This window comes from Pseudoalteromonas sp. SR41-8 (assembly GCF_014163915.1).
Taxonomy (GTDB): domain Bacteria; phylum Pseudomonadota; class Gammaproteobacteria; order Enterobacterales; family Alteromonadaceae; genus Pseudoalteromonas; species Pseudoalteromonas rhizosphaerae.
The window spans coordinates 1-52,290 of sequence record NZ_JACJEE010000031.1; the positions used below are offsets into that span (position 1 = coordinate 1).

46 protein-coding genes and 8 tRNA genes are annotated in these 52,290 nt (G+C 41.2%); 36 read left to right on the forward strand and 18 right to left on the reverse strand.

Going from position 1 to position 52,290, the window contains the following annotated elements:
• Window positions 1–138 precede the first annotated feature (138 nt).
• Window positions 139–2,085 (reverse strand): S9 family peptidase, encoded by a 1,947-nt coding sequence (locus H5162_RS17040; RefSeq protein WP_182779098.1) that lies wholly within the window; start codon window positions 2,083–2,085, stop codon window positions 139–141.
• Between the two features lie 191 nt (window positions 2,086–2,276).
• Here H5162_RS17040 and H5162_RS17045 point away from each other — a divergent pair, with 191 nt between their 5' ends.
• Window positions 2,277–2,867: an ATP-binding cassette domain-containing protein gene (locus H5162_RS17045; RefSeq protein ID WP_149982937.1), complete on the forward strand. Its 591-nt coding sequence runs from the start codon at window positions 2,277–2,279 to the stop codon at window positions 2,865–2,867.
• On the forward strand, window positions 2,864–3,979 hold the full coding sequence (locus H5162_RS17050) for a DUF6136 family protein (protein WP_182732241.1): 1,116 nt from the start codon (window positions 2,864–2,866) through the stop codon (window positions 3,977–3,979). Before H5162_RS17045 ends, H5162_RS17050 begins: the two co-directional genes overlap by 4 nt.
• 4 nt (window positions 3,980–3,983) lie before the next feature.
• On the opposite strand, the gene fadE is transcribed toward H5162_RS17050, so the two are convergent.
• The gene (fadE, locus tag H5162_RS17055) at window positions 3,984–6,440 is read right to left on the reverse strand and encodes an acyl-CoA dehydrogenase FadE (protein WP_149982939.1); all 2,457 of its coding nucleotides are present in this window, start codon (window positions 6,438–6,440) and stop codon (window positions 3,984–3,986) included.
• 299 nt (window positions 6,441–6,739) lie between these two features.
• On the opposite strand from fadE, the gene H5162_RS17060 reads away from it, so the two are divergent.
• Window positions 6,740–7,504 (forward strand): class II glutamine amidotransferase, encoded by a 765-nt coding sequence (locus tag H5162_RS17060; RefSeq protein WP_149982940.1) that lies wholly within the window; start codon window positions 6,740–6,742, stop codon window positions 7,502–7,504.
• 103 nt (window positions 7,505–7,607) lie between these two features.
• On the opposite strand, the gene H5162_RS17065 is transcribed toward H5162_RS17060, so the two are convergent.
• From H5162_RS17065 to cmoA, 5 genes are all read right to left on the reverse strand, one after another.
• Window positions 7,608–8,405 (reverse strand): DUF3108 domain-containing protein, encoded by a 798-nt coding sequence (locus tag H5162_RS17065; protein WP_404936108.1) that lies wholly within the window; start codon window positions 8,403–8,405, stop codon window positions 7,608–7,610.
• Window positions 8,359–9,006: a phosphoribosylglycinamide formyltransferase gene (gene purN / locus H5162_RS17070; protein ID WP_145242362.1), complete on the reverse strand. Its 648-nt coding sequence runs from the start codon at window positions 9,004–9,006 to the stop codon at window positions 8,359–8,361. Before purN ends, H5162_RS17065 begins: the two co-directional genes overlap by 47 nt.
• Window positions 9,006–10,058: a phosphoribosylformylglycinamidine cyclo-ligase gene (gene purM / locus H5162_RS17075; protein WP_145242360.1), complete on the reverse strand. Its 1,053-nt coding sequence runs from the start codon at window positions 10,056–10,058 to the stop codon at window positions 9,006–9,008. Before purM ends, purN begins: the two co-directional genes overlap by 1 nt.
• Before the next feature lie 200 nt (window positions 10,059–10,258).
• Window positions 10,259–11,227 carry a tRNA 5-methoxyuridine(34)/uridine 5-oxyacetic acid(34) synthase CmoB gene (gene cmoB, locus H5162_RS17080; protein ID WP_182717957.1) on the reverse strand — a complete coding sequence of 323 codons (969 nt, stop codon included), beginning with the start codon at window positions 11,225–11,227 and terminating at the stop codon, window positions 10,259–10,261.
• A gap of 20 nt (window positions 11,228–11,247) precedes the next feature.
• Window positions 11,248–11,973, reverse strand: coding sequence for a carboxy-S-adenosyl-L-methionine synthase CmoA (gene cmoA / locus H5162_RS17085; RefSeq protein ID WP_182779100.1), 726 nt, complete (start codon window positions 11,971–11,973; stop codon window positions 11,248–11,250).
• Window positions 11,974–12,088: 115 nt separating this feature from the next.
• Between cmoA and H5162_RS17090 the strand changes: the two genes are divergently transcribed.
• Entirely contained in the window at window positions 12,089–12,778 is a 690-nt protein-coding gene (locus tag H5162_RS17090; protein WP_145242354.1) for a DUF3334 family protein, read from the forward strand.
• 133 nt (window positions 12,779–12,911) lie between these two features.
• Here H5162_RS17090 and H5162_RS17095 read toward each other — a convergent pair whose 3' ends face one another.
• Window positions 12,912–14,168: an adenylosuccinate synthase gene (locus H5162_RS17095; RefSeq protein WP_182779102.1), complete on the reverse strand. Its 1,257-nt coding sequence runs from the start codon at window positions 14,166–14,168 to the stop codon at window positions 12,912–12,914.
• Between the two features lie 122 nt (window positions 14,169–14,290).
• Between H5162_RS17095 and H5162_RS17100 the strand changes: the two genes are divergently transcribed.
• Entirely contained in the window at window positions 14,291–15,184 is an 894-nt protein-coding gene (locus tag H5162_RS17100) for a LysR family transcriptional regulator (protein ID WP_145242350.1), read from the forward strand.
• 48 nt (window positions 15,185–15,232) lie between these two features.
• Here the strand turns inward: H5162_RS17100 and H5162_RS17105 are convergent, their stop codons facing one another.
• A complete protein-coding gene (locus tag H5162_RS17105) occupies window positions 15,233–15,730 on the reverse strand; it encodes a M48 family metallopeptidase (RefSeq protein WP_149982946.1) in 498 nt (165 codons plus the stop codon).
• 38 nt (window positions 15,731–15,768) lie between these two features.
• Window positions 15,769–16,617, reverse strand: a complete 849-nt coding sequence (locus H5162_RS17110) for a DUF72 domain-containing protein (protein WP_149982947.1) — start codon at window positions 16,615–16,617, stop codon at window positions 15,769–15,771.
• Window positions 16,618–16,819: 202 nt separating this feature from the next.
• Between H5162_RS17110 and aspS the strand changes: the two genes are divergently transcribed.
• Window positions 16,820–18,598 carry an aspartate--tRNA ligase gene (gene aspS / locus H5162_RS17115; protein WP_182779104.1) on the forward strand — a complete coding sequence of 593 codons (1,779 nt, stop codon included), beginning with the start codon at window positions 16,820–16,822 and terminating at the stop codon, window positions 18,596–18,598.
• Between the two features lie 151 nt (window positions 18,599–18,749).
• Window positions 18,750–19,295 (forward strand): pentapeptide repeat-containing protein, encoded by a 546-nt coding sequence (locus tag H5162_RS17120; protein WP_259398271.1) that lies wholly within the window; start codon window positions 18,750–18,752, stop codon window positions 19,293–19,295.
• A gap of 30 nt (window positions 19,296–19,325) precedes the next feature.
• Here the strand turns inward: H5162_RS17120 and H5162_RS17125 are convergent, their stop codons facing one another.
• Window positions 19,326–19,649: a hypothetical protein gene (locus H5162_RS17125; RefSeq protein WP_182732238.1), complete on the reverse strand. Its 324-nt coding sequence runs from the start codon at window positions 19,647–19,649 to the stop codon at window positions 19,326–19,328.
• A 176-nt stretch (window positions 19,650–19,825) separates the two neighbouring features.
• On the opposite strand from H5162_RS17125, the gene H5162_RS17130 reads away from it, so the two are divergent.
• Window positions 19,826–20,563 (forward strand): alpha/beta hydrolase, encoded by a 738-nt coding sequence (locus H5162_RS17130; RefSeq protein ID WP_182779108.1) that lies wholly within the window; start codon window positions 19,826–19,828, stop codon window positions 20,561–20,563.
• 56 nt (window positions 20,564–20,619) lie between these two features.
• Here H5162_RS17130 and H5162_RS17135 read toward each other — a convergent pair whose 3' ends face one another.
• On the reverse strand, window positions 20,620–21,822 hold the full coding sequence (locus H5162_RS17135; protein ID WP_182779110.1) for a bifunctional alpha/beta hydrolase/OsmC family protein: 1,203 nt from the start codon (window positions 21,820–21,822) through the stop codon (window positions 20,620–20,622).
• A gap of 254 nt (window positions 21,823–22,076) precedes the next feature.
• On the opposite strand from H5162_RS17135, the gene H5162_RS17140 reads away from it, so the two are divergent.
• Window positions 22,077–22,916: an isopenicillin N synthase family oxygenase gene (locus tag H5162_RS17140; RefSeq protein ID WP_145242335.1), complete on the forward strand. Its 840-nt coding sequence runs from the start codon at window positions 22,077–22,079 to the stop codon at window positions 22,914–22,916.
• 209 nt (window positions 22,917–23,125) lie between these two features.
• Window positions 23,126–24,529 (forward strand): DEAD/DEAH box helicase, encoded by a 1,404-nt coding sequence (locus H5162_RS17145; protein ID WP_182732235.1) that lies wholly within the window; start codon window positions 23,126–23,128, stop codon window positions 24,527–24,529.
• Between the two features lie 56 nt (window positions 24,530–24,585).
• On the opposite strand, the gene H5162_RS17150 is transcribed toward H5162_RS17145, so the two are convergent.
• Window positions 24,586–25,332, reverse strand: coding sequence for a DUF3307 domain-containing protein (locus H5162_RS17150; RefSeq protein WP_149982955.1), 747 nt, complete (start codon window positions 25,330–25,332; stop codon window positions 24,586–24,588).
• On the reverse strand, window positions 25,329–25,958 hold the full coding sequence (locus tag H5162_RS17155; RefSeq protein WP_145242329.1) for a hypothetical protein: 630 nt from the start codon (window positions 25,956–25,958) through the stop codon (window positions 25,329–25,331). Before H5162_RS17155 ends, H5162_RS17150 begins: the two co-directional genes overlap by 4 nt.
• Window positions 25,959–26,112: 154 nt before the next feature.
• Here H5162_RS17155 and H5162_RS17160 point away from each other — a divergent pair, with 154 nt between their 5' ends.
• The 13 genes from H5162_RS17160 to H5162_RS17220 all read left to right on the forward strand — a co-directional run bounded on the left by H5162_RS17160 (window position 26,113) and on the right by H5162_RS17220 (window position 37,527).
• Window positions 26,113–26,619 (forward strand): NYN domain-containing protein, encoded by a 507-nt coding sequence (locus H5162_RS17160; RefSeq protein WP_179959226.1) that lies wholly within the window; start codon window positions 26,113–26,115, stop codon window positions 26,617–26,619.
• 119 nt (window positions 26,620–26,738) lie between these two features.
• Entirely contained in the window at window positions 26,739–27,167 is a 429-nt protein-coding gene (locus tag H5162_RS17165) for a hypothetical protein (RefSeq protein ID WP_182732233.1), read from the forward strand.
• Between the two features lies 1 nt (window position 27,168).
• A complete protein-coding gene (locus H5162_RS17170; protein ID WP_149982957.1) occupies window positions 27,169–27,381 on the forward strand; it encodes a helix-turn-helix transcriptional regulator in 213 nt (70 codons plus the stop codon).
• 377 nt (window positions 27,382–27,758) lie between these two features.
• Window positions 27,759–28,673: an N-acetylglucosamine kinase gene (gene nagK / locus H5162_RS17175; RefSeq protein ID WP_182779112.1), complete on the forward strand. Its 915-nt coding sequence runs from the start codon at window positions 27,759–27,761 to the stop codon at window positions 28,671–28,673.
• Window positions 28,673–29,791, forward strand: coding sequence for an N-acetylglucosamine-6-phosphate deacetylase (nagA, locus tag H5162_RS17180; protein ID WP_145242321.1), 1,119 nt, complete (start codon window positions 28,673–28,675; stop codon window positions 29,789–29,791). The genes nagK and nagA overlap by 1 nt, the downstream gene beginning before the upstream one ends.
• Window positions 29,792–29,851: 60 nt before the next feature.
• Window positions 29,852–30,994: a transmembrane glucosamine N-acetyltransferase NagX gene (gene nagX, locus H5162_RS17185; RefSeq protein ID WP_145242319.1), complete on the forward strand. Its 1,143-nt coding sequence runs from the start codon at window positions 29,852–29,854 to the stop codon at window positions 30,992–30,994.
• 216 nt (window positions 30,995–31,210) lie between these two features.
• Window positions 31,211–32,005, forward strand: coding sequence for a glucosamine-6-phosphate deaminase (gene nagB / locus H5162_RS17190; protein WP_145242317.1), 795 nt, complete (start codon window positions 31,211–31,213; stop codon window positions 32,003–32,005).
• 133 nt (window positions 32,006–32,138) lie between these two features.
• Entirely contained in the window at window positions 32,139–33,062 is a 924-nt protein-coding gene (gene nudC / locus H5162_RS17195) for an NAD(+) diphosphatase (protein ID WP_145242315.1), read from the forward strand.
• 45 nt (window positions 33,063–33,107) lie between these two features.
• A complete protein-coding gene (locus H5162_RS17200) occupies window positions 33,108–34,289 on the forward strand; it encodes a cystathionine beta-lyase (protein ID WP_145242376.1) in 1,182 nt (393 codons plus the stop codon).
• A gap of 123 nt (window positions 34,290–34,412) precedes the next feature.
• On the forward strand, window positions 34,413–35,231 hold the full coding sequence (locus H5162_RS17205; RefSeq protein WP_145242314.1) for an ABC transporter permease subunit: 819 nt from the start codon (window positions 34,413–34,415) through the stop codon (window positions 35,229–35,231).
• The gene (locus H5162_RS17210) at window positions 35,228–36,142 is read left to right on the forward strand and encodes an ABC transporter ATP-binding protein (protein WP_145242312.1); all 915 of its coding nucleotides are present in this window, start codon (window positions 35,228–35,230) and stop codon (window positions 36,140–36,142) included. The genes H5162_RS17205 and H5162_RS17210 overlap by 4 nt, the downstream gene beginning before the upstream one ends.
• Window positions 36,142–36,516: a PH domain-containing protein gene (locus H5162_RS17215; RefSeq protein WP_145242310.1), complete on the forward strand. Its 375-nt coding sequence runs from the start codon at window positions 36,142–36,144 to the stop codon at window positions 36,514–36,516. Before H5162_RS17210 ends, H5162_RS17215 begins: the two co-directional genes overlap by 1 nt.
• A 216-nt stretch (window positions 36,517–36,732) precedes the next feature.
• On the forward strand, window positions 36,733–37,527 hold the full coding sequence (locus tag H5162_RS17220) for a putative porin (RefSeq protein WP_182779114.1): 795 nt from the start codon (window positions 36,733–36,735) through the stop codon (window positions 37,525–37,527).
• 86 nt (window positions 37,528–37,613) lie between these two features.
• On the opposite strand, the gene H5162_RS17225 is transcribed toward H5162_RS17220, so the two are convergent.
• Entirely contained in the window at window positions 37,614–39,458 is a 1,845-nt protein-coding gene (locus tag H5162_RS17225; protein ID WP_182779117.1) for a M2 family metallopeptidase, read from the reverse strand.
• Between the two features lie 180 nt (window positions 39,459–39,638).
• On the opposite strand from H5162_RS17225, the gene H5162_RS17230 reads away from it, so the two are divergent.
• Complete coding sequence (locus tag H5162_RS17230; RefSeq protein ID WP_182735607.1) at window positions 39,639–41,915, forward strand: acyl-CoA dehydrogenase; 2,277 nt, start codon at window positions 39,639–39,641, stop codon at window positions 41,913–41,915.
• A 68-nt stretch (window positions 41,916–41,983) separates the two neighbouring features.
• Here the strand turns inward: H5162_RS17230 and H5162_RS17235 are convergent, their stop codons facing one another.
• Both H5162_RS17235 and cysK read right to left on the reverse strand, forming a co-directional pair.
• A complete protein-coding gene (locus H5162_RS17235) occupies window positions 41,984–42,379 on the reverse strand; it encodes a hypothetical protein (protein ID WP_392352533.1) in 396 nt (131 codons plus the stop codon).
• A gap of 187 nt (window positions 42,380–42,566) precedes the next feature.
• Entirely contained in the window at window positions 42,567–43,535 is a 969-nt protein-coding gene (gene cysK, locus H5162_RS17240) for a cysteine synthase A (RefSeq protein WP_145242300.1), read from the reverse strand.
• Between the two features lie 423 nt (window positions 43,536–43,958).
• Between cysK and H5162_RS17245 the strand changes: the two genes are divergently transcribed.
• The 12 genes from H5162_RS17245 (at window position 43,959) to H5162_RS17300 (ending at window position 49,515) form a co-directional block, all read left to right on the forward strand.
• Entirely contained in the window at window positions 43,959–45,110 is a 1,152-nt protein-coding gene (locus tag H5162_RS17245) for a dicarboxylate/amino acid:cation symporter (protein WP_182779119.1), read from the forward strand.
• Between the two features lie 108 nt (window positions 45,111–45,218).
• Window positions 45,219–45,869: a UvrY/SirA/GacA family response regulator transcription factor gene (uvrY, locus tag H5162_RS17250; protein ID WP_016707677.1), complete on the forward strand. Its 651-nt coding sequence runs from the start codon at window positions 45,219–45,221 to the stop codon at window positions 45,867–45,869.
• 9 nt (window positions 45,870–45,878) lie between these two features.
• Entirely contained in the window at window positions 45,879–47,702 is a 1,824-nt protein-coding gene (gene uvrC, locus H5162_RS17255) for an excinuclease ABC subunit UvrC (RefSeq protein WP_182779121.1), read from the forward strand.
• Window positions 47,703–47,744: 42 nt separating this feature from the next.
• A complete protein-coding gene (gene pgsA / locus H5162_RS17260; RefSeq protein WP_145242294.1) occupies window positions 47,745–48,290 on the forward strand; it encodes a CDP-diacylglycerol--glycerol-3-phosphate 3-phosphatidyltransferase in 546 nt (181 codons plus the stop codon).
• A 216-nt stretch (window positions 48,291–48,506) separates the two neighbouring features.
• Window positions 48,507–48,582, forward strand: a tRNA-Gly gene (locus H5162_RS17265).
• Window positions 48,583–48,608: 26 nt separating this feature from the next.
• A tRNA-Cys gene (locus tag H5162_RS17270) sits at window positions 48,609–48,682 on the forward strand.
• Between the two features lie 36 nt (window positions 48,683–48,718).
• Window positions 48,719–48,805, forward strand: a tRNA-Leu gene (locus H5162_RS17275).
• A 66-nt stretch (window positions 48,806–48,871) separates the two neighbouring features.
• A tRNA-Gly gene (locus H5162_RS17280) sits at window positions 48,872–48,947 on the forward strand.
• Window positions 48,948–48,986: 39 nt separating this feature from the next.
• Window positions 48,987–49,073, forward strand: a tRNA-Leu gene (locus H5162_RS17285).
• Between the two features lie 150 nt (window positions 49,074–49,223).
• A tRNA-Gly gene (locus H5162_RS17290) sits at window positions 49,224–49,299 on the forward strand.
• Window positions 49,300–49,317: 18 nt separating this feature from the next.
• Window positions 49,318–49,391, forward strand: a tRNA-Cys gene (locus H5162_RS17295).
• A gap of 37 nt (window positions 49,392–49,428) precedes the next feature.
• A tRNA-Leu gene (locus H5162_RS17300) sits at window positions 49,429–49,515 on the forward strand.
• Between the two features lie 931 nt (window positions 49,516–50,446).
• On the opposite strand, the gene H5162_RS17305 is transcribed toward H5162_RS17300, so the two are convergent.
• Entirely contained in the window at window positions 50,447–51,868 is a 1,422-nt protein-coding gene (locus tag H5162_RS17305) for a sodium:alanine symporter family protein (RefSeq protein ID WP_149983426.1), read from the reverse strand.
• Window positions 51,869–52,290 lie beyond the last annotated feature (422 nt).

Below are 52,290 nucleotides of genomic sequence, written 5' to 3' on the forward strand. Positions count from 1 at the left end.
GCTATCAGCTATCAGCTATCAGCTATCAGCTATCAGCTATCAGTTATCTTATCTGAACTTGACAAAGAACATAATAAAACCTGCAATCTTGATCAGAATTACAGGCTTATAATTAAACTTCTAGTCAGCTTTAATATATTAGCCTTGTGGGCCAAAGCGTTCTTTTAAGTAGGTATCTAAAAAGTTTAGATACGCGTTGGAGGCACTTATACGGTTTTCTTTTTTGCTAAAACCATGACCTTCATCGTCAAATAATACATATTCGACCGGTACGCCATTGGCTTTCACTGCGGCAACTAACTCATCACTTTCTATCTGTAATACGCGCGGATCGTTGGCGCCTTGAATAACCATTAATGGTTTGGTGATATTCTTAGCATGGAATAGCGGTGAGATTGCACGATGACGCTCGCCGTCCGTTGCAGGGTCGCCCATTTCATCGTACAACGCTTTTTTAAAGCTTTCCCACCACGGTGGAATTGAGTTGAGCGTTCTTACCCAGTTGGTGACACCAAAAATATTAATGCCCACTTTGAATTCTTCAGGCTCAAAAGCAAGCGCTGCTGCGGTCATGAAGCCACCGTAGCTGCCACCTATGATACCGATTTTTTCTGCATCGACCCAATCTAAACTTTGTAAGTGTTTTTTACCGTAAACAATGTCTTGTAAGTCGTCGGTGCCGTGTTTTTTATCATCTAAATGAAAAAAGGTTTTACCATAGCCTGAACTGCCACGGTTATTAACCGCAAAAATAGCATAGCCATGATTGACTAAATGTTGTTGCATTGCACTGTAACCAGTGCGGCTTTGGCCTCCTGGGCCACCGTGCACCCAAATTAGCGCTGGCACTTTATTATTGCTACTGGCTTGCTTGGGTTTATAAAGTACGCCGGGTATCTCTAAACCGTCAAAGCTTTTAAAGCGCACTATGGTACTTTCAACTAAATCATTTTGATCTATCTCTTTGCTTAAAGTATTACTTAATTGCTGTGCCTTATCACTACCCACTTGCCAGACAAACAGGTTACTTGGCGAGGTATCTGAATTTAAGTAAAACGCCATGCTTTTTTCATCTGCAGAAAAGTTAACACCACGTAAGTTACCTGCGGGTAACTGAGGCATCGCAATCTCTTTGTCTGACTGGGTATCAATCACCGTGACTTTAGTGCTGGCATCGGCATTGACACCGCTGACTTGATAACGCCCTGATTTAGAAAAATAAATGAAGCTGACATCCCAATTATCTTTTAATACAGGGCTATGCTCCTCTGAGGCCAACTCATAACGCCACACTTGTGAAAACTCGCCTTTAGCATCCGTTGAGTAGTATAAGTATTTACTATCAACAGAGAAGGTTTCAGGCGTGTATTGAGCTGGTGTATTGTGTTTTGAAATTAGCTGTGGTTTGAGGGTCTTTTTATAGGTATCGAGAATAAATGTGTCGCTGTCTTTATTGGTGTTATTTTTAGATAGTGCGATATAGCGGCCATCGGGGCTGATTGCTCCGACATCTAAACCAAGAGTATTTTGATAAACAGGGGTGATTTTATAGGTTTTACTATCAACGCGGTATAAGTCCATAAATTTAGCATCGCGCTGGTTACTAGTAATAAAAAACTCGCTGCTATCTTCTGTAAATCCTGCAAAGCTTGCGCGGGTTTCATCGCCGGGGGTTAAATCTGTTATTGACCCGTCAAGTTCACGGACGTAGACGTGAAAGCGCTCATTGCCGCCAGAATCTTTGCCAAAGAGGACCCTTTCATCATTTGGGAAGTAACGGACAGGGTAGGTGCTATCCTGAAAATTGGTTAAGCGGGTTTTGTTGCCTGTTTTTGCATCTACTTCATACAAGCTGTAAATACCACTTTCATCAGAGCTTACCAGTACTTTATCGCCATTGGGTGAAAAGCTACTGCCCATAATTGCGGTCGTATCAAAGAAGGTTTTAGCATTATAAGTGCTAACTTGCTGAGTTTGCTGCGACTGTACTGTGGTGACGGCTGTTGTTGAGGTTGATTGGCTACAACCGCTCAAGGCAATACTGATTGCACAGGCGAGTGCGGCAAATTGCAATTTTTTGTTCATAGTACATTCCTTGGTTTATTGTTATCTAATCATATTTTTACCGGTTTTAGTGTTGCCCTAACCCTATTTTAACGCAAGTTTTTAGCTGATTTTAACTGCAACAAAGTGTTACAAAGCCTGTATCGTTAAAAATACAGCCTACGTTATAATACTCACTCATATAAAAGGCTCTCTCATATAAAAGGAAAGTGATGATTGAAGTTAGTGGTTTACACAAGCAATTTTCCCAAAACATCCTATATAAAGATTATCGCATCAGCTTTACAGCACCGAGAGTATGTATTGAAGCACCGAACGGTCAAGGTAAAACCACGCTGCTAATGATGCTTGCTGGACTTGAGCAACCACAAAGTGGACAGATATTATTTGCAGGCAAGGTGTTGTCTGAGCCTTATAAACAGGTAGCAATTGCCAGTGATCGCATCGCGCTGCCTGAGTTTTTAACCGCGAAACAAATTATCAATTTAACGGTTAGCAGTTTAGGCTGCGATTGGCCGACAGCGCTTATCAGCGGCTTTAATTTTTCAGATTTTTTAGCGACTCGTTTTGATGCGTTGTCATCGGGTAATCAAAAAAAGTGCCAATTAATTTTAGCGTTAATGCGTGGTGCGCCGTATTTGTTACTAGATGAGCCCAGTGCGGCACTTGATCAAGCCAGCATTATATATTTACTTGGTTTACTAGATAATTATTTAGCAGATAAAGCGCATGGGCAAATCATTATCACTTGCCATGAGCCGGCGCCGTTTATCGAGCATGGCTTTGAGTGTGTCCCCTTATGAGCAAGCTAGGTATTAAGCTTGAGATTGCACAATATCGCTCATTTATGCAGTATCGTTATCAGGCCTATAAAATTGAGCTGGCACAACTACTACAGCAACTTAAAAACTTCGGCTTATTATTTTTAGTGGTACTTGGCTCAGCCATGCTTGGAATGATTTTGCTGTTATTTTTAGGTCTGGGCAAAATCATCGACAGCATAGATGCGCCGCAATATGGCGCTCAAATGGCGTGGCTGTATCTATTACTGCAAAGCGTGATGCTCAGTGCAATGAAATCAGCCATTCAAAATAGTCAGCAGCGGCTCTTTCAACGCACTATTGTAAGGTCAAACTGGCTTAAGTTAATGGATATAAAACTATTGCTTTTAAGCAATGGCTGGTTGCTAGCAAGTGCTGTAATTGCGCTGGATTTAAACTATTCACAGTGGCTACGAGCACCCCATTTTGTGCTGTTTATGTTACTGCAGTTTAGCCTCGGTGTACTGTGTTTGTACAAGCCAAGAGCATTAATATATGGCTTAGTATTTACTGCTATTTTAGTCTTGCTACCGATTAATATAGCGCCGTTAGCCTATCACTGTGGCTTTATTATATTATTTGCGCTGAGCATGTTGTTGCCAGCATTTTCGCTGAGCGACCAGTTACCGATCAATGCATTATCTACTTTTTGGCTGAGCTTTTTTATGCAACATAGCAGGGTACTAGTATGGCGAGTGGCTTTATTGTTGTGTGTATTTATGGCAATCACTACTTTGCTCAATGAGCGTGCTGATTTAGAGGCTATATTTAACGTGATAGCCGCAGCTTTTATGGTGTTGTTTACCAGCTCACTGCAATTTGATTGTGGTAAGTTACATGATAAGTATCAGTTGTTTTTTCAAGCAAATTATCAACAACGGGTGTTTTTTATCAGCCAATTTATGCCAAGTTGCTTGTTCTTTTTGATAACACTGAGCAGCTATCTGCTGTTTGTTGAACAAATAGAATGGTTATTACTGAGCCTGAGTGTTGGCTGGTGTATATTACAATTATATATAGCACAAAAAAAACCAGCGCATTTTGCGCTGGTTTGGATGATTACAACAGGCGGGCTGTTGGCTGTGTTAACTTAATATGTTAAGCAGCATTCGCCTTTTTTGCCGTGTTATTACGTGCGGCTTTGCCTGCTAATAAATCTGCAGGGTCAAAGTCGTCAACGTTAATAACATCTAAACGTGCTTTTTCAACGCTTGCCAGCTGATCAGCCTCTGCTTGCGTTAAAATACCCGCTTCAAGTCCCATCTGAGCAACTTTATCAAGCTGGAAGAAAGGCAGTTTAACGCCTTTTTCACGACATACCTTATCAAATAAAGGTTCAACAGCTAGCACGTCTTTAAGCGTTTGCTCTTGACGACCAACTAAGTTAAGTGGTTCATTTGTTAAGTATACGTAGCTTGCTAAACGGTTACGTGTTTCGCTAGGTACTTGTAAAATTTGTGCTAATTTATGCTCAAGTTTATCAGTTGGTTTACGAACTGGACGACCGAACGGGAACAACATCAACTTAAGTGCTGCACGAAGCGGAGCTGATGGCATATTGTTAATTAAATCAGCAAGTGCACGTTGACAGTGGTAAAGGTGATCTTGACAGCTCCATTGTACAAGCGGTAAATCTTCTTTTTTACGGCCTTCATCGTTATAACGTTTCAGCGTTGCAGACACTAAATAAAGGTAACTAAGCAAATCACCTAAACGAGCGGAAATACGCTCTTTACGTTTTAGTGAGCCACCAAATACAGCCATGCTAATGTCAGACATCAATGCAAGTGACGCGCTAAAGCGTGACGCAGTACGGTAAAACTCAGCTGTTTCGTCTTTAAATGGCGTAGTTGCAAAACGGGCTCCGGTAAAGCTCATCCACTTAGTACGTACAAGGTTAGACATAGTAAAGCCGATGTGGCCCATTAACGCTTTATCAAATACCGCTAGCGCTTCTTCACGATCTTCGATTGCGCAGGCACCCAATTCAGTCAGTACAAATGGATGGCAGCGAATGGCACCTTGACCGTAAATAATCATATTACGGGTCAAGATATTTGCACCTTCAACAGTGATGGCAATTGGTGCACCTTGATAGCCACGACCTAAATAGTTATTTGGCCCAAGCATAATACCTTTACCGCCGTGAACATCCATTGCATGGTTGGTTGAATCACGCATTTGCTCGGTTAAATGGTATTTAATGATTGCCGAAACAACCGATGGCTTTTCGCCTAAATCAACCGCACCAGTTGACATGCTAACAGCCGCATCTGAGCTGTACGCATAACCTGCTAGTTTTGCTAATGACTCTTCAACACCTTCCATTTGGCCAATAGGTAAACGGAATTGACGACGAATACGGCTGTATGCACCACTTGCAAGTGCAATTGTTTTAATACCACCCGTTGAGTTTGACGGCAATGTAATAGCACGACCAACCGATAAACATTCAACCAGCATGCGCCAGCCTTGGCCGGCCATTTCTGGTCCACCAATAATGTAATCAAGCGGTACGAAAATGTCTTTACCACGAGTAGGACCATTCTGAAATGGTACATTTAGCGGGAAATGACGACGACCAATTTCAACACCTGGCATGTCTGTAGGAATAAGTGCACAAGTAATACCTGGCTCTTTAACATCGCTTAGTAGACCATCTGGGTCTTGTAGTTTAAACGCCAGACCTAATACTGTCGCAACAGGCGCTAGCGTAATATAACGTTTGTTCCATGTTAGGCTAAGACCAATGACTTCTTCGCCTTCCCACATACCTTTACATACCACACCATAATCTGGAATGGCGCTGGCATCAGAGCCTGCTTCTGGTGAAGTTAAGGCAAAGCATGGGATCTCTTGACCACTAGCAAGGCGAGGTAAGTAATGATCTTTTTGTTCTTTAGTACCATAGTGCTGTAACAATTCGCCCGGACCTAATGAATTAGGAACGCCTACAATTGATGAAAGCAGGGTAGATTTACTGGTTAACTTTTGCAGTACACACGATTGTGCAAAGGCAGAAAATTGCAGGCCGCCATATTCTTTTTTAATGATCATGGCAAAGAATTTATTATCTTTTAGGTATTGCCAAACATCTTGTGGTAAATCGGTTAACTCATGAGTTGCTTCCCAGTCGTCCAACATACTACATACCACCTCAACTGGACCATCGATAAAGGCTTGCTCTTCGATTGTCAATTTAGGCATTGGGTATTGGTGTAATTTGTTCCAATCAGGACGGCCGCAAAAAAGATCGGCTTCCCACCATGTTGTACCCGCATCAATGGCTGATTTTTCAGTTTCAGACATAGTTGGAGTAACTTTTTTAAACATGGCAAAAATAGGTTTAATAATATATTGCTGACGAATGCCAGTAACAGACAATGGCACTGCAATGATCAAGAAGATCAACCAGCTAATTGCGCCAAATGCACCTGCAAAGGTACCAATGACAAGTGTTGCGATGGAAACGCCAAGGGCAGTATTCCAGCTCGCTCTGTGGTAACTCGCGATGCTGAGCAGCACGATTAAACCAAGTGTAAATATGAGTGTCATGTATTCAATCCTTAATAGAGGTCAGACCACCTTTAGTTAGAGTAGCGCTAGAGTGAATAATTATCAAGTAGCTTAGTGAAAATATCAGTGACTGTTATTTTGTAATCTGTGCACATCAGCATACGGATAAATGTGTGATTCGTCAGTATGATTTATTTGAGAAAAAATTAAGCTGTTTTCTTGCTTGCCTTGCCCTTGCTTATGTTTAACAATGCCGCTAAGGCCTAAGTTACGGGTTTACGCTTTTTAAAAAGCAGTATTTTAAAAGTATAAAAATTTTTGAAAGGTTAATTTATTTTATGTGTGAGTTGCTTGGCATGTCGGCGAATGTGCCTACAGATATTTGTTTTAGTTTTTCAGGGCTGTTAGAGCGCGGTGGTAACACAGGTCCGCATAAAGATGGCTGGGGCATTACTTTTTATGAAGGGAAGGGGTGTCGTACTTTTAAAGATCCTGAGCCTAGCTGTCAGTCTGAAATTGCCAAGTTAGTAAAGGCCTATCCCATTAAAAGTGTCTCGGTGATTAGCCATATTCGCCAAGGTAATCGTGGCCGTGTCTGTCTTGAAAATACGCATCCTTTTACCCGTGAGTTGTGGGGCAGGGAGCTGACCTACGCGCATAATGGTCAGCTTTCGAATTATCATGATTTAAAACCTGAATATTATCGGCCAGTGGGTAATACCGACAGTGAACTGGCGTTTTGTTGGTTACTCGATCAAATTCGTGAAAAATACCCTAAACGTCCAGCTAATATGGCGTCAGTGTTTCGTTATGCGGCAAAGCTTGCACACACTTTACGTGAAAAAGGTGTGTTTAATATGTTGCTGACTGATGGTGTGTATGTGTTAGCGTATTGTACTAATAATTTGCATTGGATCACCCGCCGTGCGCCGTTCGGTAAGGCTACGTTAATTGATGCAGATATGGTGGTAGATTTTCAACAAGAAACTACGCCAAATGATGTCGTAACGGTGATCGCTACTCGGCCACTGACCAACGATGAGCGTTGGCAAAAAATGGAACCAGGTGAATTTGCGTTGTTTAAAATGGGTGAGTTAATTTAGCCGTCAGTTTTAACGTTTGAACTTAATTAATATGGTTATAAGCTGAAAAGCCCAAGTTATGATCGTCACACTTGAGCCTTTCGTCTTGCATCTTGAAAGCAATTTATTCTGGTGTTATTTCGTTTTTAACTTCTTCAGGTAATGCAACTGGGCTGGTTACCGTGAACGAGTTAAGTTGCACTTCAAATTGTTCTACGCCTTTTTCGCCTTTCCACATCCTGACTAGCATGTAATCCATTTCAGGGGCGAACCATGCAAGCGCTTGGCGTTTATCATTATCATATAAGCGTTTTACTTTGATCGCTTCGATATTACCGATTGGTAGGGAAATAGTCTCTTTACCAACGACCTCAAAGTTATACTCACGGCAGTTGCCTTTTTTATCAACTAACGGATACGAAAAGCTGGTTTTACCCATTTTTAATTCTTCGCGCACTTGTACTTGGTATGAAATTGAGTCTTGAAATTGCTCAGACCACTCACACTCAATAGGGTATTTACTTTCACTGCTGTTTACGAGTTTTTTAGTGTGGTCAAATTGCAGTGTATATTCTTTATCCGGGCCTGTGCCTGTGCGGATCATGCTATAACTTTCAGGCGTGATTTTTTTGTCGCTGAAAGTAAAATTTGATGTTTCTTTGCGTGAATCTGAGAATATCATCCACTCAATGTCACTGTGGTAGCTAACTTGGTAACTGTTATCTGCTAGTTTTTTTAATGTGCGGACGCCTTGACCATGGTTTTCGCCTTTGCGCAAAATATCATAGTTAGCTTCAAATTGAGTAAGTTCACCAGCAATTAAACTAGTAGGAAGTAATAAAGTGCCCGCACACAATAGCAAGGCACTTAGTTTTTTATTCTGGGTAGTGCGCGCCGTGTGCAGGAAGTTGTTTTTTGTCAAGAACTGCATAATCTGCTTCCATAGTAAGTCGTTGTTCACTGAACCACTTGACCACCAAAGGGTAAATTATATGCTCTTGTGCATGCACGCGTTTTGCTAATGTGTCAGCAGTATCATCTGCCAGCACGGGTACTTTGGCTTGAAGAATGACAGGACCACCGTCTAACTCTTCAGTAACAAAGTGCACACTTACGCCATGAATGTCATCTTTTGCATCAATTGCTCTTTGGTGGGTATTCAGCCCCTGGTACTTAGGCAACAAAGAAGGATGAATGTTCAACATTTTTCCTTTAAATTTTTGCACTAAGTTAGGAGTAAGAATACGCATAAACCCAGCTAATACAACTAGATTTGGTGCAAAAGAATCAATAACGTTCATTAATTGCGCATCGTAGGCTTCGCGCGAGTCAAAATCTTTATGGCTGAGCACTGCTGTTGCAATGCCCGCTTGCTTTGCTCGCTCAAGGCCATAAGCGTCTGCTTTATTACTAATAACAGCCGCTATGTTTGCATTTATCTCGCCGTTATTACAGGCGTCAATGATGGCTTGTAAATTAGAGCCACTACCTGAAATTAAGACTACTAGACGAGCAGGGGCCATTAATCACGGCCGCCTAGGATTTCTACTTGCTCTTCGCCAGCTTTGGCATCATGGATCTCACCAAGGTGCCAAGCATTTTCGCCAAGCTCTTTTAAGATGCTTAAGCTTTGCTCAAGTTTGTCAGCAGGCACAACCAATACCATACCTACACCACAGTTAAATGTGCGGTACATTTCGTGGGTGGTGATGTTACCGTTTTCTTGTAACCAATTGAAAATACCAGGCCACTGCCAGCTATCACCTTTAACAACTGCTTTTGCAGACTCTGGTAATACGCGTGGGATATTTTCCCAAAAGCCGCCGCCAGTAATATGCGAAAGAGCATGAACATCTACCTGCTTGAACAGCTCAAGTAATGGTTTAACGTAAATACGTGTAGGTTCAAGCAGAGTTTCGCCTAATGTTTTACCTTCAAATTCAGCACTTGTATCAGCATTTGATACTTCAAGTACTTTACGAATTAATGAGAAGCCATTTGAATGCGGGCCGCTTGATGCAAGCGCGATCAGTTGATCACCAGCAGCTACTTTTGTGCCATCGATGATATTTGCTTTTTCAACTACGCCAGTACAAAAACCAGCCATGTCGTAATCTTCGCCTTCGTACATACCTGGCATTTCAGCAGTTTCGCCACCAATTAATGCACAGCCAGAGATCTCACAGCCTTTACCAATGCCTGTTACTACGTCTGCGGCAGTATCAACATCAAGTTTGCCTGTTGCATAATAATCTAGGAAAAATAATGGCTCAGCACCTTGAACGATAAGGTCATTTACACACATAGCAACTAAATCGATACCTACAGTATCGTGTTTTTTAAGGTCGATAGCTAAGCGTAACTTAGTACCAACACCATCAGTGCCTGCAACAAGTACTGGTTGCTTATAACCAGCTGGGATTTCGCAAAGTGCGCCAAAGCCACCAATTCCGCCCATAACTTCAGGACGACGGGTTTTTTTAACTACGCCTTTAATACGCTCAACAAGTGCGTTACCGGCATCGATATCTACGCCCGCGTCTTTATAACTTAGAGACTGTTTTTGTTCGCTCACAGGATTTCCTCAAAAAAGTTGCATGGTTTTGCATGTGTATGCTTAGAAACGCGCGTATTTTACAACAATTGCAAGGGCGCGGCTAGTTCAAATATGAGTTTACTATTATTGACAAGGACACTTGTCCGTATAATGACACAATAGATTTAGGTAGCAGGTGCTAGGTAGTTCCTAGCACCTAAAACCTAGTTCCTTTAGTATTAAGCCTTTGCAGTCAAAATTGCACGCAACGGCGCTGGGTAACCTTCAATGGTTTTACTAGTATCGTTTGGATCTAAAAAGTCGATCAGGGACTCGTTTTCCATCCAATCTGATTTACGTTGTTCTTCAAGCGTTGTAATAGCGCAGTCTTTCACTTGCACATCTTTAAAACCAACACGTTCCATCCAGAGTTTTAGCGCTGCCGTGCTCGGAATAAACCACACGTTACGCATCTTCGCATAGCGGTCAGTGGGCACGAGTACTGTGTTTTCATCGCCTTCAATGACTAAGGTTTCAAGCACTAATTCACCACCTGGGCGAAGCTGCGCTTTTAATTGTGCTAAAAAGTCGATAGGGGAACGACGATGATAAAGCACACCCATCGAAAACACCGTATCAAAGGCTTTTAACTCAGGCAGGGCTTCAACACCTAGCGGTAATAAATGCACGTTTTCATCTGGGTTAAAGTGTTTGATGGCTTGAAACTGACATAAAAATAAATCAGACGGATCAATGCCAACCACAAACTCAGCGCCTTCACCGCGCATCCGCCATAAGTGATAGCCAGAGCCACAGCCGATGTCTAAAACCGTGCGGCCTTTTAGCGGCTCAATGTGCGGTAATAAACGGTCCCACTTCCAATCGCTGCGCCATTCAGTATCAATTTCAATACCGTGTAGGCTGAAAGGGCCTTTACGCCATGGCATCATTCGTTTTAATAAGTGTGTAACTTGTTTTTGTTCGCCGTCGGTCATTTCGCCTGGGGCACCAATTTCAACTTTGTCGATAATATTGACGTGTTTGGTCGCCACTTCAGGCAAGTTTTTTAACACTTTCTGCCATTTTGGTAAATCACCGTGACTTGCCTCTAATTGCCAGTGTTTTAATTGGCTAGGTAGCGTTTCCAGCCAGTGACTTAGCGGGCTTTGTGCGATTGCGGCGTAAAATTGGTTAAACCATTGAGACATTGAATTACTCTTTATATTTGTTACTTGATTGCTACCAGTGAGCAAAAATTAAAACATTGATACCACACTTGGGTTTGGCTAAAGCCAATATCGGTAAGTCGAGAAAGGTGAGCATTTAAAGTATCTGGGCGCATTACATTCTCAATGGCGGTACGTTTTTGGCTAATTTCTAATTCAGAATAACCATTGTGGCGTTTAAAATCGTGGTGCAAGTCAATCAGCAAGTTATCGCATTGCTCGTTCTCGCCTTTGATTTTTTCGCTTAACAGCAATACACCACCGGGTTTTAAATTCGCGTATATTTTTTCAAGCACGGCTTGGCGCTGTGCGGGTGGAATAAACTGTAAAGTAAAGTTCATGGCGACCACTGACGCGTTTTCAATATTTAGCTCATTAATATCACCAAGCGTCACTGTAACAGGCACTTCTGAGCGAAAGCCGTGCAAATGTAATTTACAGCGCTCAACCATGGCTTGTGAATTATCAACGGCAATAATATGGCAATTATCAGTGCGGATATTACGGCGCATGCTTAATGTTACTGCCCCAAGGGAACAGCCCAAATCATAAAGGTTTGAATTGCGTTGCGCATATTCACCGGCCAATTTACCCATCGTACTAACAATGGTTGCATAACCCGGAACTGAGCGCTGGATCATATCTGGGAAAACTTCTACTACATGTTGGTCAAAGCTAAAGTCTTTAACCGCTTGCTCAGTGGCATAAATGCTGTCTTTTATGTTCACACAAACAGTCTCTTGAAAAATAATAGGGCTATTTTAGCATTTTATGCTGGATAGTCAGTGATAATTTCAGTAGCTTGGCTAGAATAATGAATAACAAGTAGAAAAAGAGAAGTTTATGAGCAAAAGTAAAGTGATCAGCACAGATGATATATTGGCAACCCTTTGCCATTCTGTAACGAGTGTATTGTCGTCGGCAAGTGGTAATAGCATTAGCTACTCAGCAATGGTACAAAAAATAACCCGCACCTGTATGCGTCCTGATATCGGTTGTTTTGTATTATTTGATGGCGGATTTACAGGACTGGTAATTACTAATTTCACCTCGCAAGCGGCGATGGAGATTTATCATGATTACATGCGTAATATGGGGATGCCTGAAGAAGAACTAGCTCATAGCCACTTATCGGACGACGTATCAAATGTACTCGGTGAATTGATGAACCAAATCGTTGGTGATTTTACTTCAAAGGTACGCGAGCAGTTACATACTTCAATTACCCAAAATCAACCGAAGATGATGGCCATCAATAAGCAAGTACAGATTTCGGTCGATACTACGATGGATAGACCGCAAGCACGGCGCGTGACATTTACCACCAGTAAACAAAATATCTTTTATTTAGAATTAGCAATGGATAAAACTGAGTTTATCAAATTACACGATTTTGATATTGCTGAAGCTATTGACCCAGATGACATCATTGAAAACGAAGCAAAGCATAAAGCAGAAAAACAAAAAGCTGCTGATGATGCTGCTAAAGCAAGTGATTTAGATGACGACTTTATGGCAGAACTTGGACTTTAAATAACACCTTGCAAGGACATTAAATCGCAGGTCAAAGCATTTAGTTATTAATACAGTGCATAATATTGGGTTTCGTAATGAAACCCAATATTATTGTGCTCAATTGAATGATAAAAAACGCTATGCTATAAATTTAGCGGATAATCATTTGCTCACGTTCAGGGCCCACAGACACCATACTTACAGGTACTCCCATCAGTACTTCGATGCGCTCTACGTAATGCTGCGCTGCAGCAGGCAGACTGTCGAAGGTGCGACAACCGGTAATATCTTCATCCCACGCTGGCATGCTTTCATAGATTGGCGTTAAAGCCGCTGTTTGTGGCCAAATAGGGTTTTCGCTGTGATCGCCTGCATAACCAACGCAGATTTTTAAATCTTTCATGCCAGATAGGCAATCAATTTTGGTTAAAGCGATTTCAGTAGCTGCTTGTAATTCAACACCGTTACGGGTGGCAACTGCATCAAAATAACCCATATCACGTGGGCGGCCAGTCACTGCGCCATATTCGTTCGCGCTTTCACGAAAATTGTCTTGCTCTGCCATGGCGGTAACGAGTGTACCTGTACCAACAGATGAGCTAAATGATTTAGCCACAGCGATAACACGCTCAGGGCGCAAAGCTGGCAGTCCGCTGCCAATTCCTGCATAGGCAGCAGTCACGTTTGATGATGTAGTATACGGGTATTCGCCGTAAACTAAATCGCGGCCTGCGCCTAGTTGCGCTTCAAACAATAAGTTGGCATCTTGCTTTTGCAGTGCTTTTAAAGGCTCTGTTACATTACAAATAAATTCACGCCAAGGAGCGCTGACAGCTAATAACCACTCAGTCATTTGTTCAGCTGTTTGTGAAAAATCACAGCTTGGGTAAAGGGCTTTTAGCTGTGGCATTTTCCAATCCAGCATAAATTGAATACGCTCTAATAAAACGTCTGGCTGATTTAACCAGCCAACTAAAATACCTTTTTTCATTACTCGGTCGCCGTATGCAGGTGCAATTCCTTGACGAGTAGAGCCGTAAGCGGCATCGCCTAAGCGCACTTCTTCGAGGGTATCTTCAAGGGCGTGTAATGGTAAGCATAACGTTGCACGATCAGAAATACATAATTTTACATCAACACCGGCGGCGTTAACTTCGGCTATTTCTTCGCTTAATGCCGCAGGGCTTATCACCATGCCTGGGCCTAGTACTGCAATACAATCAGGATTAAAAATACCGCTTGGTAATTGGTGTAGTTTAAACGTACCAAAGTCATTCACAACGGTATGTCCGGCGTTGTTACCACCTTGAAAGCGAATGCTCGCAGATGCGTTCTCAGCTAGAAAATCGACGATACGGCCTTTGCCTTCATCACCCCAGTTTGCACCTACAACAACAATTGACGGCATAATTTAATCTCCAAATTGATTGAACGAATATGGTATGCGCTCTATTAAAATAAGAGAAATTAATTATAATTATTATCTTGATAAGAATTTCATATCGATTTCACACCATTAAGGTCATAAAGATGCTAGATATTCACTGGTTAAAAACTTTTGTCACATTGGCTGAGTTAAAGCACTTTGGTAAAACAGCCAATGCGCTGCATATGACACAGCCAAATGTTAGCTTGCATATTAAGCAGTTAGAAAAAACGACACGGGTTAAACTGATAGAACGTAATCCCTTTAGTTTGACCCAAGCAGGTTTACGGCTATTAGAGTCTGGACAAAAAACCTTATGGGAATTACAGGTTTGCCAATCTGACTTAAATGCGATTAATGATCTCAGCCAAGGCACACTGACAATTGCCGCCAGTGATATAATTTCTCGTTTATTGTTGATTGAGCCTTTTCAGCTTTTTAAGCGCCAGTTTCCTGGCATTGACTTTACTTTGCTCAATACAACGTCTTCTCAAGCGTCAGCATTGGTTAAAAGTGCTGAAGCTGATTTAGGGTTTGTGATTGCCCAAAAAGAAAGTGAGCCGCTGCATTTTACGCAATTACAGCAGATAAAATGGTGTGCATTAGGTAATCATTTAAAGTTATGGCAGCAAGCCAAAAACGATAACAATGTTACACTGACTGAGCCGCCAACATTAATCTTACTCGGCCATGATACGCGAACCCGAGACTTGCTCGATAGTGCCTTGCCATCTTTAAACTTACCAAATTACCGGGTGATGGAAGTGGGCAGTGTCGATGCGCAAATTGATTGGGCTGAAGCGGGGTTTGGCGTTGCCATCGTGCCAGAGTTTTCCCTGCGCAGTAAAGCAAATCTAACCACCACAGTGACCGCATTACCGCAATTTCCAACTACCAGTTTAGGTTATATAGTGAGGCAAAATCAGGTACTTTCAAAAGCGATAAAGCAATTACTACATTGGGTCAATGAAGAAATCTCCCGTACTCATCTTGCATAGTATTTATATGTTAACTGTACGGCTATGTACTTTGTGATTCAGTTATTTTTATGTGTATGGGTTTTTACCTTCAGCTACTAGCACACAAAAAATCCGTAAATCTAATTCGAGTTGATGGTAGCTTGGCTCCATGTGGCAGCACAGGGCGTAAAAGCTTTTGTTATGGTCTTTTTCCTTAAAGTGGGCGAGCTCGTGTACTACTAAAGCTTTGAGTAATTCCTCTGGTGCACGCAGTAAATCACTGTTGATGGCTAAATCGTGCTTGCGGGTTTTACCTTGCATACGATACGTATGAGTACCTAGTGCATTAGTGACCATATCGCCTTGTTTTTTAAACGCGGCGCGGCCAAACGGTGGCGCATTTTTTAAATAGCGCTTTTTAAGCTCAGTGGCGTATGCGTATAACGACTTGTCACTGGTAATATTATGGGAGCTGGGGTATTTTTTAGTTAAATACGCGCCGTGTTTATCATTTTCAATAAGCTGCATTACTTGCGTTACAATTTGCTCTGGATAGCCGCTAAAATAGCGTTTAAAATCACTCATTCAATACTTCTTTGTAGTTAATTAATTTTCAAAGCGAGTCAAAAAAGGCTGGCTTGACTGGCTTCTTTTTCACCAGTGAAAGGGTTTAGCACGGGGTGCTGGTAACCTAAATCTTGGCAAAACTCGCGTGCTAATAATGGTGCTTGGCGGTTATCTGCAGTATGAAAAAATACATACGGGTGCTTACCCTCATCAAGCCATTGTTTTACTTTTTTAAGCCACGGTTGGTAATAGCTTTTATAGTCATGATCTAAATCGGCAATCACAAAGCGGGCCATAGGTTGATTGCCTGTTGCAATGGCATGCACGGGTAAATGGGGCTTTTTTTGTTGGGCATCGATGAGTGCTTCAGTGTTCGGCTTAACTGCAAATAATGCGCGGGTGTCCATTGAGATACGGTTGACATTGTTTGCTATTAATAGCTGATTAAAGGCAATTTCGGCTGCGCCTTTCTTAAAAAATTCGGGGTGGCGAACTTCAACGCCGTAGTTTAAACCTGTCGGGAGCTTGGCAATAAACTGTGCTAATAACGGCAGTTGTTTGGGGCTAAAACTACTTGGTAGCTGCAACATGATCTGCCCAACATGAGACAATATTGGCTCGAATAAATTAAACCATGCAGTGAGTTCGTCATCGATATGAGTAAGCTGTAATTCATGGCTAAAGCGTCGATGGAATTTAAAAGTAAATTTAAAGTCATTGCCGACAGCATCACGCCAGCGATTTAATGATTCAACACTAGGATCGGCATAAAAGCTGGTATTGCCTTCGACTGAATTAAACACCTGTGCGTATTCGTGCAACATATCGGCATTTTTGCAGTGACTTGATAATAAATTGCCTTTCCATGCGGTACTTGACCACTGCGGACACCCTAAATACAACATAAAACGGTTAACTGATTGTGTGTTTTGGTTAGTATATCAAATCTATAAATTGAAAGCATAGTAGCTGCTGCCGAGCTCGCATTTTCAAGTAACTTGGGTATAATGCTCCCCCTAAAATGATTTATAAATAGTGGCTATTCTCCCTCAAAAACAGCAATTCTTAGGGGAAGCGGCTATTCGTCTTTACACTGACAGGAAAACTATGCGCTCTATATACTGCGGACAGCTAAATAAAACTCAAGTAGATCAAGAAGTTGAACTATGTGGTTGGATCAACAAACGACGTGACCTTGGTGGACTTATCTTTGTCGATTTACGCGATAGAGAAGGTTTAGTACAAGTTGTATTCGATCCTGAAGTTGAAGGCTTAATGGATACCGCGAATACATTACGTCAAGAATTTTGCGTACAATTAAAAGGTGTAGTTCGCGCACGTCCTGACAGCCAAATCAACAAAGATATGGCAACTGGTGAAGTTGAAATTTTAGGCACAGGCCTTACTATCATCAACCGTTCAGAGCCATTACCACTTGATTTTAATCAGGTAAACTCTGAAGAGCGTCGCTTAAAATACCGTTACTTAGACCTTCGTCGTTTAGAAATGAGTGACCGTATTAAACTACGCGCTAAAGCTAGCAGCTTTGTGCGTCGTTTCTTAGATGAAAATAATTTCTTAGATATCGAAACGCCAGTACTTACAAAAGCTACCCCAGAAGGAGCGCGCGATTATTTAGTACCGAGCCGTGTTCACAAAGGCAGTTTTTACGCATTACCGCAGTCTCCGCAGTTGTTCAAGCAATTGTTGATGATGTCGGGTTTTGACCGTTACTACCAAATTGTTAAATGTTTCCGTGATGAAGATTTACGTGCTGACCGTCAGCCTGAGTTTACTCAAATCGATATAGAGACCTCGTTCATGAGCTCTGCTCAGGTACGTGGTATCACAGAAAAAATGATCCGCGAAATGTGGCAGCAATTGCTAGACGTGGATTTAGGCGAGTTCCCAATCATGCCTTACGCTGAGGCAATGAGCTTGTATGGTTCTGATAAGCCTGATTTACGTAACCCAATGACATTAATTGACGTTGCCGATTTAGTAAAAGACGTCGAGTTTAAAGTTTTTTCTGGTCCTGCCAATGATGAAAAAGGCCGTGTTGCGGTATTAACAGTACCAGGCGGTGCATCACTTTCGCGTAAGCAACTAGATGACTACACTAAATTCATCGGCATTTACGGCGCGAAAGGGCTTGCGTGGATGAAAGTAAACGACCGTGCAGCAGGCGCTGAAGGCGTGCAATCGCCAATCGCTAAGTTCTTAAATGAAGAGGTGATCAACGAACTTCTTGCACGCACTAACGCACAAACTGGCGACATCATTTTATTCGGTGCTGATAAACGCAACACAGTAAACGAAGCTATGGGCGCGCTACGTATTAAGATTGGCCTTGATTTAGAGATCACTAATCTAAATAGCTGGGCTCCGCTTTGGGTTGTTGACTTCCCAATGTTTGAAGAAGACGACGAAGGTACATTGCATGCTGTTCATCACCCATTTACAGCACCAAAAGATGTAAATGCAAGCGAACTTGAAGCAAACCCAGCAGCGGCTATTTCAGATGCATACGATATGGTACTAAATGGCTACGAAGTAGGTGGTGGTTCGGTACGTATTCATAATACAGATATGCAAGAAGCAGCGTTTAGAATCCTAGGTATTGATGCACAAGAGCAGCAAGACAAGTTTGGTTTCTTACTTGAAGCGTTAAAATACGGTACGCCACCACATGCTGGTTTAGCGTTCGGTTTAGACCGTTTAGCAATGCTACTGTGTGGTACTGATAACATTCGTGACGTGATTGCTTTCCCTAAAACAACCCAAGCGTCGTGTTTGTTAACTAACGCACCAAGTAAAGCAAATGCAGATTCGCTTACAGAGCTTGCTATTAGTGTTGTTGAAAAAGCTGAAAAATCAGCAGAATAAGCAATCCGATAAGTGATTTGTTGAAAACCCTTAGGCTCATACCTAGGGGTTTTTTCATTTAGATGTGTAGATAATTTTATTAGAGGATTTTATGGCTGTGAGTTATCAATTTTCACAAACAGACTACTACGACCAGCATTTTTCAAACTGCATGGCTAATACGCAGCGCTTTAGTGACATTGAGTTTGAACAGTGCCAGTTTATTGAATGTGATTTTAGTCATAGTCAATTTAGTAATTGTCGTTTTATTGAGTGCGAATTTATTAACTGTAATTTAAGCGATTTAAATTGGGGCTATAGTTCGTTAGAAGAAGTCTGCTTTGTTGATTGTAAGCTCAACAGTATTCAATGGGCGCAGGTAAATTGGCCACAATTGGCACTTATGTCATCGGTGAGTTTTAAAAATTGCCAACTTAGTCATAGCTCGTTTTATGAGTTACAGTTAAAAGGCTTGATCATGATTGACTGTTTTGCCAAAGATGTTGATTTTAGACAGGCTAATTTAGCTACCAGTGATTTTAGTAACACTGACTTTAGAGATAGTCTATTTCTGCAAACAAACTTGAGTAAAGTAAACTTTGTCGGGGCGATGCATTTTAATATTGATATTAAAAATAATAATGTTAGCCGGGCTAAGTTTGAGCGCTTTGCAGCGTTAAACTTACTCAGCGGACTAGATATCGAGCTGGTGGATTAGCCGTTATGACACGGCTAATCTAATGCTTAATTAGCAGGCAGGACCATTTTTATTTCGTGCGCTGGCAAGTGCGCGGGCAATTTCAAGTAATGCAGGGGAAATATCACTGGCGCCATCTTTGATGAGTTTTGATACATCACCTGATGAATACAAACTATCGCGTGGTGATTTAATGCCTAATTCACGCACAAAATCTTTAGTCTTGCCGGTGCTGCCTGTTTCGATGAATTTAAAAATAATACGCTCGTTATTATTTTTTGGCTCTGTTTCTAGCGTTTCGATTTCATCTTGATACGCTTCAATTCTGCTTTGTAAAATATCGATACGTTCTTCGATGCTGTTGTATGATTTCATGGATAGGTTCTTTTCTAAATAGACGTTAAGACAATACGACTATTATCGCATAAATTTATAATAATTATTTTTTTCTTTAAAACTCTTCTGCTGTTTTAGGTACCTCGTTTTATTGCAATTAATATTCAAAAGCTTAAAGTACTTTATAATTTAAATAAAATAAGTCGAGCAAATTAATGCCACTACCTTTTAAGTACCTTGTGAGCTTCTTCTTTCTCATAGTCAGTGCCGTCGCCAGTTCCGCAACAAACAGCGAAATGATTGTTGATAAAGCGCGTGACCGCGCGATCCCGATCAGTATTTCATTACCAGCATATAACGAGCATTGTAGCCAACAAACAAAATGCCCTGTGGTATTTATTAATGCCGGATATGGTATTGCGCATACTGACTATCAGTTTGCGGCTGATATATTTACAGCTAAGGGCTATTTAACCATTGCTGTAGCCCATGAATTAGACCGCGATCCTGCGCTCAACCGCACGCCACCTTATATGGCCACTCGTATGGAAAACTGGCATCGTGGTGTGGTCACTCTAAAATTTTTAGTGACTGAGTTGAGCTCTCGCTACCCAGAGTATGATTTTACGCGGTTAACGTTATTTGGCCATTCTAATGGCGGTGATATAGCCGCGCTTTACGCGGCGATTTATCCTAAGCAAGTGAGTCAAATTATCACGCTTGATCATCGGCGTATGTTGTTACCTCGCAATAATAACATTCGGGTTTTAACGCTTCGTGGCAGTGATTACCCTGCGGATAATCAGGTATTACTCAATGAAGATGAATTAGCACAGTATCCGGTTACGCAGATTTCGATAAAGAACTCACGCCATAATGATATGTATGATGGCGGACCTAAGTGGTTAGTAGAGCGGATGAGTAAAGAAATCAAAGCGTTTGTAGCAAACTAAAATAATAAAACTTAGCGCGTAAACATATTAAGTTGCCACTCTTATGCGCTTGATAGTTATTTTACCAGCTCACTTACAATCAGAGGGTTGTTATGCAGGGTTTTATGCACAGGGCATTTGTCGGCAATTTCTAATAGGCGCTGGCGCTGAGCGTCACTCAAATCACCCACTAAGGTGATTTTACGGGTGATGGCTTCGAGTTTGTCGGTTTGCTCGCAGTTATCGCAATCGGCGTGATAATCACGGCTGTGGTCCAGTTCTATCTTTACGTGTTCAAGTGGCAAGTTTTTACGACTTGCATACATACGTAAAGTCATTGCGGTGCATGCACCAAGTCCAGCAAGTAAGTGGTGATAAGGGTCTGGGCCTAAATTATTACCGCCAACACTTAGTGGTTCATCAGCCAGCCAAGTATGATCCTTGGTACTTACATGCTGAGTAAAGACATGATCTTTCTCTTCAACTAATACATTGCCGCTGCTAAGTTTGGCACTGTACTGGTTTTTATCAAAATCCACATAACGTTTTGCCCATGATGCTATAACGTCTGCTGCGTAGTCAGCATCGTCTTTGTTAGTGAGTAAGTGGTCGGCGTTATCCAGACTAATAAAGCTTTTTGGATGTTTAGCAGCGGCGTAAATCTTTTCAGCTTCAGAGATATTTACTGTGGCATCAATAGGGGAGTGCATAACTAATAAAGCACGTTTTAATTTACTGATATGGCTGTGGTCGTAATTGGCAATGTCGTCCACAAACTGTTTTTTAATGGTAAATTCTCGCCCTGCTAAATTTACCTTGGCTTCGCCCTTGCTATTAATTTCATCAAGATGAGCGGCAAAGTTATGCGCTACATGTTGCGCATCTGATGGTGCGCCTATGGTGGTAATGGCTTGTACTTCAGCAATGTGTTCGGCAGCTGCTAGTACCGCTGCGCCCCCTAAACTATGACCGATTAATAATTGTGGCGCTTTAAAGTGTTCACGTAAGTGATCTGCCGCGGCAATTAAATCTTGGATATTTGATGAGAAATTACTGTTGGCAAAATCACCGTCGCTATTACCAAGGCCAGTAAAATCAAAGCGTAATACCGCAATACCTTGTTGAGTGAGTGCTCGGCTAATTCGACTTGCTGCGGCTATATCTTTACCACAGGTAAAACAATGGGCAAACAAGGCATAAAATTTAATATCACTGGCGGGTGTTTCAAGCTGACCGGCGAGTGTTAAATCACCACTTTTGAACGAAATTTTTTGGCGCATAGGTTACCTTTGCTTAATGAAAGAGGTTAGTGAAGAATAGACCATTAAAGTGCGTTTATAATTACAGTTGTTTTGGCGTTTTATCCACAATAGCAACATTTTGATTTGCATCAAGTAATAAACGCTTACCCAGCTAAAGAGGACATAAGTCCTTATGTTTTTTTGCCCGTTTTATTATGCTCGCGAAGCGCTACAATGGAGCAACTGCTATGATTAGCAAAGGCTTTTAACAACTTAATTCATTGGATACGAACATGCAATTACCTACCGTTGATTATAAAGCGAGCGATGCGGCCGCTCAATTTGTTGAGTCTCTTAGAAATACGGGCTTTGGTGTATTAAAAAACCACCCAATTCCACAGTCTCTTGTTGAATCAATTTATAAAAATTGGCAGGATTTTTTTAATTCTGAACAAAAACATGAATTCTTATTCTCTAAAGACACTCAAGATGGCTACTTTCCGCCTTCGGTATCAGAAGTTGCAAAAGGCTTTACAGTTAAAGATATTAAAGAATATTTTCATGTTTATCCAAAAGGCCGTGTACCAGCGCAGTTAGAAGCAGATATTCGCGAATATTATCGTTTAGCCAATGAATTTGCTGCGACATTGTTAAGCTGGGTGCAAGCTGAAGCACCAGCGGATGTGCGTGCTAAGTTTTCAATCGATTTAAAAGATATGATTGCTGATTCAGAGCAAACATTATTACGTATATTACATTACCCGCCGATGACAGGTGATGAAGAACCTGGCGCTATTCGTGCTGCTGCACATGGTGATATTAATTTATTAACGGTATTACCTGCTTCAAATGAGCCAGGCTTGCAAGTACAAAAAACAGATGGCGGTTGGTTAGATGTGCCATGCGATTTTGGCAGTTTAATTATTAACATTGGCGACATGTTGCAAGAAGCGTCAGGTGGTTATTTCCCGTCGACTATTCACCGTGTTATTAACCCTACTGGCAAAGCGTCATCTAAGTCACGTATTTCTTTGCCGTTATTTTTGCACCCGCGTCCAGATGTGGTGTTATCAGCGCGTTATACTGCTGACAGTTACTTACAAGAGCGTCTGCGTGAGTTAGGTGTTAAATAGCATCACTCAAGTGATGATAGCTTTTCAACAGCGGCCACAGTGCCGCTTTTTTGTTTTTTAAGGTTGTGTTTTTTTAGTGAGTTATAGTGTGATGTGGCTAGTTAAATTTGGCTGACGCTATTTCAAACGTGAATATACCATGCATTATTGCGTACGATCGGTATAATGCGCCATTGGCCGATTGGGCCTTAAAATTATTGAGAGAAAATATGAGTTTTGATGGGTTAGGTTTATCACAGTCTTTAGTTAATGCGGTTTTAGAAAAGGGCTATGAAACGCCAACACCAATTCAGGCTCAAGCCATTCCAGCGATCATTGAAGGTCGTGATGTTATGGCTGCAGCGCAAACTGGTACAGGTAAAACAGCGGGTTTCACTTTACCGTTAATTGAGCGCTTATCAACAGGCCAAAAAGCCAAGGTTAACCAAGTTCGTGCTTTAATTTTAACTCCAACCCGTGAGCTGGCATTACAAGTAAGCGAGAACGTTGAAGAGTATGCTAAGCATTCTAATATCAGTTCTTTTGTTGTGTACGGTGGTGTTAAAATCAATCCGCAAATGATGCGTTTACGCAAAGGCGTAGATATTTTAGTTGCTACTCCGGGTCGTTTAATGGATTTGCATAACCAAAATGCCTTGAAGTTCGATAACCTCGAAGTGTTGGTGCTTGATGAAGCTGACCGTATGCTTGATATGGGCTTTATTCATGACATTAAACGTATCATCAGCAAGTTACCGGCTAAACGTCAAAACTTGATGTTCTCAGCGACGTTCTCAGACGATATTAGAGCGCTTGCGAAAGGGCTTATTAATGATCCGGTTGAAATTTCAGTCGCTGCAAAAAATACCACGGCAAAAAGTGTTACCCAATGCGTTTATGCGGTAGATAAAGCACGTAAAACCGCCTTGTTAAGTCATTTAATTCGTACTAATGATTGGCAACAAGTGTTGGTATTTAGCCGCACTAAACATGGTGCAAACCGTTTAGTAAAGCAGTTAGAGCGCGATGATATTGTTGGCGCTGCAATTCATGGTAATAAATCTCAAGGCGCGCGTGTTAAAGCGCTTGAAGGCTTTAAAAGTGGCGAAGTACGCGTACTTGTGGCAACGGATATTGTTGCCCGTGGTTTAGACATTGTTGAACTGCCACATGTAGTTAACTATGATTTGCCTAATGTGTATGAAGATTATGTGCATCGTATTGGTCGTACCGGCCGTGCGGGTGCATCTGGCGACGCAATTTCATTTGTAACACCGGAAGATGCTGATGACTTATACGGTATTGAACGTTTTATCGGTGAATTGATCCCACGTGCAAAAGAAGCTGGTTTTGAGCCAACAAAAGGAGTGCCTGAAAGAGAGCTTGATGCACGACCTATCAAACCTAAAAAGCCTAAAAAAGCGGGTCAGCCTTTTTCTAAACCTAAGTCTGATAGCAAAAAGCCAAATAATAACGGCGGTAATGGCACCGGCCCACGCCGTGGTGGCTCAGGTAAAAAACCTGCTGCTAAAGCCGCTGGTGAGCAAACACAAAACCCATGGGCTAAGCGTCAATCTGTTGGTGGCAGTGGTCAACGTCGTCGCTCTGGTAATGATGGCGTGAGTAACACGTAATAATATTTTGATAAAAAACGCGCCTAAGCTGGCGCGTTTTTTTATGCTTTTTATTTCTATAATGCTTTAAGATAATTAACTGCTAAGCCAATAAATAAGGTGACGGTGACACTCAAAAGTGTACCGAGCATAACATATTCGGTGAGTTTTTTATCTTTACTGGCACGTAAGTCGCCAAAGCGAAATACCGATTTTGCTGCTAATAAAAAGCCAACGCCAGCCAACTGATCTAGCAAAATAAATGTAAGCATTAATACTCGCTCAAGCATGCCAATACTTTGCCCCGCTGCTGGTAAACTTCCTGTGGAGCTAAACCCGGTAGTGAGACGCTCTAACATCATACGAATGAACACAGCACTGGGACTCAATACCAGTAAATAGCCACATAGCACCCATAATGTAGTGGGGGTTATCAGCCATTGCCAAATGCTGGTAATAAATTCACTGTTGTCGCTCAACCACACAGTCAGTAGTAGTATCACGACAAGATGAGCAAGTTGATCAATGATAAATGGCACAACCCCTTTGTTTGAATATGATTTTGCTAAATCAATTAAGTAGTGGGTCACGATAACAATAGCTGTGGCAATACCGATACGCGAGAGCTCTTGCCAGCCAAAACTAAACTCCCACCAGCTGACAATTGCTGCCGTAGTTAGACCGTGCACTAGCACATGCAAGTACAGTTTTTTAGCACGAAAGTGACGTGTATTACGGTTATTAACCCAACTCATTGGCTGCCAATAAAAATCAGCTAAAATATGACCGATAAATAATGCAACTAATAACAACATAAAACTCATTTTTTTACTCCTATCACGGCATTAGCAATGGCCTGCTCTGCATAGTCTAAAAAACGCTCGATCAACTGATAATGTGCAAGATTAAGTAACTTGGTCACATTCTCACGACTGGTTTTTAATTGTTTAGCAAGTTCACTATGTTGATTGTTTTCTGCGGTTAAATAGACATATAAGGCATTCGCTTGTTTGTGTGTCATTTTGCTCAGGAGCACGTCAATAAAAGCTAGATTAAGGGTTAAGCCATCATTTTTGAGTTCATCAATACTGCTAAGAGTAAAGCGTTGGTTATGGATTTCGTCAAGACCGCGCCCCGATAATGTAAATGCAGAGCCTGTTGCTGTTTTAATATCGGCTCTAGCATTATCTATTTCACCAATGGCAAGGCTTTGGCGAATTTCATAGCCGGTGGCTTTAAGATGTAAGTAAAGCAGCACTGCGACACGGCATACTTGGGGTGGTTGATTTATTTGCACCTGAAAAGCATCGCCTCGATAAATAATACTTTGTCCTAGATGGCGTTGAGTAATTGCTCGCAAACTTTGGTCGAGCTGGTAGAGCATCGCATCGTAGTCGTGCTTTGGAATATGTTGTGATTTGATCACATCACCGCTGATCACCGCAATCATAAATGTCCTTGATTTAAGTTACATAAAGAAAAGTAACCAATTTTGGTTACATGCTTCAATGTAACTAATTTAGGTTACTTGAAAGCTAAATGCAAGGGCTTGAAATTAATCAGGGTATGCTACAGTAGCGTGATTAATTTAAAAGGGATAACGCATGAGTCAAGAAATACATAGTACAACGGCGAAAAAGCCGAGAGTGGGGATTTTTGTCGATGTCCAAAATATTTATTACACCTGTCGAGAGAGCTACCGAAAAAACTTTGATTACAATGCCTTTTGGGCAAAAATCAGTGATGACTATGATATAGACTGCGCGATTGCATATGCAATTTATCGCGGGGACGAAAAGCAATCTCAATTTCAAAATATTCTTCGTGCGATTGGTTTTGAGGTAAAGCTAAAACCATTTATTCAGCGTAAAGATGGCAGCGCAAAAGGCGATTGGGACGTCGGCATCACCATCGACATGCTAGAACAAGGTAAAAACCTCGACAAAGTTATTTTACTCTCCGGCGACGGGGATTTTGCCTTATTACTGGGTCATTTACAGCATCATTATAATGTACCGTGTGACGTCTATGGCGCTGATAGACTGACGGCTGATGCATTAAAACAAAGTGCGGCACAGTTTTTTTGCATTGATGATTCCCTGTTACTTTGAAACTAATGTATTAAAAACATAACATCATGTTAAAAATATTTGACATGATGTGAGCCCACTCTTATAGTCATTAATGTTAAGTATACTTAACATCAAATTTATTATTATAAGGGGGTGATATGAGTTATACACAAAAATCGCGGTTACTTGAGATGTGCATAACGATGGTTGTGTTGTTTAATTACTTGCAGTCAGTATTATCAATGACGCCAGAAGCTCAGATGGATCCGTTATTAGCAAGTGGCTTGTTGATATCACTTACGATACAAACCGTTGTAATGCTTATTGTGATGCACATTATCTTAGCGATATTTAATACTAAATATGCGAATCAAGCGAAAGATGAACGCGAACAGGCTATTGCCTTAAAAGCAAAAAGTGTTGCACTACTTATTTTACAATTAGGCGTTGTGAACGCGGTGTTTGCAATGCTGATTGACCCACATTTTGGGTTTGCAATTAGTCCGGTTCACCAGTTAGTAATCGCAGCGTTGGTGAGCGAGATAATCGGCGCTGGGGCCGAAGCTTGGCTATTATATAGAGGTTAGAATGGCAAAGTTAGCGATTACTAACACGATCCGTGCATTACGGTTTCAGCATAATGAAATGACGCAGCAGCAATTAGCTGAAGTCGTTGGGGTGACGCGTCAAACAATTGCCGCAATTGAAGCGGCAAGGTATTCACCGTCGCTGGAGGTCGCTTTTAAGATCGCGATTGTTTTTAATCTACCACTAGAAAAAATATTCCAATATCGACAGTGAATCTTTACTAAATTATTATTTTTGGTAAACTGGATGCATATTCTGCATTTTTATTTATGTTTTTTGGCCATTTAAGTTATGAAAATAGTGTTATAAATCACCATTTTTGTTGTTTTTTTAGGTAATAATGTCATTTTTAAACCTTATTATTACGTTAAAAGATAGTCGACACTAATTTAATTGATATTAATTATTTATTTAATTCAGTTAATTAGAGATAAATGTGGGATATGTGAGATTTTTTATAAAAAACTTAATGACAACGCTGTCATTTGTTGTGTAACATTAATTCAACATGGGTTGAGGGTGAATCGCATTAAGATAATAAAAAAACATGCGATTAATACAAATATAAAACGAAGGTTAGAGGTCGTTAAATGATGGCTAAGAGTGCGAATGAGGACCAATTGTATATTGGTATCGACGGTGGCGGAACTAAGTGCCGTGCAACTATATACTCTGTGCAAAACGGGGTATTAGGAACAGGTTTAGGTGGCCCTGCGAATCCATTACATGGGTTGGAGCGCACATTAGAGTCAATAATGGTATCTACACAATTGGCGATGCGCGATGCAGGTTTGCCATTAGAGTCTATTCATCAAGTGTATGCCGGTTTAGGATTGGCGGGTGTTAATTTACCGAACTTATATGAAAAAATAACAGAGTGGGAGCACCCATTTAAACAAATGTTTTTAACTACTGACTTACATACGGCGTGTATCGGGGCTCATGAAGGCGGTGATGGTGCCGTGATCATCACGGGTACTGGTTCATGTGGTTTTTCATATGTAAAAGGGCAGTCGGTGAATTACGGCGGTCATGGTTTTGCACTTGGCGATAAAGGCAGTGGCGCATGGATGGGCTTAGAGGCAATTAAAGCGGTGTTAATGGAGCTAGATGGTTTAGGTCCTAACACGATAATGACGCCAGTGGTTAAAGAGCATTTTAATGTCACCACAGCAATGGGCATTGCAGAGCAAATGGCCGGACAACCGTCAAGTAGCTATGCAAAACTTGCTCGCTATGTATTTGATGCAGCACACCAAGGCGATCAAATCGCTTTAGCCATTGTAAAAGACGGAGCGCAATACGTGAGTCAGTTAGCGCATCGTTTATTAGAGAACAATCCTCCGCGTTTATCTATGATCGGTGGTCTTGCAGAGCCTTTAAATCAATGGCTTGACCCAGCAATTGCAAAACTCGTTGAAGTACCAAAGCAACCGCCTGAAATGGGCGCAATTTATTTTGCACAGCAATCAGTATTAGAGCAAGACCAAAAGGTAGCACTGTAATGAAAACCTTCTATCGCGCGACACGTTTATTCACGGCTGAAAAATTTCTAGATAATGCATTATTCAGCGTTGAAAATGGCGTTTTTCATCTTGAAACTTCCACCACAGGCAGTGTTATTGAGCTAGATGGTTTAGTTGCGCCAGGCTTTATCGATGTACAAGTTAATGGCGGTGGCGGGGCATTTTTTAATGCTGAGCAAAGCACACAATGCTTAGATCGTATCGCAAAAGCGCATGGTCAATTTGGTACAACGGCACTGATGCCAACACTTATCACCGATAAAGTTGAAACCATGCAAGCAGCTGCTGATGCAACAGCAAAAGCAATATGCGAAGGGGTCGCGGGTGTATTAGGTATTCACTTTGAAGGTCCGCATTTGTCTTTTCCAAAAAAAGGCACACACAGTGAGCAGTTTATTCGCCCAATTAGCGAACAAGAATTTGCCATTTATGCGCGTCAAGATTTAGGTATCAAAATGGTTACCTTAGCGCCAGAAAATGTCAGCATTGCTGATATTGAGCGCTTAGTGGCGTGTGGTGTAAAAGTATCACTAGGTCACACTAATGCTGACTATACAACGACAATGGCGGCACTCAATGCTGGCGCCGATGGGTTTACACATTTATATAACGCGATGTCGCCGTTTACATCGCGTGAACCAGGCGTGGTTGGCGCTGCGCTTTGGCATGATAACAGCTGGTGTGGCTTAATTGTTGATGGGCATCATGTACATCCATTGTCTGCACAATTAGCTATTCGCACCAAACAGCGCGGCAAAATTATGTTAGTCACTGACGCAATGCCACCAGTGGGTACCGATGATATGGAATTTGATTTTTTTGACGGGCGCAAAGTAATTCGTACTGGGGATAGATTAAACTCAAGTACGGGCGAATTAGCAGGCAGTGTATTAGACATGGCCAGTGCAGTGCGTAATACCATTAATACATTGGATGTAAGCCTCAGTGAAAGTTTACGCATGGCTGCACTGTATCCAGCAGAATATTTAAACCTCAAGAAAAAGGGACGTTTACTTGATGGCTTTGATGCGGACTTTGTGGTGCTCGATGAACATCAGTTTGTAAAAGCCACTTATATTGCAGGTAATGCAGTGTAACGTTTCCCTGTAAAAACCCCGCAGTTGTATCGCGGGGCTTTTTATTTAAGAGTAAAAATAATGACAACAGCACATACAGACACAAAGCCGAGTAAAAAGCGCTTAGCATCTCTTGATGCTTTACGTGGCATGGATATGTTTTGGATTTTAGGTGGGCAATCTATTTTTGCCGCTTTATTTGTTTTAACCGGTTGGACTGGTTGGCAGGTATTTGAAGCGCATACGCTACACAGTGCATGGCATGGATTTACATTTTACGATTTGATTTTTCCGTTATTTATCTTTTTATCAGGTGTGGCGATGGGCTTAGCACCAAAACGCATCGATCACCTGCCATGGCAAGAGCGAAAAGTTTTTTATGCTAAAGCATTAAAGCGGTTATTGCTATTGTGCGGGTTAGGGGTGATGTATAACCATGGTTGGGGCACAGGTATTCCGCTTGCCTTCGATGAAATACGCTATGCGAGTGTACTTGGTCGAATAGCGATTGCATGGTTTTTCTGTGCAATGCTAGTGTGGCATACCAGTATTCGCACACAGCTCTTTACAGCAATCGCTCTCCTGCTAGGGTATTGGATCTTGATGTGTTTTATTCCTGTACCAGGTGGTAACGCTGGTGATTTAAGTGCACAGGGGAGTTGGAATGCATGGTTTGATTCGCATTTTTTACCCGGTATTAGTTATCAAAATAGAGCCGTCGACCCCGAGGGCGTGTTATCGAGTCTACCAGCTATTGTGAATGCCATGTTTGGGGTATTTGCAGGACAACTAATCGCCAGAGCAAGTAAGGTTGGCGAGTGGCAAACAGCAGGCATATTATTTGTTGCAGGTGTTGTGAGTGTTTGCTTAGGTTGGCTTTGGGATTTACAGTTTCCAGTTAATAAAGAATTATGGACCAGTTCATTTGTTTTAGTCACAGTCGGGTGGAGCGCAATATTACTGGCTGTGTTTTATGCAGTGGTTGATATTCTCAATGGCCAAAAATTAGCTTATCCGTTTGTGATTATTGGTGCTAACTCAATCATTATTTATTTGGCATCAAGCTTAGTGAATTGGGAGTTTATAAGCCATAGCGTGTTTGGTGGCTTTATTGCAGCAGCAGCTACCGATTGGCAGCCACTGATTGGCGTGGTTGCGCTTTTGCTGGTGCAAATGCTTTTATTACATTGGATGTATAAGCGCAAAATATTTGTCAGTGTTTAGCTGGCTAATGTACAGCACAGTAAAAAAGGTAAATTTTTATTCACTTTTACTTTACAAACTAAAATTGAATGGTAATAATGACAGCGTTGTCATAATGGTATTGACCAAATAGTGTATCCCTGTTTGGTTTGATCTAAGGCCCAATCCGATTGCACATGGGGTTGGGACTTAGATCCCATTTTTTCATCAACTAATTTAATAACTGAGCAAATTAATATGCAAATAGTAATTTTAAATGATGCAGCAGCCGTAGCAGCATATGGCGCAAATATTTTCGCAACACAATTACAAAAAAAACCAACGTCAGTGCTCGGTTTAGCAACGGGCTCTACGCCAGTTGCGTTATATCAAGAATTAATCGCTAAAAATAAAGCGGGTGAGATTTCATTTTCACAAGCAACAACGTTTAATTTAGATGAATACTTAGGTTTAACGGGCGATCATCCACAAAGTTACCGCCACTTTATGAATGAGCAATTGTTTAGCCATATTGATATAAACAAAGATAATACCTTTGTACCGCCAGGGGATGCCCTAAACCCAATTACAGCATGCAAAGAATACGAAGACAAAATAGTTGCAGCAGGCGGTGTTGATGTACAGTTATTAGGCATCGGACGTAATGGTCACATCGGCTTTAATGAGCCTTCATCAGGTCTGCGTTCACGTACTCGCGTAAAAACACTCACAAAAGCAACGGTAGATGATAATGCCCGTTTTTTTGCTGCTGATGAATATCAGCCACAGTTATCAATTACGATGGGAATTGGTACGATTTTAGAGGCGAAAAAAGTCGTATTACTTGCAACGGGTGAAAATAAAGCGGATGCGGTACGCGCTATGATTGAAGGGCCACTGATGGCTGCATGTCCAGCGTCGGCACTACAGCTTCATCAAGATGCAGTGATTGTAATTGATAAAGCGGCGGCAAGTAAATTAGCCGATTTAGAATTTTATCAGCATATTGAAGCTGAAAATCAAAAATTACAGGCTCATTTAGCTACATTGTAATTACGACAGAATTTATTGTGTGTTTAAAAAAGTCCGTAAGGGCTTTTTTTTTGCCTATTTGTCAGTGAGTAATAATTGGGTTTAAGTAAGTGTTATGGTAGTTTTAGCCATCTAAATAGTAAAAAGGATAAGCATGCTTAATTACAGCCAGATGCCTTTAAACCGTGCATCAAACCTACGTAAAGAGCAACAATGGGTGGCAGCACAAATAAATGAGCAAAGCCGTTGGTTATTGGTGAATAACAATCACACTTTATTTGATATAAATAATATTGCTGTGACTTTTTTAAGCTTTAGTGATGTGAGTCACTTAGCATTAAACGAAGCGATTTTTTTAGGTTTAGATGAGCAGCAAACCAGTCATTTCGCACTTGATGTAAGCAAGCTAGACGAAGCCGTCTTAAGTCAGCTGATAGGTGACGCTGAGTTTGTTGATATTCGCCGCTTTGGGGTGCAAGTGGAAATCGCGCAAGGCTCAATGGCTGCACTGGCACGAGGTTTGTGTTACTGGCATGCAACTCATCGTTTTTGTGGACGTTGTGGCAGCGAAAACGAGCTTGTTGAAGCTGGTCATTCACGTTTATGTAGTAATGATGGGTGTAAACACCAAACGTTTCCGCGAACTGATCCGGCCGTGATCATGGTGGTTACTCGTACATTTGCTGATGGTGTTGAACGCTGTTTACTTGGTCGCCAAGCAATATGGGCACCAGGTATGTATTCGTCTTTAGCTGGTTTTGTTGATCCGGGCGAAAGCTTAGAGCAAGCGGTGGCGCGTGAAGTGATGGAAGAAGCGGGCATTGTGGTTGAAAATGTTAAGTATATTGCCTCGCAGCCGTGGCCATTTCCATCATCGATTATGCTGGGCTTTACCGCTGAAGCTGTTACAGAAAATATCCAGGTTGATAAGGACGAACTAGACGATGCGCAGTGGTTTAGCCGTGAAGAGCTCGCTCAATTTGGCAATTGGCACGAAAAGGGGGAGCATTTAAAGCTACCAAGAGCTGATTCTATTTCGCGCTATTTAATCGACTATTGGTGTAATTTGCAAGATTAAGCATAGTGCAGAGTATGTTCTAACGAAATATTTTAAGGATTAATGATGACGACAAAAAGCAATAAAAATACGCTGTTAGTAAGTACCGGACGTAAAAAAGCATATACTCATGGGGTGGTTAACCCCGTAGTGCAACGTGCATCGACAGTTGTTTTTGATTCAGTGGCAGAGCTTAAAGAAGCGGCAAAAAAACGTGGCGATAAAACACTTTTTTATGGTCGTCGTGGTACTACTACACATTTTGCATTACAAGAAGCGATCACTGAGCTTGAAGGTGGTGAGGGATGTGCGCTTTATCCATGTGGTGCAGCGGCCATTAGCAGCACACTATTGGCTTTTTTGAAAGCGGGCGATCATATCTTAATGGTAGATAATGCCTATGAACCAACGCGTGATTTTTGCGATAAAATTTTAGCTGGCTTTGGCGTTGAGACGACTTATTATCCACCAACAATTGGGGCAGATATTAAAGCGCTGATCAAAGACAACACCAAAGTGCTGTTTTTAGAGTCGCCAGGTTCTATCACCATGGAAATTCAAGATGTACCAGCCATGGTTGCAGTTGCCAATGAGCATGGGGTAATGACCATGCTTGATAACACCTATGGTAATGGCTTGCATTATCGCCCACTTGAACACGGGGTGGATATTAGTATTCAAGCGGCAACTAAATACATTGTGGGTCATTCGGACGTGATGATGGGGGTGGCAGTGGCCAATAAAAAATACTGGCCGACACTTCGAGAAAATTCATATTTACTTGGTCAATGTACGTCGGCTGATGACGCTTATTTAGCGTTAAGAGGCCTGCGCACTATGGCGGTACGTTTAAATCAGCATGAAAAAGCCGCGATCGAAGTCGCTACTTGGTTAGAGCAGCATCCGTTGGTTGACCATATTCGTCACCCGGCATTTGCAACGTGTCCGGGTCATGAGTTTTTTAAGCGTGATTTTGATGGTAGTAATGGCTTGTTTTCTTTTGTTATGAAACAAGGTAACCAAAGCGCGATTGATGCTTTTTTAGATAGTTTAGAGCATTTTAAAATGGGCTTCTCGTGGGGCGGCTTCGAGAGTTTAGTGACTGCCAACTTAACTATGAAAGGTTTACGCTCAGCAACTGGTTGGACGCAAGGACCAGTGATCCGCTTACATATAGGCCTTGAAGATGTGGACGATTTGATTGCTGATTTAAGCCAAGCACTCGACATATACCAACAGAATTTGTAGCCTGCGGATCAATAAGATTACATTATTTGTTACAAAGCTCGTATTAATACGGGCTTTTTTTTGCTAGTAATTCAACACGTTTGCCCTTAGTGTAAGCTGTATATAGATTAATAAGGAATATCTGTGACGCAACTCCACCCTCAGCGATTATTAAAGATTGCCCAGTTTGAACTAGTGAGATTATTTTTGACCAAGCGCGGCTTACTTGCTGTTGCCGCATTTTCGATTTGTTGGTTATTGATTTTACGTTATCCGATAGGTCAAGCTGTCAGCTTAATTAGTTCGCCCCAAATAGCCGATTTAGCACAACAAGTGTTTGGCGCTATTGGGCTGAGTAAATTACTCGATTGGCCTGAAGCTGAATTAGCTATGTATTGGTTAATTGCATTGTATAGCTTTCCCAGCTTTTGCTTGTTTTTATGTAGCGACCAACTTGTTGGTGATAAACAACGAGGAACACTACGCTTTTTATCTCTTAGAGCTACCCGTAATGAAATGTTATTTGGCCGCTTTTTAGGACAGGTATTTATTTTAGCAGCATTACTACTTGTTACCTTGGTAGCTTCAGTTGCGGTTATGGTATTTAGAGATCCAGCATTATTAGTCAGTGGCATAAGTCGTAGCTTTATTTTGTTCTGTTATTTATTAATTGCTGTTTTGCCCTTTATAGCACTAATGACGTTGTTAAATACTTTTGCACGCTCAGCGCGTTTAACTGTAGTGCTTGCCGTATTATTTTTTGCTGGCGGAAATATTGTGGTCAGTATTTTAAGCTGGCAAATACCCGTTTTGGCAATGCTTGATTATGTTTTCCCTGGCGTACAACTTGATCAAATGGCAGGACAAAACGCAGGAATATTTAATAGCATTGGCATTCCGTTAATACAAACTACCGTGATGCTAGCGATTGCTCAGCGTATTTTTGCAAGGAGTTCTCTATGAGCACACTAATACACGCAACAGGTTTAACTAAGCAGTATGGTAATAAATTGGCCCTTGATCAGGTAAGTTTTGAGATACAGCAAGGTGCGCCAGTAGCACTGGTTGGGCCAAATGGTGCAGGCAAAACCACCTTGTTTAGTTTGTTATGCGGTTATATTTTACCAACAAAAGGCACGCTCAATATTATTGGACATAATCCAGGCAGTAGTGAATTGTTTGGCAAGCTCAGTGCGTTACCGCAAGATGCTCAACTTGATCCGCGCTTTAGTATCGCTCACCAACTGGCGTTTTATGGCCAGCTACAAGGGCTGTCAAATAAGCAAAGCCAAGCAGAAGCGATCCGCGTACTTGAGTTAGTCGGACTAGCTGACGTTGCTAAACAGCGTTCTGATGATTTATCACATGGAATGCGTAAACGTGTCACCATAGGTCAAGCGCTGATCGGGAAACCACAAATAGTCATGCTGGATGAAGCAACCGCTGGGCTTGATCCTATTCATGCTCGCGAAGTACGCGAAGTGGTTGCGAATCTTAGCAGTGAGGCTACCTTTATTTTAAGTTCGCATGATTTAACTGAACTAGAACGCTTATGTTCACATGTACTGCACCTTGATAAAGGTAAGCTCACAGAGCATCCAACGCACAGTGATAATAGCGAACTAGAGTCTGGATTTATTACATTGTTATTGAGCGAGCATTACCCGGATGTTGAAGAGAAAATACAAGCTTTAGCAGAAGTGTCTAAAGTGTATATGAGCCAAGCTAAAGAATATGTTATCGAGTACCAAAAAACGGCGACACCATTTGATATCACCATACTGCAACATTGTTATCAGCAAGGTTGGCGGTATCGCCAATTGGTAAACGGCCATACATTAGAAAATCAAATATTTAAACAGGAGCAAATATAATGGGTTTATTAAGTGGTTTAATGGGTAATGCCAGTGAAATTGATGACAATGATTTAGAAAAAGTATTGGCAAATACACTGATTGAAGGTGAACAAGTTGAAAAGGCCTATAAAGTGGTACGTGACATGTTTATTTTTACTAACAAACGTTTAATTTTGTTGGATAAGCAGGGGGTCACTGGCTCAAAAATAGAGATGATCAGTATTGCTTATTCAAAAATTACTAAGTTTAGTAAAGAAAGTGCAGGTCATTTTGATTTAGATGCTGAATTAAAAATTTGGGTTGGCTCTGATCCAACACCGATCAGCAAAGACTTTAAATCGGGTGATAATATCAATGATGTGTACCGGATAATCAGCCAGTACGCGCTTTGATCATAATTGAGCTTTTAAAACGGTAGCGATTAACATTCCTATTCGCTACCTTTTTTTTACACTTCCTTACATTCACTTACATTTTTATAATAAAATACAAGCACTTAGTTAAGTTTCAATTCAGTTTACTCGCGTTAGGATGTGCCCCGTCTTAACCAACCGGTTAAACGTTAAACCTTGTAGCAATAAAACAATGTAAAATAGGGAAATCTTTTTATGAAAAAATTAGCAGTTATTATTTCGAGTATTCTTCTTTCTAGTGCCGCGACTGCTGCGGATAACTATCAGTCAATCAGCCATTTAGGATATATGGATATCGATGGCAACGACACAGTTAGTGTTGATTCAAAATATTACTTCTCACCAAAAGCAACATTAGGTCCTTACGATCAATTTGAGTATATTAACAAGCAAACCAACGTATATGGTTCATACATTGATAATGACTTTAGCGATGTAACAACTATCGGTGGTGAGTACTTTGTTGAAAATTTCGTTGTTGGTGCTAAATACAGCAACCATGACAGCGATTTCGGTTCAAGCACAGATGAAATTAATGTATCAGCAGGTTACTTTTTTAATCCAAATTTATTATTAAAAGCAACGTTTATTGATGTTGAAGATGCTGATAATGTGTTTATGTTTGATTTAGCATATAACCACCAGTTAAACAGCACAGATTACATCGGCTTCACTTTAACATCAGGCGATGAGTTTGATTACCGCGCTGTGAACGCTAAATACTTCATGGATCTTAAGCAAGGTAACTACCTAACTGTTGAAGGTACTGTTTCAGATACTGATGATGCAGGTAGCTCATGGGAACTTGGTTCAAACTACTATTTCACCAAAGCAACATCAGCGTTTGTTACATTTAACAAAAGCGATGATTACACTTTTGGTGCTCAACATTTCTTCAACAAAAATGTTGGCTTAAAAGCGGGTTACGGTAATAACTGGGATGATTCTGGTTATGACGCTTACTTTGCAAATGTAAGCTTACAGTTCTAATCAAACTGTAATACTAGTACTGCAATACTAAAAAAGCCCGCTCAATTGAGCGGGCTTTTGCATTTTTGTTATTTAACTAAGTTTACTTACCAACCACATTGTCGGCCTTTATTTTGCTCATCAAGGTATTTTTGCAGTGGCGCAAAGTAATCAAGTAGGGCTGTTGCATCCATTTCAGGTTTACCTGTTACGGTGGCTAATGCTTCTTGCCAAGGGCGGCTTGAACCCATTTCTAGCATAGCATTGAGTTTTTCACCTGCTTCTTTAGAGTTGTATACTGAGCAGCGATGAATGGCTTCTTTGTTACCTGCTATTTCACATAAACTACGGTGGAAATCAAACTGTAAAATATGCGCTAAGAAGTAACGTGTATAAGGTGTATTACCTGGCACATGATATTTTGCACCTGGGTCAAAGTCAGCTTCGCTTCGTGTGATAGGTGCTTTTACACCTTGGTATTTTTCACGTAATTCCCACCATGCTTTATTGTAGTTTTCAGGGGTTACTGCACCTGAAAATACTTGCCAACGCCATTGGTCCACAAGTAAACCAAATGGAATAAAGGCAACTTTATCCAGCGCCATCTTCATTAATAAGCCAATGTCTTTCGATTCATCAGGCACTTGCTCTAATAAACCAATTTCTTTTAAGTAACCAGGTGTTACCGAAAGCGCAATAGTATCGCCAATGGCTTCGTGGAAACCGTCGTTAGCACTTTCTTGATAATAAAGCGGTTGGGTATTGTAAGCGCGTTGATAAAAGTTGTGACCTAACTCATGGTGAATAACTGAGAATTCTTCACCAGTACGCTGAATACACATTTTAATGCGTAAATCGTCTTTACTATTTATATTCCACGCTGAAGCATGGCACTGTACATCACGATCGGCAGGTTTAGTGAATAACGAACGTTGGTAAAAGGTGTCAGGTAAAGGTGCAAATCCCATTGAGGTGAAAAATTTTTCAGCGCCGCGTACCATTTTAAGTTCATCGTAGTTATGCTCGGCTAATAATGCGGTTACATCATAACCAGGATCGGCATTTTCAGGTGCGACTACATCATAAATGTTGCCCCATGATTGCGCCCACATATTACCTAATAAATGCGCTGGGATAGGTTGGTCTTGGGGTACTTTGTCTTCACCGTATTTTTCACCTAACTTGGCACGAACATGACAATGCAGCGAATCATATAATGGTTTTACTTGCCCCCAAATACGATCAAGTTCTTTGGCAAAATCATCTGCTGGCATATCATACTTACTACGCCACATTGCACCAGTGTCTGCATAACCAAGCTCTTTAGCGCCTTCATTGGTTAATACAACTTGTTGTTCATACAGTGGACGCATTGGTTTTGATACCTGGCGCCAACCTTGCCATAAATCAAGCAGTTCGTTGTAATCACGGCTGGTGGCCATTGTTGCAGTCATATCACCTAGGCTTAAACAGCTGCCATCGTCTTTACAATATTTACCTTTACCATATATACCGCCAAGTTCAGCCACAAGCTGTGATAGTTTTGCTGTTTTTTCTGCATCTTGTGGGGCAGGTAAAGTCAGTGCCAGTTTTAATTTGTCGAGTTTACGACGTGCGTCATAATCAAGTTCGAGAGAGTCAAACTGTGCAGCTTCGTTAGCAAGGCGAACCACCGCTTCGGTCATTTTACGATTTACTTCAGCTGATAGGGCTGATGTATCATGCGTTATAAAGTTAGCGTAAATCCATTCCGCGCGACTTGATTCTAGATATAAAGCACTGAGCTCTTGCTCTGTTGTATCTAAAAAGGCTTGCGCGTCTTTTGCAGTTACCGGCGCAGGGCTTGCAACTTGAGTTACTGTGTTAGTGGCTTCTTGGTTACAGCCGCTCAATGCTAATGTGCTGGCAACCATTATTGCGCTCAAACTGAGCTTAAAATGTGGAGTAGTCATGTTGGTCCTTATATTTGTTATTTATCGTGTAGGATGATAGCAGCGTCTATGTGTTAGGCAAAGTTTATCAATAACCGACTCTTAAGCTCAGGCCATGCGAGTTTATAGTGGCATTGTATTTATTAAAGGATCGGTCATAATTAAGTCAATCTGTTTTATTAATTAATAAGGATAGTTTCCATGTCAGTGTTTATTTTGTTACTGGTGTTGGTGATAGTTATTTTTGCGGTTAAAGATATCCGCTTAAATCTCGTCAGCCGCCCGACATTTAAAATGTTTAAAAAGGTATTACCGCCGCTTTCGCAAACTGAGCGTGAAGCGATGGAAGCGGGCGACGTGTGGTGGGATGGAGAACTATTTAGTGGCAATCCTGATTGGCAATTACTTCACAGCTACCCAAAGCCAGAGTTGAGCGAAAAAGAGCGAATATTTTTAGACAATGAAGTGGAAACACTGTTGGCGATGCTTGATGACTATCACATTGTGCAAAAAGATAAAGACTTGCCAAAAGAAGTATGGGATTACCTAAAGACCCAAGGTTTCTTTGCGCTGATCATTCCCGAGAAATTTGGCGGACGCCAGTTTTCAGCAATCGCAAACTCAACCATTGTAGCTAAAATCGCCACTAAAAGCTTAACAGCAGCAGTGACCGTGATGGTGCCCAACAGCTTAGGCCCTGGGGAATTACTATTACATTATGGTACAAAAGAGCAGCAAGAGCGCTGGTTACCTTCACTTGCGAAGGGGGATGATGTGCCGTGTTTTGCTCTAACAGGCCCTGAAGCCGGCTCTGATGCTGGCAGTATTCCTGACTCTGGCGTAGTGTGTAAGGGTGAGTTTGAAGGCCAAGAAGTTGTAGGCTTACGATTAAATTGGTCAAAACGCTATATTACGCTTGCACCCGTAGCAACGGTTCTTGGACTTGCTTTTAAAATGTATGATCCCGATGGATTACTTGGTAAACATAAAGAGCTAGGTATAACCTGTGCGCTGATCCCAACAGATCACCCTGGTGTGGAAACGGGTGAGCGCCATTATCCATTGAATATGGCGTTTATGAATGGCACAACCTACGGTAAAGATGTATTTATTCCTCTTGATTGGATCATTGGCGGTCAAAAAGGGGCAGGACGAGGTTGGCGGATGTTGGTTGAGTGCTTAAGTGCCGGGCGCGGTATTTCATTACCAGCATTGAGCAGTGCAACAGGGCATTTATGTGCCCGTATGACATCGGCCTATGCAATGGTACGTCAACAATTTGGTGTTTCTATCGGGCAGTTTGAAGGCGTGCAAGAGGCGCTGGCTCGCATTGGTGGACTAACCTATAGTCTTGAATCATGCCGCTTAATGACTGCCGGAGCCATTGATTTAAAATTAAGCCCATCAGTGGTGACTGCGATTGCCAAATATCATATGACAGAGATGGGCCGCACGGTAATGAATGATGCTATGGACATTCATTCAGGTAAGGGGATCCAAGTGGGGCCAAATAACTATTTAGCGCACGGTTATATGGGCATTCCAGTATCAATTACCGTTGAAGGGGCGAATATATTAACCCGTAATCTGATGATCTTCGGTCAAGGTGCAACTCGTTGCCACCCATTTGTACTCAAAGAAATGGAAGCCGCAGCAATGGAAGATGACGATCTCGCGTTAAAAGAATTTGATTCATTATTACTGCAGCATATTTTATTTGCCGCTACTAATGCGAGTATGGCTTTTATACATGGATTAACGCGAAGCTATTTTGCAAAATCGCCCGTTTGTGGTGAGACTGCTTCATATTATAAGCAATTAGGGCGTATGAGCCGAGGACTTGCCTTTAGCACTGATGTGGCAATGTTAGTACTTGGTGGTGAGCTTAAACGTAAAGAGATGATTTCAGCGCGTTTAGGGGATGTCTTAAGCCACTTATACTTAGCATCTTGTGTATTAAAACGTTTTGAAGACGAGGGGCGTCAACAAGCTGATCTTCCGTTCGTAAAATATGCGGTTGAATTGTCACTGTTTGAAATTGGCCAAGCATTTGACGGTTTTTTCAAAAACTTTTCAAACCCGGTTATTAACTTCATCCTAAAACGTATTGTATTTCCGCTTGGTAATCATTACCAGCGCCCAAGTGATGAACTTGCACAAACAATTTGTGAGCATATGACGCAACCAGGGGTATTTAGAAACCGCTTAACTCATTTATGTTATGTGGATGATAAAGCGGGTACTGGTGTGATGGAGAATGCATTTATAGCGATGCATGATACCAGCGCCGCCTTCAAACGATTGAAGAAATGGCAACGTGACGGCACACTTAACCGTAATGCTAATATAGCAACTGCAATCGACAGTGCGCTTGAAAAACAGTTAATAACTGATGAGCAAGGCGAAAAGCTACATGCTGCAAATAACCTACGCAAACAGGCTATTGCGGTAGATAATTATCAGCCAGGTGAACTGTAATAGCGAAAACTAACAAGCCTTGCTGCGAGCAAGGCTTGTTAAGCGGTCTAAATATTTAATATAAAGCGTTAGCGTGCAAATGGATCGGCATTTATTTTATCAACGTACCAATTGCCTTTTTTACGCACCATTTTTACGCTGCGCATATCATCAACTTTATTCCCATTGAAGTGGCCTGTGAAAATAAGGTTGATATTGGCTGTATCGCCATATTGTTCTCTTAAACTCATATTAGTCATATCAACTTCAATTACTACATCATCGTATTGCATGTTGACTAAATTGCGGGCAAATTGTTTTGAGGTGCCGTAAGAGTTCATGATCCGCGCCATTTTAGGTGTGGCCATAGTACTGGCTTTGCTTAGGTCGTTTTCGTTATAAAGCGTATCAAAAAATAGTGCAGCGCTATTTCCTGGAGTATTTTTTTCACCTTTTGGTGAATCTTCATTTCCACAGCCGCTCATTAGCAGTAAAAATGTAGCAGTGCAAAGAGTTATAAATGATTTCATTAGATAAATAGATTTATTAGTGATGATTTAGTGTGTGACGAAATGCGACAGATGTAAAGTTTACGGTAAGAATTAGTGATGTGAATGCAATAAATAATAAAAAAGGATGCAGTTTGCATCCTTTTTCAAAAGCTATTTAAACTTATTGAACCAGCTCTTGCTCTGAAAACTCTTCAGCAAAAAGTGGGCTTGATAAATAACGCTCAGTTGCACTAGGTAAAATTACTACGACATTTTTACCTGCATTTTCAGGTAACTCCGCAATGCGCTTTGCTGCAACAACCGCAGCGCCAGATGAAATACCAACTAATATACCTTCTTTTTTCATCAGCTCATGAGCCATTGCTATACATTCTTCATTAGACACTTGCTCTACACCATCGATCATTGATAGGTCTAAATTACCAGGAATAAAGCCTGCGCCAATACCTTGAATTTTATGTGGCCCAGGTTTAATTTCTTCACCCGCGAGTGTTTGGCTGATCACTGGCGAATTAGTTGGTTCAACAGCGATTGACTTTACATTAAGGCCTTTTTCAAGTTTCAAATAACGGCTGACACCAGTAATTGTACCTCCAGTACCCACACCAGCCACAAAGAAATCAACTTTTCCATCTAATGCATTAAAGATTTCTGGGCCTGTTGTTTCAAAGTGAATTTTAGGGTTTGCAGGGTTTTCGAATTGTTGTAATAAAATAAACTTTTCAGGGGCTGATGCTTGAATTTCCTTTGCCTTAGCGATCGCACCATTCATACCTTTAGCACCATCTGTTAAGACTAAATTAGCACCTAATGCTTTTAGTAACTTACGACGTTCAAGACTCATGGTGTTTGGCATTGTAAGCGTAAGTTTGTATCCACGCGAGGCCGCAACAAACGCCAAAGCGATACCTGTGTTACCTGAAGTTGGTTCAATCAGCTCTTTATCTTTAGTCAGCTCACCTGATTTTTCAGCTTCCCAGATCATTGATGCACCAATACGGCATTTAATGCTAAAGCTAGGATTACGAGATTCTATTTTAGCAAAAACATTACCTGTCGTTACACGGTTTAGTTTTACTAACGGTGTGTTACCAATACTGAGTGAGTTATCTTCAAAAATAGTAGACATAATGTTCCCTTAGGTGCAATTTATTCAATCGTGACCGATTTTTATTGTAAATCGATCTGTAATAGTGACACTTTACTGCTGAATTAAAAAAACTAAAGTAAAGTTTGGCTATAAGATATATCTATTCGGCTTATAACTGAATGAAATAAAAACAGCGACAGCTTGTATGTATAGTTATTAAAACAAAAATACTATCAGGTATGCTGACATAGGATTATTAGGGATACAAATACTGACCAAAATTTATATGCGCTAGATCATAATGAATTGCCTAGTAGATATTATAATGAACAAATTAGACGGGCGTTTAACGCTAAAAGTGATTGTATTTTGTGCAAACAGGCTGTTGTTGAGCGGTTTTATGATACATATAATTAAAAACATGCTAAAACCTCACCCATCAAAATTTATGAAGTGATGACAATGACGTTAATCTTAAAATTAATTGCCGGTATATTGGCCGGTATTTTAGTGGGTTTATATGTTCCACTAACGGGAGTTGAACTCCTTTACACGGTAAAAGAAATAATTGGCCAACTGATCACTTTTACTATTCCACTAATTATTTTATTTTTTATAGCATCAGGTATTGCTGGTTTACCAAAAGGCTCAGGCCATCTGTTAGGTAAAACCGTTGGTTTCGCCTACGGTTCGACCATTATTGCAGGCACATTAGCAGTGATGGTTGTTAGTGCAATTATTCCGTTATTTGATGGCGGTTTAACCTTCGAAGCTGAAATAGCCACCGAAGTGGCAAGTTTTATTGATTTAGAGATCCCACCATTGATGGGTGTTATGACTGCGCTTGCGACAGCGTTTGTGTTTGGTATCGGTATGAGCCAATTAGAGCTAGAGACCTTGAAAAAAGTATCGGATCAGGGCCGCGATGTGATTGATGGTTTGCTAGCAAAAGTTATTATCCCAGCATTACCGTTTTATATTGCAGGTGTGTTTGCTGAGATGACAGTTGCAGGCACTGTTGTTGATACCTTACAAACGTTTGGTGTGGTGTTGATTGCTGCATTAATCATGCATTGGGTATGGTTAAGTATTCTTTATATCGGTACGGGTATCTTATTAAAACGCAACCCAGTTGAATTAATTAAAAATATGCTCCCAGCTTACTTTACAGCCTTAGGCACTATGTCTAGTGCTGCGACTATTCCAGTGTCTTTACGCTCAAGCAAAGCAAATAATGTAAAAGAAGATGTTGCTAACTTTACTGTACCTTTGTGTGCGACTATTCATCTATCTGGCTCAACGATCACTATCGTAACTTGCGCGATGGCGGTGATGTTTTTATCACCAAACATGGATGTACCATCATTATTTGGGATGTTGCCGTTTATTATGATGCTAGGTGTGGTAATGATTGCCGCACCGGGTGCTCCGGGCGGAGCCGTCATGTCTGCGCTGGGTTTGTTAACCAGTATGCTCGGTTTCAATGAAGGTGCTGTGGCGTTAATGATAGCGCTTTATTTGGCTCAGGATAGTTTTGGTACAGCCTGTAATGTTACCGGTGATGGTGTAATTGCTTTGTGGGTTGACCGCTTCAGTGAAAAAACGCCATCTTAAATTAGTTATCTGAAACGATAATTGAGTTATCGTTTCAGATTTTCTGTGTTAGTGTGACCAATTAAATTGTCATATTGACGTGCTGTTAGGTTATATGAGGGTGTCCCATTGATTAATGTACTTTTAGTTGATGACCATGAGCTCGTACGAACGGGTATCAAACGTATTTTAGATGATGTTCGTGGGTTTAAAGTAATTGGTGAAGCTAAAACAGGTGAAGAAGCGGTACAATTTTGCCGTCAGCATTCTCCTGATATTGTGCTAATGGACATGAATATGCCAGGTATTGGCGGATTAGAAGCGACCAAGAAAATTTGTCGCTATTGCCCTGATGTGAAAATTATTGTACTAACAGTACATTGTGAAGACCCATTCCCAAGTAAAGTGATGCAAATTGGCGCTCATGGTTACTTAACCAAAGGGGCGGGCTCTGATGAAATGGTTAATGCAATTCGCGCAGTAAATGCAGGGCAACGCTATATTGCACCAGAAATAGCTCAACAAATTGCCCTTGCGCAAGTGACGGGTCGTACTGATGAAAGTCCATTTCAGAGTTTATCTGAACGTGAATTACAGATCATGTTAATGATCACTAAAGGTGAAAAAGTACAAGACATTGCCGAACGCCTTAATTTAAGTTCTAAAACAGTGAACAGCTATCGCTATAGAATGTTTGAAAAGCTGAATGTGGGTGGTGATGTTGAATTAACTCATTTGGCTATTCGTCATAAGATGATCGACATCGACAGCGCCCACTAGTGTTGCCCCATGGCAGAATTTGATCACGCCCATTTCTTAAAAACACTATCAAGCGAACCCGGCGTTTATCGGATGCTTGATAGTGATGACAAAGTTATTTATGTTGGTAAAGCTAAAAACCTTAAAAAACGTGTTAGTAGCTATTTTCGTAGCAATGTCACGGATGGCAAGACTCGCGCTTTAGTCAGTAACATTAGTGATATTGACATCACTTTAACCAATACTGAAACCGAAGCTTTACTGCTTGAAAATAACTTAATAAAAAAATATCAGCCACGTTACAATATTTTACTGCGTGATGATAAATCCTATCCGTATATTTTATTAACTGCTCACAAACATCCAAGACTTGCATTTCATCGCGGTAGCCGCAAAGTAAAAGGCGAGTATTTTGGGCCATTTCCAAGCGCTGGGGCTGTCTCTGAAAGTTTGCGGTTAATGCAGAAAATATTTCCTGTTCGTCAATGTGAAGATGCGTATTATCGCGTTCGCAGCCGACCTTGTTTGCAATTTCAGCTAAAACGTTGTTCTGCACCCTGCGTGAATGAAGTGAGTGACGATGAATACAATCAGCAAGTTGATTTTGTACGTAAATTTTTGACTGGCAAATCTCATGAAGTCATCGCAGCGTTGATCTCTAAAATGGAAGCTGCGAGCCACGCTTTACAATTTGAACTAGCGGCTAAAGTACGCGATCAAATAATGCTACTGCGTAAAATGCAAGAGCAACAATCGATATCAGGTAATTATGCCGAAATGGATGTTGTGGGTTTTGCTCATTTAAATGGCCTCAATGGCATTCATTTGTTGATGATCCGCGATCATAAAGTACTCGGTAGCAAAACGTACTTTCCAAAAGTACCGAAAGATTCACAGCCACAAGAAATACTGGCTTCATTTCTTGGGCAATATTATTTAGCGCCAGGTGCAACAGGGCGAATTGCTAAAGAAGTTATTTTGCCATTTGCACTTGATGAAATTGATGTACTCAGTGAAGCATTAAGCCAAGTGAGTGAACGCAAAGTAGCTTTAAAAACAGTTACACGCGGTGAGCGTGCGCAATACTTACAGCTCGCTAATAAGAATGCGCTTAATAGTATTACCGTGAAGCAAAGCACTCAGGATTCGATTAATAAGCGTTACGCACAACTTAAAGCGACGTTAGGGCTTGATGATATTAATCGTATGGAATGTTTTGATATCAGCCATACAATGGGAGAAAACACAGTTGCCAGTTGTGTGGTGTTTGATTCGCAAGGACCGAATAATAAAGAATATCGACGCTTTAATGTCACAGGGATCACCGGAGGTGATGATTATGCTGCAATGGAGTTTGCGTTAAACAAGCGTTACAACAAGTTGGTTGACGAAGATAAAATTCCTGATGTGATTTTTATCGACGGTGGTAAAGGACAACTTTCTCGTGCCGAGCAGTATTTTGCTAATTGGCCACATGCAAAAATGCCGCTGTTAGTCGGTGTGGCAAAAGGCACCAGTCGTAGGCCAGGCCTTGAAACACTATTAATTGATGGTGGTCGGAAAACAATTCCAATGGATTCAGACGCACCAGCGCTACATTTGATCCAACATATTCGCGATGAATCACATCGCTTTGCTATTGCAGGGCACCGTAATAAGCGGCAAAAACAACGCACTCAATCACTATTAGAAGAGATAGGTGGTATCGGCTCGGTACGACGCCAAACATTATTAAAATTTTTAGGGGGCATGCAGGGAGTAAAAGCTGCTAATATAGATCAATTAAAGCAAGTACCCGGGATCAGCTCTGACATGGCTGAGAAGATATTTAACCATTTGCATGACAAGGGCTAGCCCTTCGTGCGAATATAGAAAAAAAGACATCCCCAAGTAGTTATGTGGAATATTCCAAACACACTCACAACATTTAGACTTTTTCTTATCCCCATTTTTTTGGTGGTATTTTATCTGCCTTATTCATGGGCTTTCTTTGCTGCAGCTTTTATTTTCTGGCTTGCATCGATCACTGATATTCTTGATGGCTATCTAGCGCGCAAGCTTGAGCAGTCTACGCCATTTGGTGCATTCTTAGATCCTGTTGCTGACAAAGTGATGGTGTGTACAGCATTGGTTGCTTTAGCTAGTTATTATCAATCAATGTATATGACTATTCCTGCTTTAATCATAATAAGCAGAGAAATTGTTATCTCAGCACTTCGAGAATGGATGGCAGAGCAAGGCAAGCGTGGTAATGTAGCTGTATCAAATATGGGTAAGTTTAAAACTGCTGCGCAAATGTTAGCTATTATTGGACTCATTTGGCAATACGATAGTTGGATGATGTACTTAAGTTATGGCTTACTTTACATTGCGACCTTCTTAACGGTTACTTCTATGCTGCAATATTTGATAGCAGCGTGGTCTGAATTGACTAAAAATTGACTCTAAACGTATAATAACGCACCGTTTTAGATAAAAAATAATCAAACAGTTCAAAACTAGCATTTTTTGTATTGACGCGTTTAATAATCTCTGTAGAATGCGTCCGTGTTGAGAGGGCATAGCCCCCTAGATAAACAAAGTGACACTGGTTAAGTTGCTAGAATGTTTTACCGCGACAAGGTTGCGATGAAACATATTAATACTTACATGCGTTATGCGGCACTAGCTCAGTTGGTAGAGCGCGACCTTGCCAAGGTCGAGGTCACGAGTTCGAGCCTCGTGTGCCGCTCCAGTTTATCAAAGGTTACCCAGTATTGAGGCGGAATGGCAGAGTGGCCATGCACCGGATTGCAAATCCGTTTACCCCGGTTCGACTCCGGGTTCCGCCTCCAATCAACACTCCACAAGCTTTAATTAGCAAACTCGATGCCCGAGTGGTGGAATTGGTAGACACAAGGGATTTAAAATCCCTCGACTAACAAGTCGTGCCGGTTCAAGTCCGGCCTCGGGCACCACTTTGTGGTTTAGTTGCATATACCAAATGTAACTTTTAAAAATGTAGTAATTAGAATTAATATGATGCGGCACTAGCTCAGTTGGTAGAGCGCGACCTTGCCAAGGTCGAGGTCACGAGTTCGAGCCTCGTGTGCCGCTCCATATTAGCTTTATCCACTTGCTTTAAATAGCAAACTCGATGCCCGAGTGGTGGAATTGGTAGACACAAGGGATTTAAAATCCCTCGACTAACAAGTCGTGCCGGTTCAAGTCCGGCCTCGGGCACCACTTTAAATTACTCAACCAAGGTAATTTAAGGGCGATAAAAAATATTTCTTACAAAGAATTATATCTAATTATGCGGCACTAGCTCAGTTGCCAGAACGTTTACCGCGACATAGTCGCGCACCAACGTACAAATTACTGACAAAGTTTTATGCGGCACTAGCTCAGTTGGTAGAGCGCGACCTTGCCAAGGTCGAGGTCACGAGTTCGAGCCTCGTGTGCCGCTCCAAATTATTTGTTACATTTAGGCGGAATGGCAGAGTGGCCATGCACCGGATTGCAAATCCGTTTACCCCGGTTCGACTCCGGGTTCCGCCTCCAAATAATTACTCCACACGCTTTAATTAGCAAACTCGATGCCCGAGTGGTGGAATTGGTAGACACAAGGGATTTAAAATCCCTCGACTAACAAGTCGTGCCGGTTCAAGTCCGGCCTCGGGCACCACTTTATCTTCACTATTACTTCATTTATACCTACAGCGTAAAAAAACACACCCAAAATTGCTTATCTATCTATTAAATTAAACTTTCACCTTATAGCTTTTGTATGCGTTTAACTTTTATCCATAGCGCGTACGGACAATCTTAATACCAAAATATACGCAAATCACTTTGTTGATTGATGCCAGAGAAATTAGCTTAACTAACACTAATACCAATCTGCATAAAGATTAAGTAAATTTGATCCAATCTCTAGAGCATATAATTTTAACCGTATCAGGGACGGAGATGAATTTATTCCACGCTTGCGAAACCTGTTCGACTATTTCTTCATAACCACTAAATACACGATTAGATAGACAGTGTTGTCGTATCCAACTCAATTGTTAAGGTAGTTTGAAATCCATTTTTGACACTGCCGCGTGCTGTATTTGGCCGCTTAGCAATATTCGTTCTGTTTCCACCCTCAAAGAATAATGAAACAGCAAGCAGGCGTATGCGTTTTCTTGCATTAGGCTCTTTACGTGATAAAACTAAAAGTTGTTTGGATTCTTTTAAGTTCAATTCAGTAAAAGTAGATAAGTATCTGTGCGCTAATTAGATCACATAATTTGGCAGATTGGTATAAAAAGCAGCAGGCTTTACTTTTGTGGTGACGCTTGATAAATGGCCAATGCTGAGAACAGTAAAGCGTCACTATGCCAATTGCAGCCGCATGCATACTCAATAGATTCAGAGCAACATTCCTGTGTGGCGCTTCGCTGAAGCATTGTTGAAGCTGTAGCCAGATTTATAAAGCACTCAATAAGGGCCGCGCTTTAGCGATGAATATATTAGACGCTTGTGATAGCAAATCTGAATAACTACTAAGGCATTATTATTTTGATCAAAAAAGGGAGCACATAGGCTCCCTCTTTGATTGTAAATAAGCTTATTTACTTTTTATGCCAAATCCCTTTCGGGATGGTTTGATCAAGCTGAGTATTTTTGGTTGGATCAAATGTTGGTAATTTGCCAGCTTTGCGCTGTGTGGTGTAGTCGTTCGCAAGCCAGATCACCACGCCTGATAACATAAACAGTGCAATAACATTCACGATTGCCATGAGGCCCATCGAAATATCAGCTAAGGTCCAGATCAACCCCAGTTCACTCACAGAGCCAAACATCACCATACCTAATACTATAAGTCTAAAGATCAACATACCATGCTCATGATTATGCTCTAAGAATAATAGATTAGTTTCTGCGTATGAATAGTTAGCAACAATTGAGGTAAAAGCAAAGAATAATATAGCAATCGCAACAAAGATTGTGCCCCAGCTTCCAACATGTTCTTCAAGAGCAGCCTGAGTTAATGCAATACCAGTTACACCTGAGTCAGCTACTAATTGATCAGAGAGCAAAATCAGCGCGGCTGTTGCACTACATATAACAACCGTATCAATAAATACACCAAGCATTTGCACATAACCTTGTGAGGCAGGGTGGGGCGGATTTGGCGTCGCAGTCGCTGCCGCATTTGCTGCGCTACCCATACCTGCTTCATTTGAGAATAAGCCGCGCTTTATTCCTTGGATCATTGCTTGCATAACGCCATAACCAATCGCACCGGCACCCGCTTGCTCAATTCCAAAGGCACTATTAATAATACGCATAAATACAGTCGGTAATTGCTCTGCATTAATAGCGCACACATATAAAGCTACAAGTAAGTAAGCTAATGCCATAAATGGTACAACCAACTCTGCAAAGCGAGAAATAGTTTTCAGGCCACCAAATATAATAATGCCAGAGCCAACGACTAGTACTAAACCAACAACATAGTTTGGAATATCAAAAGCGACTTTAAATGCAGCGGCTATAGAGTTAGATTGCACTGCATTGAATACTAGGCCAAATGCCAATATCAAACAGAGTGAGAAAACCACCCCCATCCAACGTTTACCCAAACCATATTCCATATAATAAGCAGGGCCTCCTCTGAAATTACCATGTTCATCACGAATCTTATAAGCTTGAGCCAAAGTACTTTCTGCAAAACTCGTTGCCATACCTATTAAGGCAATTAGCCACATCCAGAAAATAGCCCCAGCACCACCTAAATACAGTGCAACAGCAACACCAGCCATATTTCCGGTACCAACACGTGCGGCTAAGGAAGTACAAAAAGCTTGAAAAGATGAAATACCGTTTTTATCACACTGACGAGAATTGAACATGACTTTAATCATGTGGGGGAATTGAACAAATTGAATAAACTTGAGTTTAATAGTAAAAAAGAGTCCTGCCGCTATTAATAGGTAGACGAGAATATGACCCCAAAGCAGCCCACTAATACTATTTATTATATCTATCATGTTATATGCCTAATGAACGAGTTTAAAAAACAGCGGGCAACTTACCATAAGCAAAGCAGATAGTTTAGTGAAACGATGAAAAAAACGAGGTTATCCACAGGCTTCTGTGGGTAAGGTGTAAGTTTCTTTTGGGTATCTTGAGGGTATGAAATAAATGCGAATTTAATGATAAAAACGCTTGCGTAAAATTCGCCGCGCCCTATAATGCGACCCCACTGAGACGGCAGACAGCAACGCTTAGCGAGGCGAGAGTTAATCAGTTAGTCGAGTAAAACTTGAGTTTAGATTTTAAGAAATTTTAAAATTAAGTGTTGACAAAAAAATAGGAAAGCGTAATATGCGCAGCCCTAGCGAGATAAAGTTTAACTTTAACCGCAACGTTCTTTAACAATATAAAGCAATCATCTGTGTGGGCACTCGTA

Bases quoted from the DNA above. Each gene is read 5' to 3' on its own strand.
- H5162_RS17040 (WP_182779098.1), bottom strand. From the start codon at position 2,085: ATGAACAAAAAATTGCAATTTGCCGCACTCGCCTGTGCAATCAGTATT.
- H5162_RS17045 (WP_149982937.1), top strand. From the start codon at position 2,277: ATGATTGAAGTTAGTGGTTTACACAAGCAATTTTCCCAAAACATCCTA.
- H5162_RS17050 (WP_182732241.1), top strand. From the start codon at position 2,864: ATGAGCAAGCTAGGTATTAAGCTTGAGATTGCACAATATCGCTCATTT.
- fadE (WP_149982939.1), bottom strand. From the start codon at position 6,440: ATGACACTCATATTTACACTTGGTTTAATCGTGCTGCTCAGCATCGCG.
- H5162_RS17060 (WP_149982940.1), top strand. From the start codon at position 6,740: ATGTGTGAGTTGCTTGGCATGTCGGCGAATGTGCCTACAGATATTTGT.
- purN (WP_145242362.1), bottom strand. From the start codon at position 9,006: ATGGCCCCTGCTCGTCTAGTAGTCTTAATTTCAGGTAGTGGCTCTAAT.
- cmoB (WP_182717957.1), bottom strand. From the start codon at position 11,227: ATGTCTCAATGGTTTAACCAATTTTACGCCGCAATCGCACAAAGCCCG.
- H5162_RS17090 (WP_145242354.1), top strand. From the start codon at position 12,089: ATGAGCAAAAGTAAAGTGATCAGCACAGATGATATATTGGCAACCCTT.
- H5162_RS17095 (WP_182779102.1), bottom strand. From the start codon at position 14,168: ATGCCGTCAATTGTTGTTGTAGGTGCAAACTGGGGTGATGAAGGCAAA.
- H5162_RS17100 (WP_145242350.1), top strand. From the start codon at position 14,291: ATGCTAGATATTCACTGGTTAAAAACTTTTGTCACATTGGCTGAGTTA.
- H5162_RS17105 (WP_149982946.1), bottom strand. From the start codon at position 15,730: ATGAGTGATTTTAAACGCTATTTTAGCGGCTATCCAGAGCAAATTGTA.
- H5162_RS17110 (WP_149982947.1), bottom strand. From the start codon at position 16,617: ATGTTGTATTTAGGGTGTCCGCAGTGGTCAAGTACCGCATGGAAAGGC.
- aspS (WP_182779104.1), top strand. From the start codon at position 16,820: ATGCGCTCTATATACTGCGGACAGCTAAATAAAACTCAAGTAGATCAA.
- H5162_RS17120 (WP_259398271.1), top strand. From the start codon at position 18,750: ATGGCTAATACGCAGCGCTTTAGTGACATTGAGTTTGAACAGTGCCAG.
- H5162_RS17125 (WP_182732238.1), bottom strand. From the start codon at position 19,649: ATGAAATCATACAACAGCATCGAAGAACGTATCGATATTTTACAAAGC.
- H5162_RS17130 (WP_182779108.1), top strand. From the start codon at position 19,826: ATGCCACTACCTTTTAAGTACCTTGTGAGCTTCTTCTTTCTCATAGTC.
- H5162_RS17135 (WP_182779110.1), bottom strand. From the start codon at position 21,822: ATGCGCCAAAAAATTTCGTTCAAAAGTGGTGATTTAACACTCGCCGGT.
- H5162_RS17140 (WP_145242335.1), top strand. From the start codon at position 22,077: ATGCAATTACCTACCGTTGATTATAAAGCGAGCGATGCGGCCGCTCAA.
- H5162_RS17145 (WP_182732235.1), top strand. From the start codon at position 23,126: ATGAGTTTTGATGGGTTAGGTTTATCACAGTCTTTAGTTAATGCGGTT.
- H5162_RS17150 (WP_149982955.1), bottom strand. From the start codon at position 25,332: ATGAGTTTTATGTTGTTATTAGTTGCATTATTTATCGGTCATATTTTA.
- H5162_RS17155 (WP_145242329.1), bottom strand. From the start codon at position 25,958: ATGATTGCGGTGATCAGCGGTGATGTGATCAAATCACAACATATTCCA.
- H5162_RS17160 (WP_179959226.1), top strand. From the start codon at position 26,113: ATGAGTCAAGAAATACATAGTACAACGGCGAAAAAGCCGAGAGTGGGG.
- H5162_RS17165 (WP_182732233.1), top strand. From the start codon at position 26,739: ATGAGTTATACACAAAAATCGCGGTTACTTGAGATGTGCATAACGATG.
- H5162_RS17170 (WP_149982957.1), top strand. From the start codon at position 27,169: ATGGCAAAGTTAGCGATTACTAACACGATCCGTGCATTACGGTTTCAG.
- nagK (WP_182779112.1), top strand. From the start codon at position 27,759: ATGATGGCTAAGAGTGCGAATGAGGACCAATTGTATATTGGTATCGAC.
- nagA (WP_145242321.1), top strand. From the start codon at position 28,673: ATGAAAACCTTCTATCGCGCGACACGTTTATTCACGGCTGAAAAATTT.
- nagX (WP_145242319.1), top strand. From the start codon at position 29,852: ATGACAACAGCACATACAGACACAAAGCCGAGTAAAAAGCGCTTAGCA.
- nagB (WP_145242317.1), top strand. From the start codon at position 31,211: ATGCAAATAGTAATTTTAAATGATGCAGCAGCCGTAGCAGCATATGGC.
- nudC (WP_145242315.1), top strand. From the start codon at position 32,139: ATGCTTAATTACAGCCAGATGCCTTTAAACCGTGCATCAAACCTACGT.
- H5162_RS17200 (WP_145242376.1), top strand. From the start codon at position 33,108: ATGACGACAAAAAGCAATAAAAATACGCTGTTAGTAAGTACCGGACGT.
- H5162_RS17210 (WP_145242312.1), top strand. From the start codon at position 35,228: ATGAGCACACTAATACACGCAACAGGTTTAACTAAGCAGTATGGTAAT.
- H5162_RS17215 (WP_145242310.1), top strand. From the start codon at position 36,142: ATGGGTTTATTAAGTGGTTTAATGGGTAATGCCAGTGAAATTGATGAC.
- H5162_RS17220 (WP_182779114.1), top strand. From the start codon at position 36,733: ATGAAAAAATTAGCAGTTATTATTTCGAGTATTCTTCTTTCTAGTGCC.
- H5162_RS17225 (WP_182779117.1), bottom strand. From the start codon at position 39,458: ATGACTACTCCACATTTTAAGCTCAGTTTGAGCGCAATAATGGTTGCC.
- H5162_RS17230 (WP_182735607.1), top strand. From the start codon at position 39,639: ATGTCAGTGTTTATTTTGTTACTGGTGTTGGTGATAGTTATTTTTGCG.
- H5162_RS17235 (WP_392352533.1), bottom strand. From the start codon at position 42,379: ATGAGCGGCTGTGGAAATGAAGATTCACCAAAAGGTGAAAAAAATACT.
- cysK (WP_145242300.1), bottom strand. From the start codon at position 43,535: ATGTCTACTATTTTTGAAGATAACTCACTCAGTATTGGTAACACACCG.
- H5162_RS17245 (WP_182779119.1), top strand. From the start codon at position 43,959: ATGACGTTAATCTTAAAATTAATTGCCGGTATATTGGCCGGTATTTTA.
- uvrC (WP_182779121.1), top strand. From the start codon at position 45,879: ATGGCAGAATTTGATCACGCCCATTTCTTAAAAACACTATCAAGCGAA.
- pgsA (WP_145242294.1), top strand. From the start codon at position 47,745: ATGTGGAATATTCCAAACACACTCACAACATTTAGACTTTTTCTTATC.
- H5162_RS17305 (WP_149983426.1), bottom strand. From the start codon at position 51,868: ATGATAGATATAATAAATAGTATTAGTGGGCTGCTTTGGGGTCATATT.